The sequence below is a fragment of the Pseudomonas fluorescens genome, from assembly GCF_000967965.1.
Taxonomy (GTDB): Bacteria; Pseudomonadota; Gammaproteobacteria; order Pseudomonadales; family Pseudomonadaceae; genus Aquipseudomonas; species Aquipseudomonas grandcourensis.
On the sequence record NZ_LACC01000034.1, the window covers coordinates 422 to 51,597 of the forward strand.

Annotated in this window: 38 protein-coding genes, 4 tRNA genes and 1 pseudogene; 11 read left to right on the forward strand and 32 right to left on the reverse strand. The window is 60.0% G+C overall.

Features of this window, described 5'->3' with window-relative positions; genetic code table 11:
- Nucleotides 1-9,341: peroxidase family protein (locus VC35_RS24175; RefSeq protein WP_404942373.1), on the reverse strand; the 9,341-nt coding region annotated here is incomplete at its 3' end.
- 673 nt (nucleotides 9,342-10,014) lie between these two features.
- Between VC35_RS24175 and VC35_RS24185 the strand changes: the two genes are divergently transcribed.
- The 5 genes from VC35_RS24185 to VC35_RS24205 all read left to right on the forward strand — a co-directional run bounded on the left by VC35_RS24185 (nucleotide 10,015) and on the right by VC35_RS24205 (nucleotide 16,852).
- Nucleotides 10,015-11,751, forward strand: coding sequence for a type I secretion system permease/ATPase (locus tag VC35_RS24185; protein WP_046043039.1), 1,737 nt, complete (start codon nucleotides 10,015-10,017; stop codon nucleotides 11,749-11,751).
- 6 nt (nucleotides 11,752-11,757) lie between these two features.
- Complete coding sequence (locus tag VC35_RS24190) at nucleotides 11,758-13,098, forward strand: HlyD family type I secretion periplasmic adaptor subunit (RefSeq protein ID WP_046043040.1); 1,341 nt, start codon at nucleotides 11,758-11,760, stop codon at nucleotides 13,096-13,098.
- A gap of 1 nt (nucleotide 13,099) precedes the next feature.
- Nucleotides 13,100-14,428: a TolC family outer membrane protein gene (locus tag VC35_RS24195; RefSeq protein ID WP_046043041.1), complete on the forward strand. Its 1,329-nt coding sequence runs from the start codon at nucleotides 13,100-13,102 to the stop codon at nucleotides 14,426-14,428.
- Between the two features lie 249 nt (nucleotides 14,429-14,677).
- Nucleotides 14,678-15,808: a carbon-nitrogen hydrolase family protein gene (locus VC35_RS24200; protein ID WP_046043042.1), complete on the forward strand. Its 1,131-nt coding sequence runs from the start codon at nucleotides 14,678-14,680 to the stop codon at nucleotides 15,806-15,808.
- Nucleotides 15,809-15,811: 3 nt separating this feature from the next.
- Nucleotides 15,812-16,852, forward strand: coding sequence for an AraC family transcriptional regulator (locus VC35_RS24205; RefSeq protein ID WP_046043043.1), 1,041 nt, complete (start codon nucleotides 15,812-15,814; stop codon nucleotides 16,850-16,852).
- A 344-nt stretch (nucleotides 16,853-17,196) separates the two neighbouring features.
- Here VC35_RS24205 and VC35_RS24210 read toward each other — a convergent pair whose 3' ends face one another.
- The 11 genes from VC35_RS24210 to VC35_RS24260 form a co-directional block, all read right to left on the reverse strand.
- On the reverse strand, nucleotides 17,197-18,036 hold the full coding sequence (locus tag VC35_RS24210) for a DUF2242 domain-containing protein (RefSeq protein WP_046043044.1): 840 nt from the start codon (nucleotides 18,034-18,036) through the stop codon (nucleotides 17,197-17,199).
- 203 nt (nucleotides 18,037-18,239) lie between these two features.
- The gene (locus tag VC35_RS24215; RefSeq protein ID WP_046043045.1) at nucleotides 18,240-20,111 is read right to left on the reverse strand and encodes a SurA N-terminal domain-containing protein; all 1,872 of its coding nucleotides are present in this window, start codon (nucleotides 20,109-20,111) and stop codon (nucleotides 18,240-18,242) included.
- A gap of 233 nt (nucleotides 20,112-20,344) precedes the next feature.
- The gene (locus tag VC35_RS24220; RefSeq protein WP_002552737.1) at nucleotides 20,345-20,617 is read right to left on the reverse strand and encodes an HU family DNA-binding protein; all 273 of its coding nucleotides are present in this window, start codon (nucleotides 20,615-20,617) and stop codon (nucleotides 20,345-20,347) included.
- A 150-nt stretch (nucleotides 20,618-20,767) separates the two neighbouring features.
- A complete protein-coding gene (gene lon, locus VC35_RS24225) occupies nucleotides 20,768-23,164 on the reverse strand; it encodes an endopeptidase La (protein ID WP_046043048.1) in 2,397 nt (798 codons plus the stop codon).
- Nucleotides 23,165-23,324: 160 nt separating this feature from the next.
- A complete protein-coding gene (clpX, locus tag VC35_RS24230; protein WP_007982210.1) occupies nucleotides 23,325-24,608 on the reverse strand; it encodes an ATP-dependent Clp protease ATP-binding subunit ClpX in 1,284 nt (427 codons plus the stop codon).
- A 112-nt stretch (nucleotides 24,609-24,720) separates the two neighbouring features.
- Entirely contained in the window at nucleotides 24,721-25,356 is a 636-nt protein-coding gene (clpP, locus tag VC35_RS24235) for an ATP-dependent Clp endopeptidase proteolytic subunit ClpP (RefSeq protein WP_015094302.1), read from the reverse strand.
- A 93-nt stretch (nucleotides 25,357-25,449) separates the two neighbouring features.
- Nucleotides 25,450-26,760 (reverse strand): trigger factor, encoded by a 1,311-nt coding sequence (gene tig / locus VC35_RS24240; protein WP_046043049.1) that lies wholly within the window; start codon nucleotides 26,758-26,760, stop codon nucleotides 25,450-25,452.
- A gap of 386 nt (nucleotides 26,761-27,146) precedes the next feature.
- A tRNA-His gene (locus VC35_RS24245) sits at nucleotides 27,147-27,222 on the reverse strand.
- Nucleotides 27,223-27,300: 78 nt separating this feature from the next.
- Nucleotides 27,301-27,385, reverse strand: a tRNA-Leu gene (locus VC35_RS24250).
- Nucleotides 27,386-27,441: 56 nt separating this feature from the next.
- Nucleotides 27,442-27,517 (reverse strand) — tRNA-His (locus tag VC35_RS24255).
- Nucleotides 27,518-27,549: 32 nt separating this feature from the next.
- Nucleotides 27,550-27,626, reverse strand: a tRNA-Arg gene (locus VC35_RS24260).
- Between the two features lie 274 nt (nucleotides 27,627-27,900).
- On the opposite strand from VC35_RS24260, the gene folD reads away from it, so the two are divergent.
- Together folD and pbpG are read left to right on the forward strand one after the other, a co-directional pair.
- Nucleotides 27,901-28,755: a bifunctional methylenetetrahydrofolate dehydrogenase/methenyltetrahydrofolate cyclohydrolase FolD gene (gene folD, locus VC35_RS24265; RefSeq protein ID WP_046043051.1), complete on the forward strand. Its 855-nt coding sequence runs from the start codon at nucleotides 27,901-27,903 to the stop codon at nucleotides 28,753-28,755.
- A 238-nt stretch (nucleotides 28,756-28,993) separates the two neighbouring features.
- Entirely contained in the window at nucleotides 28,994-29,932 is a 939-nt protein-coding gene (pbpG, locus tag VC35_RS24270; RefSeq protein WP_046043053.1) for a D-alanyl-D-alanine endopeptidase, read from the forward strand.
- Nucleotides 29,933-29,988: 56 nt separating this feature from the next.
- Here the strand turns inward: pbpG and VC35_RS24275 are convergent, their stop codons facing one another.
- The 3 genes from VC35_RS24275 to VC35_RS24285 form a co-directional block, all read right to left on the reverse strand.
- Nucleotides 29,989-30,204 carry a hypothetical protein gene (locus VC35_RS24275; protein ID WP_007977127.1) on the reverse strand — a complete coding sequence of 72 codons (216 nt, stop codon included), beginning with the start codon at nucleotides 30,202-30,204 and terminating at the stop codon, nucleotides 29,989-29,991.
- A 17-nt stretch (nucleotides 30,205-30,221) separates the two neighbouring features.
- Complete coding sequence (locus tag VC35_RS24280) at nucleotides 30,222-30,428, reverse strand: DUF6021 family protein (protein ID WP_046043055.1); 207 nt, start codon at nucleotides 30,426-30,428, stop codon at nucleotides 30,222-30,224.
- 94 nt (nucleotides 30,429-30,522) lie between these two features.
- The gene (locus VC35_RS24285; RefSeq protein ID WP_046043057.1) at nucleotides 30,523-31,257 is read right to left on the reverse strand and encodes a peptidase C39 family protein; all 735 of its coding nucleotides are present in this window, start codon (nucleotides 31,255-31,257) and stop codon (nucleotides 30,523-30,525) included.
- A 179-nt stretch (nucleotides 31,258-31,436) separates the two neighbouring features.
- Between VC35_RS24285 and VC35_RS24290 the strand changes: the two genes are divergently transcribed.
- Nucleotides 31,437-31,604: a hypothetical protein gene (locus tag VC35_RS24290; protein ID WP_185754846.1), complete on the forward strand. Its 168-nt coding sequence runs from the start codon at nucleotides 31,437-31,439 to the stop codon at nucleotides 31,602-31,604.
- Nucleotides 31,605-31,682: 78 nt separating this feature from the next.
- On the opposite strand, the gene VC35_RS24295 is transcribed toward VC35_RS24290, so the two are convergent.
- Together VC35_RS24295 and VC35_RS24300 are read right to left on the reverse strand one after the other, a co-directional pair.
- A complete protein-coding gene (locus VC35_RS24295; RefSeq protein WP_046043059.1) occupies nucleotides 31,683-32,432 on the reverse strand; it encodes a TerC family protein in 750 nt (249 codons plus the stop codon).
- A 29-nt stretch (nucleotides 32,433-32,461) separates the two neighbouring features.
- The gene (locus tag VC35_RS24300; RefSeq protein ID WP_008048837.1) at nucleotides 32,462-32,704 is read right to left on the reverse strand and encodes a hypothetical protein; all 243 of its coding nucleotides are present in this window, start codon (nucleotides 32,702-32,704) and stop codon (nucleotides 32,462-32,464) included.
- A gap of 135 nt (nucleotides 32,705-32,839) precedes the next feature.
- Here VC35_RS24300 and nhaR point away from each other — a divergent pair, with 135 nt between their 5' ends.
- Complete coding sequence (gene nhaR, locus VC35_RS24305) at nucleotides 32,840-33,739, forward strand: transcriptional activator NhaR (protein WP_046043060.1); 900 nt, start codon at nucleotides 32,840-32,842, stop codon at nucleotides 33,737-33,739.
- Here nhaR and VC35_RS24310 read toward each other — a convergent pair.
- Nucleotides 33,726-34,886: an MFS transporter gene (locus VC35_RS24310; protein ID WP_046043061.1), complete on the reverse strand. Its 1,161-nt coding sequence runs from the start codon at nucleotides 34,884-34,886 to the stop codon at nucleotides 33,726-33,728. The genes nhaR and VC35_RS24310 overlap by 14 nt on opposite strands.
- 345 nt (nucleotides 34,887-35,231) lie before the next feature.
- Here VC35_RS24310 and sstT point away from each other — a divergent pair, with 345 nt between their 5' ends.
- A complete protein-coding gene (gene sstT / locus VC35_RS24315; protein WP_046043062.1) occupies nucleotides 35,232-36,464 on the forward strand; it encodes a serine/threonine transporter SstT in 1,233 nt (410 codons plus the stop codon).
- A 186-nt stretch (nucleotides 36,465-36,650) separates the two neighbouring features.
- Here the strand turns inward: sstT and VC35_RS24320 are convergent, their stop codons facing one another.
- From VC35_RS24320 to VC35_RS24375, 12 genes are all read right to left on the reverse strand, one after another.
- Nucleotides 36,651-37,160: a DUF1993 domain-containing protein gene (locus VC35_RS24320; protein WP_046043063.1), complete on the reverse strand. Its 510-nt coding sequence runs from the start codon at nucleotides 37,158-37,160 to the stop codon at nucleotides 36,651-36,653.
- Between the two features lie 76 nt (nucleotides 37,161-37,236).
- Nucleotides 37,237-38,112, reverse strand: coding sequence for an SDR family oxidoreductase (locus tag VC35_RS24325; RefSeq protein ID WP_046043064.1), 876 nt, complete (start codon nucleotides 38,110-38,112; stop codon nucleotides 37,237-37,239).
- A gap of 150 nt (nucleotides 38,113-38,262) precedes the next feature.
- Complete coding sequence (locus VC35_RS24330) at nucleotides 38,263-39,411, reverse strand: acetyl-CoA C-acetyltransferase (RefSeq protein ID WP_046043066.1); 1,149 nt, start codon at nucleotides 39,409-39,411, stop codon at nucleotides 38,263-38,265.
- A 168-nt stretch (nucleotides 39,412-39,579) separates the two neighbouring features.
- A complete protein-coding gene (locus tag VC35_RS24335; protein WP_046043067.1) occupies nucleotides 39,580-40,635 on the reverse strand; it encodes an acyl-CoA dehydrogenase family protein in 1,056 nt (351 codons plus the stop codon).
- 10 nt (nucleotides 40,636-40,645) lie between these two features.
- Nucleotides 40,646-41,812, reverse strand: a complete 1,167-nt coding sequence (locus tag VC35_RS24340) for an acyl-CoA dehydrogenase family protein (RefSeq protein ID WP_046043068.1) — start codon at nucleotides 41,810-41,812, stop codon at nucleotides 40,646-40,648.
- Nucleotides 41,813-41,822: 10 nt separating this feature from the next.
- Complete coding sequence (locus tag VC35_RS24345; protein WP_046043070.1) at nucleotides 41,823-42,578, reverse strand: enoyl-CoA hydratase family protein; 756 nt, start codon at nucleotides 42,576-42,578, stop codon at nucleotides 41,823-41,825.
- Nucleotides 42,579-42,607: 29 nt separating this feature from the next.
- Nucleotides 42,608-43,675 carry an NAD(P)H-dependent flavin oxidoreductase gene (locus VC35_RS24350; RefSeq protein ID WP_046043071.1) on the reverse strand — a complete coding sequence of 356 codons (1,068 nt, stop codon included), beginning with the start codon at nucleotides 43,673-43,675 and terminating at the stop codon, nucleotides 42,608-42,610.
- Nucleotides 43,676-43,677: 2 nt separating this feature from the next.
- Complete coding sequence (locus tag VC35_RS24355; RefSeq protein WP_046043072.1) at nucleotides 43,678-44,550, reverse strand: enoyl-CoA hydratase; 873 nt, start codon at nucleotides 44,548-44,550, stop codon at nucleotides 43,678-43,680.
- A 23-nt stretch (nucleotides 44,551-44,573) separates the two neighbouring features.
- Complete coding sequence (locus tag VC35_RS24360; RefSeq protein WP_046043074.1) at nucleotides 44,574-45,362, reverse strand: CoA-transferase subunit beta; 789 nt, start codon at nucleotides 45,360-45,362, stop codon at nucleotides 44,574-44,576.
- 11 nt (nucleotides 45,363-45,373) lie between these two features.
- Entirely contained in the window at nucleotides 45,374-46,255 is an 882-nt protein-coding gene (locus VC35_RS24365) for a CoA transferase subunit A (protein WP_046043076.1), read from the reverse strand.
- Nucleotides 46,256-46,266: 11 nt separating this feature from the next.
- Entirely contained in the window at nucleotides 46,267-47,157 is an 891-nt protein-coding gene (locus VC35_RS24370) for a VOC family protein (protein ID WP_046043078.1), read from the reverse strand.
- Between the two features lie 272 nt (nucleotides 47,158-47,429).
- On the reverse strand, nucleotides 47,430-47,789 hold the full coding sequence (locus VC35_RS24375) for a DUF6124 family protein (RefSeq protein ID WP_046043080.1): 360 nt from the start codon (nucleotides 47,787-47,789) through the stop codon (nucleotides 47,430-47,432).
- Between the two features lie 580 nt (nucleotides 47,790-48,369).
- Here VC35_RS24375 and VC35_RS30110 point away from each other — a divergent pair.
- Nucleotides 48,370-48,480: pseudogene (locus VC35_RS30110) on the forward strand (outer membrane lipoprotein carrier protein LolA); the annotation flags it as partial.
- Nucleotides 48,481-48,488: 8 nt separating this feature from the next.
- Here VC35_RS30110 and VC35_RS24380 read toward each other — a convergent pair.
- Nucleotides 48,489-49,610, reverse strand: a complete 1,122-nt coding sequence (locus VC35_RS24380) for an LLM class flavin-dependent oxidoreductase (RefSeq protein ID WP_046043082.1) — start codon at nucleotides 49,608-49,610, stop codon at nucleotides 48,489-48,491.
- Nucleotides 49,611-49,734: 124 nt separating this feature from the next.
- Complete coding sequence (locus VC35_RS24385) at nucleotides 49,735-50,919, reverse strand: acyl-CoA dehydrogenase family protein (RefSeq protein WP_046043084.1); 1,185 nt, start codon at nucleotides 50,917-50,919, stop codon at nucleotides 49,735-49,737.
- Between the last annotated feature and the right edge of the window lie 257 nt (nucleotides 50,920-51,176).

Consider the following 51,176-nt stretch of genomic DNA (forward strand, 5'->3'; position numbering starts at 1 on the left):
CCTCCGCTGGCCACGTCGTTGCCTGCCGTGCCGACCCATATGTCGCCACCGGTGGTACCGACAAACACTGCACCGACGGCTACCGGGGCCGTGGCGTCGGACGTAACGCTTTCGGCCACACCGAAGTCATCCACATAACCGACCACCACGCGCACCTGATCACCGACCTGAGCCTGGCCAAGCGCAAACGTGCTGGCAGTGGCTCCGGCGATGTCGACAAAGGTGACCCCATTGGTCTCCTGCCACTGGAAGGTGAACTGCGGATTGCTGAGGCCATCGACATCGACGATGGTCGACAGGTCGGCGGTCAGCACCTCGTTCAGAAACGCAAACCCGAGGATGGCCGGCCCTGCGGTCGGTGCGTTGTTCGCCGACGAGTCGACGAACTCCAGCGTACCGTTGCCATCCTGATACACCGCCCGAACGCGGATGTTCAGACCGGCGACATCGTCCGCCACCAGGTAGGTGGCGCCGATCGCCCGCGATACTTCGCCGGCGGCGACAAAGGAGATGTCTTCAAAGACGCCCGAACCAGGGATGTTTTCGACCTGCCAGTAGTAAGCCACCGGACCGGTAACCGCGCCGGTTAGATTGGTCGCACTCACACTGTCCGCATCGCGTATCGACCGATCGCTGACGCGCAGCAGCTGGCCGGCGACGGGTGTATCGGTACGCGCACCGGAGGTAGCATCGAGGATCGCCAGACGCCCCACAGGACCGCTGTTCAAGGCGGTGCCAACGCCGGACGCCCGCGCCTGATCAGCGAACTGCAGACGCTCGATGCCCGTCAGGCGATCGACGCCATCACGCGCTGTCACCAGGTCGGTCACGATGACGGTGTTGCCATCGACAGCGACGCTGTACTCCGAAAAATTACCGGAGAACACCGCAGTGTCGAAGCTGTCAGTGCCGGTCAGAATCTCCCGCACGATGACCAGCTGGCCAGGGTTGTAAGTGCCGTTCAACATCGCTTGGACCATCGGCGCCATGCTGTCGAACGTGGCGATTTCCGCGCCAGTGCCATCAGCGTTCGCCCGTACGCTGATGCGTACGTTCAGCCACTTGTCACCGTCGATGATGTCGTCACCACCTCGACCTTCGATGAGGTCGCTACCGCTGCCACCGAGGATGATGTTGCCGCCGTCGTAGAACGTCGCGCCGACTGGCAACAGACCCGCCAGACCGTTGATCAGGCTGATATTGGTCAACACACTGCCGGTTGCACCCGCGGTGGGTAGCGATGTCGCATCTTCGTTATCACCGCGCAGGAAGTCACCGTGGGACGAGCCCGACAGACCTTCCATGATGTCGAAGCGCACCAGCGCCGAGGCACCCGAACCCGGCATCGGTGGAACATCGAAGAAGCGGTCGCTGTAATCGATGGTCACGCCCTGGGCGAGATCCTTGAAGGTCGCCCAGTCATAGCCCGAGCCGCCGATATAGCGGTCACCGAAGCCGAGACTGCCGACCATGATGTCGTCGCCGCCTTCGCCGTTGAACTTATCGTTCTCATTGCCACCGATAAATACATCGTGGCCAATGACCGGGTCGTTGCCCAGTGGATCGAAGTTGTCGCCAGGTGCACCGTCCGAGGTGCCCTTCTCGATCCAGTCGTCGCCTTCGTTACCCATGTCCTGTTCGTTGGCTTTGCTGCCCAGGATGAAGTCGTTGCCCTGACCACCAATGGCCTCGGAGGCGTCCTCACCGGTCACGATGAAGTCGCTGCCGAACCCGCCAATGATCAGATTGACGCCGTTGCCACCGTGCAACACGTCGTTGCCGTCGCCACCCTGGATGTTATCGTCGCCGCCGGTGTCGGTGATGATGTCGTCACCGGCACCACCGCGCAGCTGGTCGTTGCCGTCACCGCCATCGATGCGATCGTTGCCGGCATCACCCCAGACCGTGTCATCGCCTTCACTGGAGATGAGAATGTCTGCGTTGTCTGTGCCCCCCAGCACGATGTGCTCGGCACCGTTGTAGCGGATGTAGTTGGTGTCCGCCCCCACGGTCAGCGGGTTGTCGCGGAACACCACCTGCTCGCCGTTCGGGCCGAGCGGATCGGCGGCGAGCAGGCCTTCGTTGAATTGCTTGCCCGGGTCTACTTCCAGATAGAACCCAGGGTCCGAGAACACCAGGCCTGGCAAGTGCGTGGCCGAGGTGTTGGCCATGATCAGCTTGGCGAACGAGTTGCTTTCAAGTTCGGCATTCATGGACAGGCCAGAGGTACGCTCCAGGTAGTAGAAGCGGTCGCCGTCCTGCAGTTTTTCCAGCTGGTTCTCGAACACGAAGTTGAAGGTCGTGCCGAGCATGCCGCCGAACGGGGTTTTCTGTTCGGCCAGGCCGCCGATCCAGAGATCGATGGCATCGACGCCCGTGGTCGTCACGTTCCTCAGGTCGTCGGTAGTACCCAGCACCCCATCGCTGCCGGGCAGCGTTACGTTGGCAAAGTCACCGGTGCTGTTGAGGAAGGCCAAACGCTCAGCGTCAGCCGGCGCACCCACGCCACCGAAGACCAGCGCCAGGGCTGCAGCGCGTTTGCCTTCAAGCGTGGTCGCCGCCGTGATCGTGTCATGCGTGCCATAGGCCGCGATGAAGTTGATCAACGACTCCGGATGCTTGAGGTGCTGCAACAGGTCGATCCAGCTGGAGTACGGCTTGAGTTGGGTATCACCGGTTTGGCTGTAGATGTCGCGGCGGATCGCATTGAGTGAGGGAATCCCCACGTCGCGGCCACGGGCGATGTTGAGCGCCGGCAGGTCGAGCGGCAAGCCAAGCAGGTTATTGCGCAGCGCCTCGGTGACGAACTCGTCGATTTCGTTACCGGCTTGCCGAGTCACCCCACGAATGATCGCACTGGTCGCATCCTCTGGCGACACGCCACTGGCGGCGTACGCCAACGGGTTGAGGAACGCTGCGATCAAGCCCATTTGTTGATCGGGATTAGTAACGCTGGCCCCCACCACGTTGAAGTCGATATCGAAGCGATCGACGGTCTCGGTCAGCATCGAGTGGCCAAACCGGTACACGGTGTGGGCGAACTCGGCGACGATCGAGGCATCGAGGTCGACGTCATAGACCTGGGTCGGTGCAAAAAACAGGTCGACTCGGGGCTGGATGGTCCGCGCAAACTCCTCGAACACCAGGTGCTGATACTGCATTTCAGTACCGAACTTGGCAGCCTGGAACAAGCGCTCGCCATTCCACTGCAGCGCATCGAACTCAGTCTGGTTGGTTGGCAATGCGGCCACCGGAGTGAGCAGCCACTCGTTGAGGAAGGCCACGTCACCCGAATCGAGCACGGTATCCTTGGTTTGCTGGACCAGGCGGTTGTGCTCGGAGTGGAAGATCGCATGCACCGCGGTCAGGCCGATGTTCTCGTTGACCCGGCCGTCGCCAGCGATGTAGTGCGCATCCAGCAGCTCGTTGTCGTAGGAGCCCGGCGCAGGTGTACCACCCACGATATCGTCCGCATCGGGCGTGAGCGCTGCACCGGTCTGGCCGTCCACCGGCACTGCATTGTGGTTAACGTCGATGAGGAACTGGTGACCGGTGCGCACAGCATTGGTCAGGTCAATGGGAGCAGCCCGGTTGCCTTCGACCAGTTGAGTGACGTCATCAGCTGTCCCGGCAATGCCATCAACACCGTTACCGATGCGGATCACCACCTGCGGCATGCCACTCGGCCCCTTGATGAAATTGCCGTAGGCGTCGGTCGCCAGCAATGGCACGTTGTCGAAATCGGCATCCGTGAGATTGATGCCGAGCAGATCATGGGCTTGCGCCTTGACTACCTTCCAGGTGGCCATGCCGCCGATCTCGACATCGTCGATAGTGCCGAACTCGCCATCGGCGCCCAGATCACGATTGGTGATCAGCTTGCCGGTGGCCACCGGATCGCCAGCTGCGTTGAGCCCATAGGCACGCAGGAACACCTGGTGCGACGGGTGCGAGCTATAGGTCTGGTTCTGGTCCACGAATGGCGTGGTGGTGTTGGTTTGCTCATGGATGTCGTCACCAGTGCCGAGAACCCCATCCGCCCCTGGCAGGTTGGTCGCGCGGGTCAGCACCATGAAGTTGGCACTGCCGCCTGGCACAAACAACGGATCATCCTCGTTCAGCGGGATGAAGACGGTGCCCGAACCGCCTTTGGTGACCAGGTCCAGGCCATGATCGAAGAACTGTCCGAAGAAGGTCATCCATGCGTTGAACGGCGCGGACAATCCCGCGTCCGCCGCGACGTTCTCGAAAAAGTACACATCGTGATCATCGGGGGTACCGAACTGACCATCCAGGCCGGGGCTGGCGACAATCCGTACGCCATCCTTGAGGACGTCGTCATTACCCACACCCACCACGCCGAAGTTGAGCACACCGTCCAGGCCCGGGTCGAAAGCCGTGGCATAGGCCGCCGGGTTGTTCGACGTCTGATCGACGATCAGGTTACTGATGGTGCGTGGTTGCGAGTCAAACACATTGCCGCTGTTCTGCGCATACGACGATCCAGCGATAGCCGGCGAGCCGGGGCCGAAGAAGCCGGCAGCAACACCTTCCGCCGGATTGAAGACCGGATCGGTCAATCGCGGAAAGACGTTATCGGCGGCACCAAACTCGGTGTGGTTGTTGCCGTTGAGGTTCATCAGGTTGTTGTTCGACCCGTCGACCGCACGCAGGCCCAACGGCGCGCGGATGTTCGGGATCAGCGAGAGGATGTCCTGACCGCCCGCCTCAGCCTCGGCAATCTTGATCTGGTCAAGAATGAAGTTGAGGTCGGAGCGGACCATGTGCAGGCCCGCGCCACCTGCGGTGGCATCGACTACAGGTACCTGCGCCGTTGGTATAACCGGTGCACCGGCGGCGATGGTAGCCGTCGGCGTGGAGAAAAGGATCTCCGTGGTACCGTGACCGTCCTGATAGATCGCCTTGACCCGCAACGACAACCCGGCGAGGTCAGGAGAGACCTTGAACGCGGTGCCGTCGGCGCTTTGGAACGCCAGGTCGCCAGCTGGCAACAGGATAATGTCCTCGAATACGCCGCTGCCTGGCGTTGCCTCGAACTGCCAGATGTAGGACACAGAGGAGTTGGTAATCAAGCCCAGCGGATTACCCGCCGCGATATTGTTGCCATCGCGCACCCCGGCCACGCTGACCGTCAGTGTGTCGCCCACCGTGATCGCGCCGCCGTTGCCATCCGTGACGGTCGGGCTGCCAGTTGGTTGGGCATTGAGTCCGTCCACCAGCACTATCTGGTTATCGGCGAACTGCAGGCGTTCGATATGCAGCAGGGTATCGGTGCCGTCGCGGCCCGCTACGCTATCTATCACTGTATAGACATCGTCCGCCAAATCGTCCGCCGTGCCGCGGTCGTCAACAATAACCGTATACTCGCCCAGAAGCCCGGAGTAGATGGCGGTGTCGAAGGCCGCCCCGCCCGTCGAGGTGCCGGGCATGATTTCCCGCACGGCCTTGAGCTGACCCGGGTTATAGGTGCGATCCAGCATGAACGGGATCATATCGACCATGCTGTCGAAGGAGGCGATTTCGGGGCCGGTATGGTTGACATCACCAGGGGCGTAAACCGCAATCCTGACGTTGATCCATTTGTCGCCATCGATCAGATCATCGCCGCCGCGGCCCTCTATCAGGTCACTGCCATTGCCGCCGAGAATGATGTTGCCAGTGGCAAAGCCGGTGACCGGTAATCCGGCATCGGCCAGGAACTGGTCCAGACCGCGGATCAACGCGACATTGGTCAGTGCACTGCCCGTGGCACCACCGTGGTTGACAATAGTGACCGCATCGACATCATCGCCTTTGAGCACATCACCGAAACTCGAACCGGACAAGCCTTCGACTTCGGCAAAACGGTCAAGGATCGAGGCAGGCGAGGCACCGACCGGATTGAACACCCCGGCATTCTGGTTTGGCGCATTGCCATGTGGCTGCGCCAGCGCGGCCAGGGTCAGGTCAACGGTCACGCCGACCTTGTCATTCTTGTAGGTCACCCAGTCGAAACCGGACATGCCGTCCATCTTGTCCTGGGCATCGCTGCCGACGAAGATGTCGTCGCCACCCTCGCCGATCATTTCGTCGAAGCCGCCACCACCGGTAAAGATGTCGTTGCCGATCACATCGTCATTGAGCAACGGCGAGAAGTTATCGCCAGGCGCACCGTCCTGGGCGCCCTTCTCGATCCAGTCATCACCTTCGTTGCCGGTAGGTGGCAGGTTGGTCTTGGCGCCGAGGATGAAGTCGTCACCCTGACCGCCGAAGGTGGTGGTGATGTCTTCCGTGGTGATAATGAAGTCCTGGCCATCGCCGCCAAGGATCAGGTTGCCTGCAACAAGCATGCTGCCGGCCACGATCACATCGTTACCGGCATTACCCTCCAGGCGGTTATCGCCGAACGAGTCGCTGATGATGTCATCACCCGCGCCGCCCAGTACCGCATCGTTCCCGGCACCGCCTTCGAGGCGGTCGTTGCCGGCATCGCCGTAGATGGTGTCATCGCCGTCACCGGAGATGATGATGTCATTGCCGGCAGTGCCGCCCATGACGATATGGTCTTCACCGGTGTACTGCAGATAGTTGGTGTCCACACCGGGGGTGTCGGGGTTGTCACGGATCACCAGCGGCACGACTTCCACGCCGTTGATCATGATGCCGCCCGTCGGATCGGCACGGCTATCCAGGCCCAGGCCAGTGAACTGAGTGGCCTGATTCACTTCGAGGGTGAACGTCGGCGTCAGGAACACGGTGTTTGCCAGGTGGGTGACATCGGTGTTGAGCATGATCAGCTTGGCAAAGGAGTTGTTCTCAAGCTCAGTGCCGAAGTTCAGGCCCGCAGTACGCGACAGGTAGTAGAAGCGGTCGCCGTTCTGCAACGCCTCCATCTGGGTTTCAAACACGAAGTTGAACGTCGAGCCGAGCATGCCGCCGAACGGCATCTTCTGTTCGGCGAGGCCACCGACCCAGAAGTCGATGTCGTCCACACCGGTAGTGGTGACGCCATTGACCATGGCGTAGATGCCCGAACTGTTAAGGAATGCCAAGCGATCCGCTAAATCAGCGGTAAAGGTACGCTCGTTGACAGTGCCGGCATTGATCAACGCGCTGCCGCCAAATACCAGGGCAGCAGCGACCGCACGCATCTCGACCATCGTATCCACATCGGCTGCCGTCAATGCCCCGTGGGTACCGAAGGCCGCGATGAAGTTGACCAACGACTCGGGGTGCTTGAGGCTGTCTGCCAGGTCAGCCCAACTGATGTACGGCTTGAGTTGGCTGTCGCCGGTTGAGGCGTAGAACTCTCGCCGCGCCTCATTCAAGGTGGGGATGCCCGTGTCGCGACCACGCGCCAGGTTCAGGCTCGGCAAATCGAGCGGTAGACCGAGCAGGTTGTTGCGCAACGCTTCGGTGACGAACTCGTCGATCTCGTTGCCGACCTGGCGGGTCACACCGCGAATGATCGCTCCTGCCGCTTCATCCGCAGTCGTCCCGCTGCCGGCAAACGCCAGCGGATTGAGGAAGGCCGCAATCAGACCCAGTTGCGAGTCCGGGTTGGCCGGGTTAGTGAGGAGCGGATTGAACGCGGGGTCGAAGCGATCGACGGTCTCGGTCAACATCGAGTGACCGAAGCGGTACACCACGTGGGCGAACTCGGCGAGGATTGCCGGGTTGATCGAGGTGTCATAGCCACTGGGCGCAAGGAATCCGTCGACCTGCGGCTGAATGGTCCGCGCGAATTCCTCGAACACCAGGTGCTGGTACTGCATTTCGGTGCCGAACTTGGCGGCCTGGAACAGGCGTTCACCGTCCCACACCAACGCTGCGATCCCGGCGGGTGTAGTCGGTATCGCGGTCACATCGTCCACCAGCCACTGATTGAGGAAGGCCAGGTCGCCGGAAGCAAGGATGGTGTCCTTGGATTGCTGGACCAGGCGGTTGTGCTCGGAGTGGAACACATGGTGCACGGTGGTCAGGCCAATGTTCTCGTTCACCCGGCCGTCGCCGGCGATGTAGTGGGCGTCGAGCAGTTCGTTGTCATAGGTCGTGTTGTTGCCGGCTCCGTCAGTTGGCTGCGCATTGCCGATAGCGTCATCAACATCCGCCTGCAGAAGCCCATTGACGACGACTGGCGCGGCATTGTGGGCGATGTCGTCGAGGAAGCCATGCCCGGTGCTCACGGCGTTGGCCAGACTGATCGGAGCAGCCCGGTTGCCTTCGACCAGTTGAGTGACGTCATCAGCTGTCCCGGCAATGCCGTCAGCACCGTTACTGATGCGAATCACCACCTGCGGCATGCCGTTCGGCCCGCGGATGAAGTTGCCGTACGCATCGGTTGCCAGCAACGGCACGTTGTGTACATCGGCGTCAGTCAGGTCAATGCCGAGAATGTCATGAGCCTGGGCCTTGACCACCTTCCAGGTCGCCATGCCGCCATTTTCGCCGCTGCCATCATCGGCAGTGCCGAACCTGCCATCGACGCCGAGATCGCGATTGGTAACCAAACGTCCCGTTGCAACAGGATCGCCTGCTGCGTTGATCACGTACTCGCGCAGGAACACCTGATGCGACGGGTGCGAGCTGTAGGTCTGGCTCTGGTCAACAAACGGCGAGGTGGTGTTGGGCTGGCCATCATCGGCAGTGCCAAGTACTCCGTCCGCGCCAGCGGTATGCACCGCACGTGGCAGCACCATGAAGTTGGTCGGGCTGTTCAGTACGAACAACGGATCGTCCGGCTGCAGCGGAATAAATACGAAGTCGGTAGCGCTCTTGGTGACCAGGTCTAGACCGTGGTCGAAGAACTGGCCGAAGAAGGTCATCCACGAGTTGAAGCTGGCGGTCAGGCCGACGTCCGGCGACACGTTGGGCATGAAGAACACAGGCTTGTCATCGGTCGTGCCGAACACGCCATCCAGCCCGGGGCTGGTGACTACCTGTACGCCAGCCTTGAGTACATCGTCATTACCCGGCAAGCCGAAGTTGAGTACACCGTCCAGGCCCGGGTCGAACGCTGAGGCATAGGCCGCCGGGTTGTTGGCAGTCTGGTCGACGATCAGGTTACTGATAATCCGTGGTTGCGGATCGGTCACATCCCCTGGCACGGCGTATGCCGCCAGAAACGAGGGGTCAAGCAGGCGCGGGAAGGTATTGTCCGCGGCGCCAAACTCGCTCTGGCCGGTGACCAGGTTGTTGAAGCTGCCATCGACGGTACGCAGGCCGAATGGCACCTGAGAGTTGGGAAGCAAATCAATGAGGCTGGCGCCGTCGGCATTCGCTTCTGCGATGAAGATTTGCTTAAGGATGAACTCCAGGTCCGACTTGTTGAAATTGGCCATTTTGGATTGCCCTCGATCTATTTGGGTAAAGGCACGGGACGAGAAAACCCTCCCGCGCCAAGTCAAGTGCTGGCTTGCGCAGTTTGTTGATTAGGTTTTTTAGCGAGAGCTCTGGCGTTACCCGAGACCCGGGATACGCGCCTGGAATTCGCGAAATGAATTGCTCGCCGGGCGATCAGGCAGAGCGGATTCGAGCCCTGGGCGGGCCATGGAATCTGGAAGTGAAGGCAAACGTCCTGGAAAGCCCCTTCCCTCTGCAAAAGAACGAAATGATCGACATGATTCTGCTCCTCTCAGGAGAATCACCGCGCCTTGCACTGCCAAAGCGCTGGCAGGCTTCAGGCGGGCGGGCCCCCCGATAACTAAGACTAAAGTTCCATAGCAAATCTTTGTCAATATTACGTCGCTAAAACAGACGACTGGTGGTAGGCATCACAACTATCTGTTTTTAAAAGATATATAGAAAGTTGTGTGCTGGTATAGAGCAAAATGTTATTTCGAACTGTTTCGCCGCCACCTACGCTGCTGCATAAGGGAGCAACGCAGCTATTTCGGAAGACTCGCCATCCATAGAGCGACCAGCCTGCGTCTCCATAAGCTGTTTACAGGACTACATTTACTGTTAGCTGTTGCGCCCCAAGGGCAATCAGCTTTTCGCAGTGGGAGGACCAACATGCCCAAGCAGTCGAGCATCCGTTCCGAACTGGCAGACGCACTCTTTCGCCTGCGCCGCAGTTTTTATTCGCTGGCGGCGTTCAGCGGTGTCATAAACGTCATGATGTTGACGCCAGCTATTTATATGCTGCAGGTCTATGATCGAGCCCTGGTCAGTCGCAACGTCACGACGCTGGCGATGTTGACGGTCCTGGTGGTGGGTCTGTTCCTGCTGATGTCCACGCTGGAAATGGTCCGCACCCGCGTGCTGATCCGGGTCGGCAACTGCCTCGACATGGACCTCAACCGACGCATTTTCACCGCTGCATTCGAGCGCAACCTGGGCCGCGCCGGAGGTAACCCGGCCCAGGCCCTGCAAGACCTCGCCCAGGTCCGTCAGTTCGTCACCGGCAATTCCCTGTTCGCTTTCTTCGATGCACCGTGGACGCCGATCTACCTGCTGGTCGCCTATCTGATCCATCCACTGCTCGGACTGCTCACGCTGATCGGCTCGCTGATTCTGGTGGCCCTGGCCTGGCTCACCGAAAAGGCGACGCACAAGCCGCTGGCCGAAGCCAATCAGGCCGCCCTCTCCTCCGCCCAATTCGCCAACAACAACCTGCGCAACGCCGAGGTCATCGAGGCCATGGGCATGCTGCCGTCGATCAGCAAGCGCTGGTACCAAAGCCATTTGCGCATTCTGGAAATGCAGACCCTGGCCTCCGATCGTGCCGCCTTGATCAGCAGCATCGGGCGCTTCGTGCGGATCACTTTGCAGTCGCTGATTCTCGGCGCTGGCGCGCTGCTGGCGATCGACGGCAAGATCACCCCGGGGATGATGATTGCCTGCTCGATCCTCACCGGCCGCGCACTGGGTCCGGTGGAACAGGTCATCGCGTCGTGGAAGCAATTGCTCGGCTGCCGTTCGGCCTGGGGCCGGCTCAACGAGATGCTGCACGACTATCCGCGCCGGCCTCCGAGCATGTCGCTCCAGCGGCCAATGGGCATGCTGGCGGTGGAGAATGTGTATGCCGGCGCCCCCGGTACCAACAACACGATTCTGCGCGGCGTGAGTTTCAGCCTTGTCCCCGGCGAAAGCCTTGGCATTATCGGTCCATCCGCCTCGGGTAAATCCACCCTCGCCCGCCTGCTGGTTGGCGTCTGGCCGGCCCAGGCCGGCAAGGTGCGCCTGGACGGCGCAGACATATTCAACTGGAACAAGGGCGAACTTGGCCCCTGGCTCGGCTACCTGCCACAGGACGTGGAGCTGTTCGAGGGCAATATCGCCGACAACATTGCGCGCTTTGGCGAAGTGGACAGCGAAGCGGTCATCCGCGCCGCCAAGATCACTGGCGTGCACGAAATGATCCTGCGTTTTCCACAGGGTTATGACACCCGACTGGGCACCGATGGCAGCCCGTTATCCGGTGGCCAGAAGCAGCGCATCGCCTTGGCCCGCGCGCTGTATGGCGAGCCCAACCTGATCGTGCTGGACGAGCCGAACGCCAACCTCGACGACCTCGGCGAAAAGGCCTTGGTCGACGCCCTGGCCGAACTCAAGGGCCGTGGCGCCACCGTCATTCTGATTTCTCACCGTCCCAACGTACTCTGTGCCGTCGATAAGGTGCTGATGCTGCGCGACGGCGGCGTGCAGATGCTTGGCACGCGTGATGAAGTATTCGCAGCGCTGCGCAAGGCCAGTGTGATCCCTGCAGGCGCGTCAACTCCGCTGGCCTCTGTCAAAGCACGGGAGTGACCGATCATGCAAATGAGCCAACATACCGAGATGATTACAGCCGATTCCAGGAGCATGGTAGACCTGGACGTCGGCAAACCCGCGCGGTGGGGCGTGTGGCTGGTGCTTGCCGGCTTCGGCGGCTTCCTCCTGTGGTCCTGGCTGGCTCCGCTGGATGCCGGCGTGGTAGCGACAGGCACGGTCAAGGTCACCAACAATCGCAAAGCCGTGCAGCATCTGAGTGGCGGTACCGTGGAGGCCATTCTCGTTCGCGAAGGCGATCTGGTGACAAAAGGCCAGGAGGTGGTCCGTCTCGACTCGTTGCGTGCCACTGCCGAAGAGGGTGCAGTCAGCGCCCAGTACATCGTCAGCAAGACGGTGGAAAACCGCCTGGAAGCGGAGCGTGACGGCCGCGATGTGGTGAGCTTCGATCCGGAACTGCTCAAACGCTTCAAGGATGACCACCGCCTGGAAGCCGCCATGGACCTGCAACAGCGCCTGCTCGACACCCGGCGCGCCGGTCTCGCTGGCGAAATCAGCATCCTGCAGGAGAACCTGGCGGCGTCGGCCGTGCAGCTCAAGGGCCTGCAGCAGGTCTATAGCGCCCGCGCCTCGCAGATCAGTTTCCTCAACCAGGAACTGCAAGGCACCCGCGTGCTGACGGCCGAAGGCTATGTGCCGCGCAACCGCCTGCTTGAGCTGGAACGCAGCAATGCCGACCTCTCTGCCGGCCAGGCCGAGAACCTCAACAACATCGCCCGCGTGCGTAGCCAGACCACCGAAATCAAGCTGCGCATCCTGCAGCGCCAACACGATTACCTGAAGGAAGTCGAATCGCAGCTGACTGAAACCGCCAAGGAAAACACCACTCTGGCCGACCGCTTGCGCTCGCTCGACTATGAAGTGACCCACACGGTGATTCGTTCGCCGATCGATGGCATGGTCCAGGGCCTGAGCATTGCCACCGTTGGCGGGGTCATTCAGCCTGGCTTCAAGATCATGGAAGTCGTTCCGGTCAACGAACCGCTGCAGGTCGACGCGATGATTCCCGTGCAGGCCATCGACAAGATGGTCCCCGGCCTGACCGTGGATATTTCCTTCCCGGCTTTCAACCATGCCAAGACACCAAATATCCCCGGCCGCGTGAAGACCATTTCCGCCGACCGCTTGATGGACGAGGAAAGCAAGCAACCGTTCTATCTGGCTCAGGTGGAGGTCACGCCCGATGGCATGGGCCTGCTTGGCAGCAACCACATTCGCCCCGGCATGCCCGCCAGCGTCACCATCAAGACTGGCGAACGCAACATGATCAGCTATCTTCTCAAACCAATGCTCGATCGTGTGGACAGCTCATTCAAGGAACAATGAGATGGAACGTCGTTGCCTGTTCTTCTGCCTGCTGGGGCTGTCCCTGCCGGCTGGTGCCATGGACCTCAAACAAGCCTGGGATTTGTTGCAATTCCAGGGCCCTATCTACCAGGCCTCCGTGCATGAAAAACAGGCCGGCGAGGAAAACCGCGCCATTGGCAAGGCTGGCCTGTTACCGCAGATCAATGCCTCGGGCTACCACAACAAGGTCAATGGCTCCCAAAGCCAGAGCGGCATCGACAGAGATCTCCATTACGATTCCAAGGGCGCCAACGTGCGCCTGCGCCAGCCGCTGTTCAACAAACAAAAGATGGCCGAATACCGCCAGGGTCAGCAGCGTGCCGACTACAGCAACGCGGTATTCGATGCCAAGACTCAGGACGCCGCGGTGCGCCTGACCGAAAGCTATTTCGACGTACTCCTGGCCAGCGAAACCATCGTCCTGGCCAAGTCCAAGCTGACCGCCTTCGAAGAACAACTCGCCTCGGCGAAACGGCGCATGGAACTGGGGGCCGGCACCGTCACCGACATCGACGAATCGACCGCTCGCCGCGACCTCGCCGACGCCGAGCTGATCGAAGCGCAAGACAACCTGATCAACGCGCGCCGCAAGCTTGAGGAATATATCGGTGAAACCCCCGAGTCACTGACCACCTTGCGCCCGAGCTTCGATACACCGCCGCTGCTACCGAGTAACCTGCAGGACTGGTTGGTCAAAGCCCAGACCGATAGCCCGTTGATTCATGCGCGCCGTTATAGCAGCGACCTCGCAGCAGAAGAAGTGAAGCGTGCCAGCGCCGGCCACTGGCCAACACTGGATTTCATTGCCGGCTACACCGCGGGTGAGAGCCAGTCACTCTCCGAGTTGAATCAACGCAACCACTACGGCTCAATCGGGCTGGAAGTCAATATCCCACTGTACAGCGGTGGCGGTGTCAGCGCGTTGACACGCCAGGCCAGTGCCAATAGCGATAAGGCCATGGACGAACTCGACGCCGCGCGACAGGAAGTCATTACCGAAACCACCCGTGAGTATCAAGGCATACTGAGTGGCGCCAAACGCATTCGCGCGCTGGAGAAGGCAGTGGAGTCCAACGAACGCTCACTGGCATCGTCACGCAAGGGCTTCAAAGAGGGTGGCACCAGCACCAACTCGGACGTCCTCAATGCCGAAGAGCTGCTCTTCGTTGCGCGCCACGATCTGTTCGATGCCAAGTTGCGCTATTTGATGTCGCGCCTGCGCCTGGCCTCTTCAGTGGGCAGTCTGGGCGATGACGATATCAACCAGATCAACAACTACCTCGGCCCGGAACTGCTGGTCACGAAGTAACGTTCACCTTCCGGCCGGTCGAGCCAAATGATGGCTGACCGGCGTTTCCCTCCCATGCCCCCCCGCTCCGTCAACTCACCTCTCGTTTAACCCGGTCATGCATTGCTGCATCTCGGCGCAGAAAGGTAGCCGTCTGCGAAAAAAACAGTCAACGCTGAAATTTGCCCACTAAGCCCTTGATTCCCTTTATGCTCGATCCAAATCCAAATGAAAAGCCACGCCCGGCTCCAGGCTGTAAACTGTTTCCCCATGCGCAAACTTTTGTACCTGACATTTTCCATGGCGTTGCTCGCCGCCCTCACGACCTACGCGATGTGGGCCGCAGACCGGCCGGTGGGTCATTACCTTTCGGACCTGCGGATCAGCCTGGCTATCGACCAGGGCACGCCTGCGGACCGTGGCAACCTGTTGGGCATCCAGCCCGAACTGTTTCCTACCGACTATCAAAGTCCCGAGCGTTTGCACCGCAAGCTCGCGGCCTATCTGCAAGCAGCCCGGGACCAGGGTTTGTTGAACCGCAAGACCGTCGTCGTGTTGCCGGAGCACGTCGGTACCTGGCTGATGGTCAGCGGCGAGAAGGATGAGCTGTATCAGGCCAGCACCCTCAAGGAAGCCATGAACTGGCTGGCGGTGAGCAACCCCCTGAAGTTCGCCAAGGCGCTGATCAGCGCCGAGGGCGGCAACCGTCTCGACGATGCCCACCTGCGCATGAAAGCCAAGGCAATGGCCAGGGACTACCAGGCATTGTTCGGAGGGCTGGCCAGGGAATTCCACGTGACGCTGGTGGCGGGTTCCATCGTGCTGCCCGAACCAAGCATCATCGACGGTACCTTGAGAATCGGCCGCGGTGCGTTGTACAACAGCAGCGTGGTGTTCAACAGCGAAGGCCTGCCGATCGGCCAGCCCCAGCGCCAGATACACCCGTTCTTCGCAGAACAGAACGGGATCAAGGCGAACGGCGAGCACTCGCTCAACGTCGTTGATACCCCCGCAGGAAGGCTGGGCGTATTGATCGGCCACGACAGCTGGTACCCGGACAACTACCTCAAGCTCAACGACCAGAGCGTACAGCTGGTTGCGGTACCGGCCTTTGTTGCCGGCCGTGGCACCTGGGATCAACCTTGGCGCGGCTACAGGGGGTCGTCGGCGCCGACGTCGGTCAACTTGAAGCCTGGAGAAGTCAGTGAAGGCCAGGCCTGGCAGCGCCTGACCCTCACGACCCGGACGCCGGCCAGTCAGGCAGTCGCTGGCATGAGTGTGTTCCTGCGGGGTCAGTTCTGGGACCAGGGCAGCGCCGGGCATAGTTTCCTCAGCAGCAACGGCCAGCACTTTGCCGATGGCAACGCCCAGGGTGCGCGCTTGCTGAACCTCTGGTTGTAAGCCATGAATCCACAACCGATGCGCCTCGGCGATCTGTCGGTGGGTTTTGTTCATAGCCTGGCCGATGCCGTGCGCAGTCATGGCGTCGATCCGCAGCCACTGCTCGATCAATACGGTCTCGATGCCGCGCGCCTGGGCGAAGCGGGTGCCCGACTGTCGATACCGCGCTATATGCGCCTGGGCCACGGCGCCATTCAACTGACCGAGAACCCGGCCCTTGGCCTGCGCATGGGCCAGCTCAGTCGCCTGAGTCAGGTCGGCCTCGCTGGCGTCACTGCGGCCCAGGCGCCGACGGTACGAGAAGCCGCACGCTGCCTGATTCGATTCGAAGCCTTGTACGGCTCCAACTATCGGGGTCAATCAAGCTTTCATGAAGACGCCCAGGGCGCCTGGCTGCGCTTCTATTCGATCAGCCCCTATAACGCCTACAACCGCTTTGTGGTGGATTCGATCATCGCCGGCTGGTTGCAGCAATTATCCAGTATCAGCCCTGCCCCACTGCACGCCGAACGCATCGAAATCGAATTCGAGGAGCCCGATTACCGTGCGGCCTATGACGTGTTGGGTGATTGTCCGATTCAGTTTGGCGGCGAGCGCAATCAACTGCGCTTGAGCCTGGCAAGTCTCGCCCAGCGCAACCCCGAGCATTGCCCGAGCACCTGGCGGCATTTGCTGCAACTGTGTGAGCGGGAACTGGAACAACTGACACGCACCCGCAGCCTGCGTGAACGCATCATCGCGCTGCTGGGACCTTTGCTCAATGGTGGTCGGGAGCCCGACCTGCAGGAGGTGGCGGCACGCCTGAAGCTGCCCACCTGGACCTTGCGTCGCAAGCTCGCCGATGAAGGCACACAATTTCGTGCGATTCTCAACGACACCCGTCGCGACCTGGCCATGACTTACATACGCGACACCGAACTGGCGTTCGGAGAGATCGCCTACCTGCTGGGCTTTGCCTCAGCAGAAGCGTTTCAACGCGCATTCAAACGCTGGAACGGGCAGACACCCGGCGAGTTTCGCCGCAGCCATCGCCAATCCGCCTGATGCCTACAACTCGGTAGCGTCTTCCGCCGGCTCCAGTGGGTCCAGTTCGAAAGCCTGGTACTCGAGCAGCTCTTCTTGATAATCGTCCATTTTTGAATCCCCCAACCCGTATTGAAAAACGCCTGAATAAATGACCAATCCCTTGAGCATAAAGTGCCCGCGTGAAAGAAAAATGACGCGGACACGACACTCTGTCGCTACTGAATAAAACGTAGCAGCTGGTCAGGAATTTATCATTGGTTTTTTTCGCGCAAGGCCGCAGAACAGCGGACCTGGTTGATGCGGGTCAATCATTTGGCTGACTACGGGATCGGTTCATCAGATCCGATCCCGTGACGCCGTCATCACTGGCTGGAAGCAGGCAACGCCGGGATGGGTTCGCTCGGCGGTGGCAAGTCACTCGGGCTCGACGGTGGCGTGACGACTTCCTGGAAGGATGCTGGCTCTGCACGCTCGGTCGGCGTGATCGGCGCTGCTTCAGGAGGCGGGGCAACCGGCTCGGAGGCCGCTGGAACCGCTTCTACGGGTGCAGGTGCAGCAGGCTGTACAGCGGGAGCCGCAGCCGGGGCAGGTGCCAGCGGTGCCGGTGCTACCTTGGCTTCAGGCATGCCCAGGTCCGTTTTCGGCTTTTCGGGGATGTGCGCAGCCTTTTTCGCTTCCGGTGGCAGGAACAGCTCGACCAGTGCAAAGAAACGCTCGTAGAACTTGGCAGACGATACGGTTTCGCTGGCGACCTTGACCATCGAGTCATCGGAGGAGCCGATCGGCATCGACACCGAGCCCAACACACCCACACCGAGACTGGCGGAGTTGTTGGTCTTCTTCAGCGCATAACGATCCTGCAAGGCATTGGCGAATACGGTCGCGTGGTGCCCTTCGCTGCCGTCATCGGCGCAGACCACACTGAAGCTGATCTCCATGTGATTCTCGCCGGTCTGCTGGAAGCTCTTGTGGCCGCTGACCAGCTTCGGATCGTTGCTGGTGATGATGTAACCCTGGCTGAGCAAGGCGCGACGGGCGGCTTCACAGCTCTGGGTATCGCTGACCGGATAGTTTCGGGAAAAGGTACCGGAGTCGTCGAAATTCTCATGCTCATAGATGGCGGCCTTGTTCGATGAACAACCGGCCGCGGTGGCAAGCACGGCTGCCAGCCCGACAACCCGCATGGGAAGTGATTTAAACATTGAACATCCTGAGGAAAACGGTTCGGGGCGTATTGTGCAACAGATCGATGCTTAGCGGAGCATCGATCGTGTCTTAAAACGGTTACAGGCTGATTGACCCCGGTTTTGCGCAAAAGTCACCGCGGCAAATGACGTACGGCCAAACAAAAAGACCCCGGCCTTTCGGCCGGGGTCTCCTGTGCAGCGTCAAACCTGGTCAGGCATCAGTAACGCTTGATGTCTGCCTGGCTTTCCAACTGCTTGCGATAAGCCGCAAAGTCTTGCTGGCCGATGCGCGAAGCGAGGTAGCGACGATACTGCGCTTTCTCTTCTTCAGTCGGCGCCGCGGCTTCGTTCACGCCATTGAGGCGCACGATCATCAGGCTGCCATCAGTCAGCGTCACGCTGGTGAAGGTCGGTTTGTCCTTGGCCGCAGGCTTCGCCATGCGGAACAGCGCTTGCAGCACCGCTGGGTCGACACCTTCCTGAGCGCGAGTAGCCGCCTCGGTGACTTTCCAGGCCTGGCCGTCGACCGCCTGATCCAGCGGGGTCTTGCCATCGCGCAGGCTGGCAATCAGGGCTTCAGCCTTGGTCTTGGCATCGGCGCTGGCGTGTTCCTTGGCCAATTGCACACGGATCGCGGCAGAGACGCTTTCCAGCGGCAATTGCGAAGGCTTCAGGTGCTCCTTGGCACGCAACACGACCACGGTTTCCGGATCGAGCTCGATGGCGGTGCTGTTCGCACCCTCATCCAGCACTTCCGGGCTGAACGCGGCAGTGATCACGGCACGGTTGGCCGCAATACCCTCACCGCCTTCACGGCCGAACGGCTTGGACGTGTGGACGGTCAGTTTCAGGTCCTGCGCTGGCTGAGCCAAGTCAGAGGCTTCGAACGAGGCGTCTTCCAGTTGCTTGCTCGCTTCGACGAAACGCTGCTCGACCTGCTGGGTCTTCAGACCACGGGTCAGCTTGTCTTTCAGGCTGGCGAATGTCGGTACTTCAGGCGCTTCCACGCCCAACAGCTTGATCAGGTGATACCCGAAATCGGTGCGAACCGGCGCGGAAACCTGGTCCTTGGCCAACGAATACAAGGCTTTCTCGAACGCCGGGTCGTAGACGCCAGGACCGGCATAACCCAGGTCACCGCCGTTGTTCGCCGAACCCGGATCCTGGGAGAACTCCTTGGCCAGGGCCTCGAACTTCTCGCCCTTGGCCAGACGGGCCTGAATCTCTTCGATCTTCGCCTTGGCTTGAGCCTCGGTGGTCTTGTCGTTCACTTCAATCAGAATGTGCGCCGCCTGGCGTTGCTCGGACAGGTTCGCAATTTCTTTCTGATAGGCCGCCTGCAGGTCTTCGTCATTGACGCTAACCTGATCGAAGAAGGAAGCCTTCTTCAGCTCGAGGTAATCGATGATCACCTGATCCGGCGTCATGAATTCCTTGGCGTGCTCGTCGTAGTAAGCCTTGACCTCATCGTCGGTCAGTTTCACCGCTGCCGGGTCGGCCTTGATGTTCAGGGAAGCGAAATCGCGGGTCTGTTTTTCCAGACGGGCAAACGCCAGCACCTGTGCATCGGTCACGAAACCGCTACCGGCCAGACCGGCACGCAGCTGACCAATCAGCATTTCCTGAGCCAGCATCTGGCGGAATTGCATGCGGGTATAGCCGAGTTGGCGAATCACTTGGTCGAAACGATCGGAACTGAACTTGCCATCAACCTGAAACTCGGGTGTTTGCAGGATGACCTGATCAAGCGCCGCTTCGGAAAAAGCGAATTTCGAGTTTTCTGCGCCTTGCAGCAGCAGCTTGCGATCGATCAGGCCCTTCAGAGCCGAGTCGCGCAACATTTTTTCATCCAGCAAGGAAGCATCGAAATCCTTGCCCAGCTGTTGCATGAGCTGGCGGCGTTGCATATCGACCGCCTGGCTCAGTTCGTTCTGGCTGATTTCATCGCCGTTGACCTTGGCCGCATCATTACTGTGCGACGTAGCCTTGAAGATGGCATCGAAACCGGTCAAAGCCATCAGAACAACGATGACCCCGATAATAGTCTTGGCAATCCAGCCTTGTGAATTGTCCCTGATATTCTGCAGCATGCGTCCCCCAGAAACGGTTGAACTTCAAAATTAGGCAACCGTGGAGCGTGGGTAGAGTCCGGATAGAAGAAAGGCGCATCCGAGGATGCGCCTTCTCGTAACTGGCGGAGCGGATCGAGGGCTCGAACTGGCGACCCTCGGTGTCTTGAACCGGCGACCTGCTGTCAGGACTGCCGCTCCGCTGCCAAGTCAGGCATGACCCCGACCCGGATGGGTAAAAACCTGAATCGAACTTAGTTGACAGCTTCTTTCAGTGCTTTACCGGCTTTGAAACCTGGTTTTTTGGCTGCTGCGATTTCCAGCGTCTTACCGGTCTGTGGGTTACGACCAATGCGAGCCGGACGATCAGTTACGGAGAAGGTACCGAAACCAACCAGAACAACAGAGTCGCCAGCCTTGAGAGCGCCAGTGACGGATTCGATTACAGCGTCCAGCGCACGGCCAGCAGCAGCTTTCGGGATATCAGCGGATGCAGCGATAGCATCAATCAGTTCCGACTTGTTCACTCTAAGTCCCCTTATATCTATTTGAGTATGATTCTAAGTTTTTTTGGTGAAAGCAAAAACGAGTGCTGAATGGCCTACAGACACTTAAGAGCCGCTTTATAACAAGGGCTCTAAAAAGCTGTCAAGAAAGCCCCCCAGGCAAATACGTACTTAATGCGTGCTAATTCTTTCCTTAGAATCTGCGTCGCGTTTCTCATCCTTCGCGACTATCTCCGGAGCCACATCCGGCAAGGGCTCCGGCGCGTATTGCAGCGCAATTTGCAGGACCTCGTCAATCCATTTAACCGGTTTAATCTGTAGATCCTGCTTGATATTGTCCGGAATCTCTTTGAGATCGCGCACATTCTCTTCAGGAATGATCACGGTCTTGATTCCGCCACGATGGGCCGCCAGCAGTTTTTCTTTCAAGCCGCCAATGGCCAATACCTGGCCACGCAACGTGATTTCGCCGGTCATGGCGACATCCGCGCGCACCGGAATGCCGGTCAATGCCGATACAAGGGCCGTACACATGCCTACACCAGCGCTAGGGCCGTCCTTGGGAGTCGCCCCTTCTGGCATATGGATGTGCGTGTCGCGCTTCTCATGGAAGTCCAGGGGGATCCCCAGGCTCTTCGCCCGGCTGCGGACAACGGTCAAGGCCGCAGTGATCGATTCGACCATCACGTCACCCAGGGAACCGGTCTTGATCAACTGGCCCTTGCCCGGTACGACGGCCGCTTCGATAGTCAGCAGTTCGCCACCTACCTGAGTCCACGCCAGCCCGGTCACCTGACCGATCTGATCCTGCTGCTCGGCCAGGCCGTAGCGGAATTTACGCACGCCCAGGAAGTGTTCCAGCATGTCTGCGGTGACCTTCACCGAGAAGCGTTTTTCCAGCGCATGTTCCTTGACCGCCTTTCGGCAGACCTTGGCAATCTGGCGCTCCAGCCCACGCACACCGGCTTCACGGGTGTAGTAGCGGATGATGTCGCGGATCGCTTCTGCGTCAAACTCCAGCTCGCCTTTCTTCAGGCCGTTGGCCGTAATCTGCTTTGGCGAAAGGTATTTGACGGCGATGTTGATCTTCTCGTCTTCGGTGTAGCCCGGCAGACGGATCACTTCCATCCGGTCCAGCAACGCCGGCGGGATGTTCATCGAGTTCGAGGTGCACAGGAACATCACATCGGACAGGTCGTAATCGACTTCCAGATAGTGATCGTTGAAGTTGTGGTTCTGCTCCGGATCGAGCACTTCCAGCAACGCCGATGCCGGATCGCCACGCATGTCGCTGCCCATCTTGTCGATTTCATCGAGCAGGAACAGCGGGTTGCGGACACCCACTTTTGTCATCTTTTGAATCAATCTTCCTGGCATCGAACCGATGTAAGTACGGCGATGGCCACGAATTTCCGCCTCGTCACGCACGCCACCGAGGGCCATGCGCACGAATTTGCGGTTGGTGGCGTGAGCAATCGACTCCGCCAGGGATGTTTTACCCACCCCTGGAGGACCGACCAGGCACAACACCGGACCACGAATTTTCTTCACGCGCTTTTGCACGGCGAGGTATTCGAGGATGCGTTCCTTGACCTCTTCGAGGCCATAGTGGTCGGCATCCAGAATGTCTTCTGCACGCGCCAGGTCCAGGCGCACCTTGCTCTGGGCCTTCCACGGCACCTGAACCAGCCAGTCGATGTACGAGCGCACCACGGTCGCTTCCGCGGACATCGGTGACATCTGCTTGAGCTTGTTCAGTTCGGCCGTCGCCTTGGCCAGCGCTTCTTTCGGCAGGCCGGCGGCATCGATACGCTTTTTCAGCTCTTCGACTTCGTTGTGACCTTCGTCGCTGTCGCCGAGCTCTTTCTGAATGGCCTTCATCTGCTCATTCAGGTAGTACTCGCGCTGACTGCGCTCCATTTGTTTTTTGACGCGGCCGCGAATGCGTTTTTCGACTTGCAGCAGATCGATCTCGGCATCCAGCAGCGCCAGAACATGCTCGACCCGGGCCGACAAATCGATGATTTCGAGGATTTCCTGCTTCTGTTCGATCTTCAGGGCCATGTGCGCGGCCATGGTGTCTACCAGGCGGCCTGGCTCATCGATGCTGTTGAGCGACGACAGGACTTCAGCCGGGACTTTCTTGCCCAACTGCACATATTGCTCGAACTGAGACAGCAGGCTGCGAACGAACACTTCCGACTCGCGCTCTGGTGCTTCAACTTCGTCGATCAGGGAGACTTCGGCACGACAGTGGCCATCCACTTCACTGAAGCGCTCAACGGCACCCCGCTGCTCGCCTTCGACCAGAACCTTGACCGTTCCGTCAGGCAGCTTCAGCAGCTGCAGAACGGTGGCAATCGTACCAACGCGGTACAGGGCCTCTTCACCGGGATCGTCGTCAGCCGGGTTTCTCTGGGCCAGCAGAAGAATCTGCTTGTCACCCGTCATCGCAGCCTCGAGGGCTTCGATGGATTTCTCGCGCCCCACGAACAGCGGGATAACCATGTGCGGATAAACCACGACATCACGCAATGGCAGGAGAGGCAATTCGATGGTTGTCTTCATGATTTCGCCTCTACGGCGGCCGTAAGGCCGGAAACAGATGGAAGTAAGCTTGAAACCAAGATGGGGGCAGCCTTCAAAAAAAACAAGCACAAAGACTGTGTAAAACGCGCAAAAAGCAAAGGGGCCCGAAGGCCCCTTCTTTGTACCGGCTGCGTGACGCTTAAGCGTCTGGCGCGGCCTTGGCGGTCGGCTCACTGTTTTCGTAGATGTACAGTGGCTTGGACTTGCCTTCTATCACGCTTTCATCGATCACTACTTTGCTCACCTCGGATTGCGAGGGGATTTCATACATAGTGTCGAGCAACACACCTTCGAGAATCGATCGCAGGCCACGGGCACCGGTTTTACGTTCCAGGGCACGCTTGGCGACCGACTTCAGAGCGTCGGAACGGAATTCCAGATCAACGCCTTCCATCTCGAACAGCTTGGCATACTGCTTGGTCAGGGCATTTTTCGGCTCGGTGAGGATCTGCATCAGTGCAGCCTCGTCAAGCTCGTCCAGCGTGGCAAGTACCGGCAGACGACCGACGAATTCCGGGATCAGACCGAACTTGACCAGATCGTCAGGCTCGACTTCACGCAGGGACTCACCGACTTTCTTGCCTTCTTCCTTGCTGCGCACTTCTGCGTTGAAACCGATGCCACCTTTGGTGGAACGGTTTTGAATGACCTTCTCAAGACCAGAGAACGCGCCACCGCAGATAAACAGGATGTTACGGGTGTCGACCTGCAGGAATTCCTGCTGCGGATGCTTGCGACCACCTTGTGGTGGAACGGAAGCGACCGTGCCTTCGATCAACTTGAGCAGGGCTTGTTGCACGCCTTCACCAGAAACGTCCCGGGTGATCGACGGGTTGTCAGACTTGCGCGAAATCTTGTCGATTTCATCGATGTAGACAATGCCCATCTGGGCTTTTTCCACGTCGTAATCGCACTTCTGCAACAGCTTCTGAATGATGTTCTCGACATCTTCACCCACGTAACCCGCCTCGGTGAGGGTGGTTGCGTCGGCGATGGTGAACGGAACGTTCAGCAAGCGGGCCAGTGTTTCGGCAAGCAGGGTCTTACCCGAGCCTGTCGGGCCGATCAGCAGGATGTTGCTCTTGCCGAGTTCGACGTCGTCATTCTTTTTGTCACGCTGATTCAGGCGTTTGTAGTGGTTGTACACCGCTACGGCCAGAACCTTTTTCGCACGCTCCTGACCAATCACATACTGATCAAGGATGCCGCTGATTTCTTTAGGCGAAGGCAATTTATGCGCGCTGCTTTCGGCCTGTGCTTCCTGCACCTCCTCGCGGATGATGTCGTTGCACAAGTCGACGCACTCGTCGCAGATAAAGACCGAGGGGCCGGCAATCAATTTGCGCACTTCATGCTGGCTTTTGCCACAGAAGGAGCAATAGAGCAGCTTGCCGTTGTCCTCGCCGTTGCGGGTGTCAGTCATTCGTTCGATCCAAATCCGATAGGCTTGCAACACAAGATGAAGGCTATTGCGGGCTTTTTCAAGCCCGCTGGTGATCGGACCCGCCGACCAACCTTATTTTGAGCTGCTTGGTTTAAGCAGGACGCTGGCTGATCACTTCATCGATCAACCCGTACTCACGCGCGGCATCTGCACTCATGAAGTTGTCGCGGTTGGTATCGCGCTCGATTTCTTCGAGAGTGCGCCCGCTGTGCTTGGCCATCAGCGTGTTGAGACGCTCGCGAATGAAGAGGATTTCCTTGGCATGGATTTCGATATCCGACGCCTGGCCCTGGAAACCACCCAGTGGCTGGTGAATCATCACACGCGAGTTCGGCAGGCAGTAACGCTTGCCTTGTGCACCGGCAGTCAGCAGGAACGCGCCCATGCTGCACGCCTGACCGATACAAGTGGTCGACACGTTGGGTTTGATGAACTGCATGGTGTCGTAGATCGACATGCCAGCCGTCACCGAACCGCCCGGGGAGTTGATATAGAGATGGATGTCCTTGTCCGGGTTTTCCGCTTCAAGGAACAGCAATTGCGCACAGATCAGGTTGGCCATGTAGTCCTCTACCGGACCAACCAGAAAGATCACCCGCTCCTTGAGGAGACGCGAGTAGATGTCGTAGGCGCGCTCGCCACGAGCGGACTGCTCGACAACCATCGGGACCAGGCCGCCTGCGGCCTGGATATCAGAGTTCTGCTGAATATACGAATTACGGAACATGCTCTGCAGTCACTCCCAAATAGTTATGTCTTGAATACGCATAAGCCAGCTCGAAAGCTGGCTTATGGTGTTTGCTTCTTACCGCAAAAGTGATCAGTCGGCTTGTGGTGCTTCTACCGGCTTGACCGCTTCTTCGTAAGAGACCGATTTGTCGGTCACGCTAGCTTTCTGCAGAACAGTATCCACAACTTGCTCTTCCAGCACAACCGAGCGAACTTCGTTCAGTTGCTGGTCGTTCTTGTAGTACCAGGACACAACTTGCTCAGGCTCCTGGTAGGCCGAAGCCATTTCCTGAATCATCTCGCGAACGCGGGCTTCGTCAGGCTTCAGGTCGAATTGCTTGACCACTTCAGCCACGATCAGGCCCAGCACTACACGGCGCTTGGCCTGCTCTTCGAACAGCTCGGCCGGCAGCTGGTCAGGCTTGATGTTGCCACCGAACTGCTGAACAGCCTGCACGCGCAGACGGTCAACTTCGTTGGACAGCAGAGCCTTTGGCACTTCGATCGGGTTGGTGGCCAGCAGACCGTCCATCACCTGATTCTTGACCTTGGATTTGATAGCCTGACGCAGCTCACGCTCCATGTTCTTGCGAACTTCGGCGCGGAAGCCTTCCAGACCGGTTTCCTTGATGCCGAATTGAGCGAAGAACTCTTCGGTCAGTTCTGGCAGCTTTGGCTCGGAAACAGTGTTGACGGTCACGGTGAACTCGGCGGCTTTGCCAGCCAGGTCCAGGTTCTGATAGTCCTCTGGGAAAGTCAGGTTCAGAACGCGTTCTTCACCGGCTTTTGCGCCAACCAGGCCATCTTCGAAACCAGGGATCATGCGGCCGGAACCCAGAACCAGCTGAGTACCCTTGGCGGAACCGCCAGCGAACACTTCACCGTCAACCTTGCCGACGAAGTCAATGTTCAGTTGGTCTTCGTTTTGAGCGGCGCGATCGGCCACTTCGAAACGAGTGTTCTGCTTGCGCAGGATGTCCAGCATCTTGTCCAGATCGGCATCAGACACGTCAGCGCTCAGGCGCTCTACGGTGATACCTTCGAAACCGGCAACGGTGAACTCAGGGAACACTTCGAATACGGCTACGTATTCCAGGTCCTTGCCCGCTTCCAGGGATTTTGGCTCGATCGAAGGCTGACCAGCCGGGTTCAGCTTCTGCTCAACCACAGCTTCGTAGAAGGAAGACTGGATCACGTCGCCTACAGCTTCCTGGCGAGCGTCAGCACCGAAACGGCGCTTGATTTCGCTCATTGGCACTTTGCCTGGACGGAAGCCAGCAATCTTGGCCTTTTGGGCGGTCTGCTGCAGACGCTTGTTGACCTGGCTCTCGATGCGCTCAGCCGGCACGGTGACGCTCATGCGGCGCTCAAGAGCAGTAGTATTTTCAACAGAAACTTGCATGGATATTCCTCGTTGCACAGACGTTAGCCGGCCGTTTCCGACCCCAGAATCAAGGGCATGCATTCTAGTGGGTCAAACTCAAGAAGTCACCCTACTGAAAACGGGTAAAAACGCAGCAGGCAATTTATAGGTGCGAATGCACGAATGCACCTCGCCCCGATGGCAAATACAACCAATCACGCCAGGGCTCTGCGCCAACCTTTCTACATATAGACAAGGTCGCCAATCATCTCCCTGACAGCCGATCTCGCAAGCAAGGCCGGCGGGCAGGACTGCATCATCGAGAAACATAAATACGACGAAACGCCCTACCCCTGCGACCCGGAACCTGCGGCCGCTGAAACAAAAAAGGCGCCAGACTTTTCAATCTGGCGCCTTTCGAAATATGGGGTGGACGATGGGGATCGAACCCACGACAACGGGAGTCACAATCCCGTGCTCTACCAACTGAGCTACGCCCACCATATTGCCTGTTAAAGAAGCCAAACAAACTTCTTTATCAAGCTCCAGCCAGGTCAAACGCCTGAGTGAAGCTTTAATTGGTGCGGATGAAGAGACTCGAACTCTTACGCCTCGCGGCGCTGGAACCTAAATCCAGTGTGTCTACCAATTCCACCACATCCGCGGGTGAAGCCTTTAAAGCAAAGGCGCCAGACTGTTAATCTGGCGCCTTTCGAAATATGGGGTGGACGATGGGGATCGAACCCACGACAACGGGAGTCACAATCCCGTGCTCTACCAACTGAGCTACGCCCACCATATCGCGCTACTTGTGCCAAAGCTGCCTAATGGCGCACCCGGCAGGACTCGAACCTGCGACCATCCGCTTAGAAGGCGGATGCTCTATCCAGCTGAGCTACGGGCGCCTTGTTAGCTGTAACCTTGGAGGACTACAAACTAAGTGCTTTCCAGTCTCGCAGAATCGTAATCCCGCTCAACCTTCCTAACCAGTGCTAGGCTGTGCCCGACAAGTGCGACGAATAGTATAGAGCCACCCGAAGGTCGTCAAATCCTTTTTAAAAAAAATTCATTTAATTAAAGGAGTTAGGGGAATTTGCAGACCAAGCGCCTTTGCCCTCACCGCACGACATGCGAGAATGCGTTCTCTTTTTTTCCCCTCTCGATGGTTAATCACGCGCAATGACTGCACAACTTATCGACGGCAAATCGATCGCCGCCAGCCTGCGCCAGCAGATCGCCCAACGTGTCACCGAGCGTCGCCAGCAAGGCCTGCGCACGCCCGGCCTTGCGGTGATCCTGGTCGGCAGCGATCCTGCCTCTCAGGTTTATGTCTCGCACAAGCGTAAAGACTGTGAAGAGGTCGGCTTTCTATCCCAAGCCTATGACCTGCCTTCCGAAACCACTCAAGAAGCGCTGACCGAGCTGATCGATCGCCTGAACGACGATCCTGCAATCGACGGCGTTCTGCTTCAGCTTCCGCTTCCCGAACACCTTGACGCCTCCAGGCTGCTGGAACGCATTCGTCCGGATAAAGACGTCGACGGTTTCCATCCTTATAACGTCGGTCGCCTGGCCCAGCGTATCCCGCTGCTGCGCCCCTGCACCCCCAAAGGCATCATGACCCTGCTGGAAAGCACCGGTGTCGACCTTTACGGGATGGATGCCGTGGTTGTCGGCGCGTCCAATATCGTTGGCCGCCCGATGGCCATGGAATTGCTGCTGGCCGGTTGCACCGTGACCGTCACCCACCGCTTTACCAAGGACCTGGCCGGTCATGTCGGCCGTGCGGACCTGGTTGTTGTCGCCGCTGGCAAGCCGGGCCTGGTCAAGGGCGAATGGATAAAGGAAGGCGCAATCGTGATCGATGTCGGCATCAACCGTCAGGACGACGGCAAGCTGGTCGGTGACGTGATCTACGAAACCGCCCTGCCCCGCGCCGGCTGGATCACTCCGGTACCGGGCGGCGTAGGCCCGATGACCCGTGCCTGCCTGCTGGAAAACACCCTTTACGCCGCTGAAACCCTGCACAGCTGAGTTTCAACGCGGACACTGACAGCGTGACGATGAACCCCGCCCCCTGGCGGGGTTTTTTTTGCCTGCAAAACGACCTCGACCACCCGACGGAAAATGACTTTTTTTTCATGTTTCTCAGGACTTTCACCTGTTACTTGATCAACCATCGACAGTTATTCAGCCATACTCCAGAATGTCGCGCTTTTTACGAAATAGCCCGTTACAAAACGGCTTATCAACACCTTATGAGTCTGCCAGCGTGAAAATCCGTCTTTCCATCCTGAGCCTATTTTTTGCAGTTACAGGGACTTTCATCACGCCAATCGCCAACGCTGGCGAAACCACCGCAGCCCCGCGAGATACTTCACATCTCAAGATCGCTTCCGGCAGCGCCCTGCTCGTGGATATGCAGACCAATAAAGTCATCTACGCCAGCAATCCTGACGTGGTCGTCCCCATCGCTTCAGTCAGCAAGCTGATGACGGGCCTGGTGGTGGTTGAAGCCCGCCAGAACATGGACGAATACATCAATATCAACATCAGCGACACGCCGGAAATGAAAGGTGTGTACTCGCGGGTCAAGCTCAACAGCGAAATGCCGCGCCGGGAAATGCTGCTGATCGCCTTGATGTCATCGGAAAACCGCGCCGCCGCGAGCCTGGCGCACCACTATCCAGGTGGCTACGCCGCGTTTATCGCCGCGATGAACGCCAAGGCCAAGGCGCTGGGCATGACCAACACCCACTTCGTCGAGCCCACCGGCCTGTCGCCGCGCAACGTATCCACCGCCCGCGACCTGAGCAAACTGCTGGTCGCTGCACACAGGTACCCATTGTTGACCGAGCTGAGTACCACCAAGGAAAAAACCGTGTCGTTCCGCAAGCCCAACTACAGCCTGGGTTTCCGCAACACCGACCATCTGGTCAACAAAGCGAACTGGAACATCGAGCTGACCAAGACCGGTTTCACCAACGAGGCTGGTCACTGCCTGGTGCTGGTGACACATATGGCGAATCGCCCGGTTACGCTGGTGATCCTCGACGCCTACGGCAAGTACACCCACTTTGCCGATGCCACGCGAATTCGCAACTGGGTCGAAACCGGGCACAGTGCTGACGTGCCCTCTGTGGCCCTGCAGTACAAATCGGACAAGAACCTCAAGCAACGCCAAAGCGGCGTGGTTGAAGCCTCGAAGTAACAAATCGGCAACGCACGAAAAGCCCCGATCATTCGGGGCTTTTTTTCGCCCGACATTCAGTCGTTGGGCAACGGCATCTGGTCGTCATCCGGGATACCGTCGCCGGTGCTTGGATCTCTCCAACCCTTCGGCTTTTCAGTGGGCACCACCGTTGGCCGCGCCAGAGGGTCCCTCAACGGGCTGTCGGGATCCATCACTGGATCGGTGCTTTGCTCGGGGGTTGTGGGGACAGTTTCCGGACGTTTGTCGTCGAAACTGGAATCGGTAGACATACGCACCTCCATTGGACCTAAGGCTTCAGATTACCCAGTGGATCATAGGGCTTGGCCGGAGCCTTGGGGTTGTCACCCGGTTTCACGTCCCTCGGTGCCTTGGCGGGCCCGATCGGGTCGACCTGAGGATCGGCAAGGTCCGGGGAATCGGGATCGAAACCCAGCTCATTGCCAGACGAGTGTTCAGCCGAGTGCGGACCGACGGGCGTTTTGGAATGAGCCATGGGTGCCTCCTGATCTCGGCCCGAAGTAATGTTTCGGGCCCTTAAGATCAGAGGCTGGCGATGGGCGATGGTGCCCGGCGGGTGACCAACGGACTTACTGGCTGGCCAGGGCTTTTTTCGCCCTGGCGGCGGCCTGCTCCTGACCGGCCTGGGCCAGATCGTTGGCGGCCTTGAGCCAACGCTGCTGATCGACCTGGGCCGGGATTTGCGTCGGATTCTGGATCAGCACGGCCCACCCTCCGGCGTCCTTGAACGCCGACTCGAAGGAGCTGAAGCTCATCAGCTCGCGGTGATTCATCCCGGCCCGCAGCAGGACCGTCTGCTTCTGGCGGTTGTAGCCGGCCAGAATGGCGTAACGCGGTTCGGCCCACATGGCCGAGCCTTCGGTAAAGCGCACCATCACCGGATAACCGGCGGCGACTTGGGTCAACAAGGCCGCAAGGTTGCTGTCCAGGGGATAAACGACCATCCCGTACTCGCGGGCCAGGTTCTGCATGTTCTGTTGTAACTGGGCTTCGCCCCCCGGCAAATGCAAGGGTTTGTCGAGCAGCCCCGGGGTAATCACGATGCCCTGCTGGGACAGCATGCTGGCCAGCACTTGCGGCCCGCTTTGGTATGCATCGCCCCGGTAGAACCGGCCGCTGAGTTCGACTCGCTCCGGCAAGCGCTTGATCTCGGGCGCAACGCTCCCGGCACAGCCCACCAGGCTTGCCACGCAACCGGCGATCAGCATGGTCGACAAAATTCGAGAAAATACCCGCACCATCATCTCTCTCTTGTTCAGGTTCAGACGCCAGGCAATCCCATTCCCGGCTTGGTCGTCGATCATAGGTCGCCGCGCCGCTACGGTATAGCTCTAAACGGTAGTGGAGTGAATTCGATAGAGCGAACTGGTTGGTGACAGACGACTTTCGGTCAATAGCCTGAAATGCAGCAACGGCTAGACTGTTCCCTGAAGAGATGATAGCGAAGCGTGAGTGCCCAAAGAAGGGCAAAGAGGAGGCACAGATGAGCCTGACCATGATCATAGTAATGTTGGTTTGCGGCTGGCTGGCGGTAGCCGCCGCCATGCTGTGGGGCGTGCTGCGCATTACTCGCCGCCACCATCACCCTGTCCAGCCAGCCCCTGCGCCAGAAGCGGACGAGACGTCGAACCAACACGCCAACGCTCACTGACACCACCTTTATCCGATACCAACAAAAACGGCCGCCTGCACTCCTTGGAGTCCAGGCGGCCGTTTCTATTAGCGTGGGTTAAGCCTCAGTGGCCACCTGCTTCTGCCTGGCCCGGCGGGACATCATGTTCAACACCTCGATCGAAGCCGAGAATGCCATGGCCGCATAGACGTAGCCTTTCGGTACATGGGCGCCGAAGCCTTCGGCGATCAGCGTCATGCCGATCATGATCAGGAAGCCCAGGGCCAGCATCACCACCGTCGGATTGTCGTTGATGAACTTGGCCAGCGGATCAGCCGCCAGCAACATCACCAGTACCGACACCACCACCGCGATCACCATGATCGGCAAATGCTCGGTCATGCCGACAGCGGTAATGATGCTGTCGATGGAGAACACCATGTCCAGCATCAGGATCTGACCGATCGCGGCAGCGAAGCCCAGGGTCACGGTCGAGGTCGCCGACTTCGGATCTTCCGGTGCCGGGTCCATGCTGTGATGGATCTCGGTGGTTGCCTTCCACAACAGGAACAGGCCACCGGCAATCAGGATCATGTCTTTCCAGGAAAACGCGTGGCCGAGAATCTCGATCACCGGTGCGGTCAACTGGACGATGAACGCGATGGTGCTCAGCAAGCCCAGACGCAGGATCAACGCCATGCCGATACCAATGCGCCGAGCCCGCTGTCGATTGTGCAAGGGCAGCTTGTTGGTCAGGATCGAGATGAAGATCAGGTTATCGATGCCGAGCACGATCTCCATCACAATCAGGGTGGCAAGGGCGACCCAGGCGGTGGGGCTGGCGGCAAGTTGTAAAAGGTAGTCCATGGGTCAGTCCTGACTCGTTGTAATACGGTTTAGATTTCCTGGGAGGAAGATTCGGTTTTTTCCGATTCTTTTTCCGATGATTCTTTTTTGCTGATCAACCCGCTGGTGGCGTCACTGAGTGCTTGCTCGGCGGCCTTGTGGGTATCGTCAATCGCCTGTTTGGCGCTTTCGGCAGCCTTGCCCATCAATTGTTGCGCGCTTTTCTCGGCCTGGTCGCAACCGGCCAGTACCAGTAAAGACGTGATCAACAGTGCCGTGGCTTTAAGCTTCATGATGCTTTCCTCGATAGAACGAACGGGACCTAAACGATGGCCCGTTGATAGCGATGCATTCTAGGGAAATGAATACTTCAGGAAAATTCGTATTTTCAGCGGTTATACTTCGATTTTTACGAAGTGTTAGACACCATGCTCAACTATCGGCAATTGCATTACTTCTGGGTGGTGGCCAAGACCGGCAGCATCGTGCGTGCCTGCGAGCAGCTCAATCTCACGCCACAAACCATCAGCGGGCAGATTTCATTACTGGAACAGACCTTTGGCATTGAATTGTTCCGGCGCGTCGGACGGCAACTCGAACTGACCGAGGCCGGCCGCCAGGCCCTGCCCTACGCTGAACAAATGTTCCAGCTCGGTGGCGAACTGGAACTGATGCTGCGGGCACAACCCAATGAACAGCAGATCCTGTTTCGCGTCGGCGTGGCCGACGTGGTGCCCAAGTCCATCGTCTATCGCCTGATTGCACCGACCATGGAACTGAGCGAACCGCTACGCATCACGTGCCGCGAAGACAAGCTTGAACGTTTGTTGGCCGACCTGGCGATCCAGCGCCTGGACCTGGTGATCTCCGACAGCCCGATGCCGTCGCACCTGGACATCAAGGGCTACAGCCAGAAACTTGGTGAGTGCGGGATCAGCTTCTTCGCCACCCCGGAACTGGCGGCACGTTATGGACACGACTTTCCGCGCAACCTGCACGGTGCGCCGCTGTTGATTCCCGGGCCGGAAACCGTGGTGCGCAGCCGCTTGCAACGCTGGTTCGCCGAGCAGCAGATCCAGCCAAAAATTGTCGGTGAGTTCGACGACAGCGCCCTGATGCAGGCCTTCGGCCAATCCGGCAGCGGAATCTTCATTGGCCCGAGCGTGATTGCCGATGAAGTGCAACGCCAGTATGGCGTGGAGGTGATTGGCCAGACCGACGCGGTGAGCGAGTCGTTCTATGCCATCTCAGTGGAACGCAAGGTCAAGCACCCCGGCATTGTCGCCATTACCGAAGGTGCCCGACGCGAGCTGTTTACAGCGCTGTAACCTCTTCGCGCGGCTTGAAGGTCATCAGGGCGATGGCCAGCAGTATCGAAGCCAGAATGAAAGCGGCGGCCGCAAAGCCAAGGCCTTGCAGGCCAACACTGTCGATCACCCGGCCACCGATCATCGCGCCCAGACCGATACCGAGGTTGCCCCCGGCGATGTTCAACGACGCGGCAAACGCCGGGGCTTCGGGCGCAGCTTTCATCAGGCGCACATGGCTGACCAGGAACAACGCCGCCTGGGTCACGCCCCAGATGCCCATCGCCGCCGCCAGACCGAGCGGCGAATGGATGTTCGGCACCAGCGCCACCAGGCCGGCAATCATGAATGCACAGAACATCATCGACGCCATCAGCGGATGACGATCCACCGCCCGGCCACCCAGGGAGTTACCGATCAGCCCGACCGCGCCGAAGCCCATCAGGCACCAGCCAACCACAGTGCCGTTGAACCCGGCCAGTCGTTCAAGGATGTCCGCCAGATAGGTGTACGCGGTGAACATGCCGCTGAACACAATCACTGACAGCAGCACGTGACCGAGCATCAGCGGGCTGCGCAGGATCTTGAACTGCGAGCGAAAGCTCACCTGATGCTGGTGCAGGTCGGTCTTGGGCAGATAGATAAACAGCAGCAACGCCTTGGCAAAGGCGATGACCGCCAGAATCGCGAAGGCACTGCGCCAGCCAAACGCATCGGAAATCAGCGTGCCCACGGGAATGCCGAATACCGTAGCGCAAACGATGCCGAAGCCGATCTTGGCGATGGCGCGACCGGCGTAATCCGGCCCGACGATGTCCACCGCCGTTTCGCTGGCCAAGGCCCAGAACACCGGCAGCCCCAGCGCCGGGATCAAGCGGGCAAACGCCATCACCCAGATATTCGGCGCCAGCGCCGCGAGCGTGTTGGCCAGGCCGAACATGATCAGCACCGAGATGAACAGCTTGCGGCGCTCGAAGCGAGCGAAATACGCCGTCAGGAACGGCCCGAACGCGGCCACGGTGAAAGCAAACAGGGTCACCAGCAAACCGGCCTGCGGGATGCTGACCTCCAGGTCCCGGGCGATAGCTGGCAACAGGCCAACGATGATGAATTCCGTGGTCAGCACCGTGAAGCCGGCGGCGGACAACAGAAGAATGGGCAACAGCATGCAAAACTCCAGAAAACGAAAACACCAGCGATAGCCCGAAGGCCCACTGGCAGACATGAAAATGAGGATGGCGAATCTTAACAGAGTGTTTTCGGATGCGGTTGCTCGAACCTGCCTATCTCGTTGAATGCCAGGGTGGCAGTTCGTCACAGGTCTGAAAGATAGCTCCTACGCTGTGATAAAGTCCGCGCCCTTTGTGGCGAGGGAGCTTGCTCCCTCGCCACAGGAATCAGCGCTGGCATTAGCCCCGTGTTCCCCTCTCGGTTTCCCGCCTGCGGCCTGCCCTGCTTGTTGCTGCAACGGCGGCGAAACCATGCACTTATAAAAAACCAGAGATGCCGTTTTATGACTGCTTCATCCCCTTCTCTATTGCAACGCCTTAAACGCTTGAGCCTGGTCACACAGATCGTGATCGGCCTGATCGCCGGTATTGCCCTGGCGCTGATTGCCCCCGACCTGGCGAAGTCCACGGCGTTCATCGGCAAAGTGTTTGTCTCGGCGCTGAAAGCCGTCGCGCCGATTCTGGTGTTCGTGCTGGTCATGGCGTCGATTGCCAACCACAAACACGGTCAGGAAACCCACATCCGGCCGATTCTGTTCTTGTATCTGCTGGGCACTTTCGCCGCGGCCGTGGTCGCGGTGGTTGCCAGCATGACGTTCCCGTCGAGCCTGGTGCTGTCGACCCAGGACGTCGCGGTGACTGCGCCAGGCGGGATTGGCGAAGTGTTGCAAAGCCTGTTGCTGAGCGTGGTCGATAATCCGGTCAGCGCCCTGATGAATGCCAATTTCATCGGCATCCTGGCGTGGGCCATCGGTATGGGCATTGCCATCCGCCACGCCGGCGACACCACCCGTGAAGTGCTGGGCGACCTGTCCAACGGCGTGACGGTGATCGTGCGTCTGGTGATCAGCTTCGCCCCGCTGGGCATCTTCGGCCTGGTGGCATCGACCCTGGCCACTTCCGGTTTCGGCGCCTTGATCGGCTATGCGCACCTGCTGGCTGTGCTGCTGGGCTGCATGCTGTTCGTGGCGCTGGTGATGAACCCGCTCATCGTGTTCTGGAAACTGCGTCGCAACCCGTACCCGCTGGTGCTGACCTGCCTGCGCGAAAGCGGCATCACGGCGTTCTTCACCCGTAGTTCGGCGGCGAACATTCCGGTCAACCTGGAGTTGAGCAAGCGTCTGGGCCTGCACGAAGACACCTACTCGGTATCGATCCCGCTGGGCGCGACCATCAACATGGCCGGCGCGGCAATCACCATCACCGTACTGACCCTGGCGGCCGTGCACACGCTGGGCATCGCCGTGGACATTCCCACCGCGATCCTGCTGAGCGTCGTCGCGGCAATCTGCGCCTGCGGTGCTTCGGGTGTGGCCGGTGGTTCGCTGTTGCTGATTCCACTGGCCTGCAGCCTGTTCGGCATCCCGAGCGAAATCGCCATGCAGGTGGTCGCGGTCGGCTTCATCATCGGCGTGTTGCAGGACTCGGCGGAAACCGCGCTGAACTCCTCCACCGATGTGCTGTTCACCGCGGCGGCTTGCCTGGGTGAAGAGGCAAAAGCAGAACGCCTGGCCTGACACAAATCCTTGTAGGAGTGAGCCTGCTCGCGATAGCGTTTAATCATTCAACATAGATGTCGCCTGATACTCCGCCATCGCGAGCAGGCTCACTCCTACAGGAACCGTGGTGTAGCTGATAAATGCGTACACATGAAAAAGCCCCCGCAACCTGAGGTTGCGGGGGCTTTTTTGTACCTGGACGGTTTAGAACGCGCCCATGTAGTCGCGCTTGCCCACTTCCACGCCGTTGTGGCGCAGCAGTGCGTAAGTGGTGGTGACGTGGAAGAAGAACTGCGGCAGGCCGTAGGTCAGCAGGTAGGACTGGCCGCTGAAGCGCTTCTCTTTAGGCGTGCCCGGACGGGTGACGATCTCGATGCCTTCCTTGCCGTTGATCTGCGCAGGCGTAATGCTGCCGATGAAAGCCAGGGCCTTGGCGATCAGCGCTTGCAAATCCGCGAAGGTGGTTTCTGTGTCGTCGTACTTCGGCAATTCGACTTCGGCCAGGCGACCGGTAACGCCCTTGCTGAAATCAACGGCGATCTGCACCTGACGCACCAGCGGGAACATGTCCGGGAACAGGCGCGCTTGCAGGAAGGCGTTAGGGTCGATGTTTTTTTCGGTGGCGTGAGCTTCGGCTTTTTTCAGTACATCGCTCAGAGCGTTGAGCATTTGCTGGAAAACAGGCACGGAAGCGTCGTACAGGGAAATGGTCATGGCAGGTCTCGTGTGGTGACAGAGGGAAACGTCGGCCGATTATAGCCGCGCGCCGCCCTCCCGAGACCGGACTTTTTCAGCTGCCGTACACTTTGGCCGCCGGAACGGCCTGAGCCACCAACTGTGCAACGGCGTCGCCCATCTCGCCGACCGCCCAACGGCCCTGGCGATCCAGTTGCGGACCACGGCGCCAGCCGTCGGCGATGGACAACTTGCCGCCCTCGACCTCGAACATCTGCCCGGTCACCTCGGCGGAAGCCTCGGAGCCGAGCCACACAACCAACGGCGCGACGTTTTCCGGGGCGAAGTAATCGAAGCCTTCTTCCGGTTTTTTCATGGTGTCGGCGAACACTTGCTCGGTCATCCCGGTGCGAGCGGCCGGGGCCAAGGCGTTGGCGGTGATCCCGTAGCGGCGCAGTTCAGCCGCCTGCACCAGCGTCAGCGAGGCAATACCGCCCTTGGCCGCCGCGTAGTTGGACTGGCCAATGGAGCCCTGCAAACCGGCGCCGGAACTGGTGTTGATGATCCGCGCATCGACCTTGGCGCCACCCTTGGCCTGCTCGCGCCAGTACTTCACGGCGTGACTGGAAATGCAGAAGTGGCCTTTGAGGTGCACGGCTACCACGGCGTCCCAGTCGGCTTCGCTGAGGCTGGCGAACATGCGGTCGCGGCAGATGCCAGCGTTGTTGACCACCACGTTCAGGTCGCCGAAGGTTTCGATGGCCTGGCGCACGATCAGCCCCGCCGAGTCATAGCGGGTGATGTCGTCGCTGTTGGCCACGGCACTGCCGCCCAGGCCGAGGATTTCACCGACCACGGCCAGCGCCGCTTCGCGGTTGATGTCGTTGACCACCACTTTCGCGCCTTCGGCAGCGAAGGCCAGCGCGTAGGAGCGGCCCAGGCCACCGCCGGCACCGGTGATGATCACCACACGGTTTTCACAGATCTTCATGTTCTACATCCTTCAAATTCATCACGGGTCAACACAATCCCTGTAGGAGCGAACCTGCTCGCGATAGTGGTGGGTCAGCCAACATTGATGTAGCTGACACTACGTCTTCGCGAGCAGGCTCGCTCCTACAGGATCGGTGTACATCCTGGTTTACAAGCGTTCGATGATCGTCACGTTGGCCTGGCCGCCGCCTTCGCACATGGTCTGCATGCCGAAGCGACCGCCGCTGCGTTCCAGTTCATGCAGCAAGGTGCACATCAAGCGGGTGCCGGTGGCGCCCAATGGATGACCGAGGGCAATCGCGCCGCCGTTGACGTTGGTCTGTTCATGGGGATAACCGGTCTCTTTCAACCAGGCCATGGCCACCGACGCGAAGGCTTCGTTGATCTCCACCCGGTCGATATCTTCCAGCTTCATGCCGGCACGCTTGAGTGCGTAGGCGGTGGCCGGGATCGGCGCAGTGAGCATCCAGATAGGGTCTTCGGCGCGCACGCTCAGGTGATGGATGCGTGCCCGTGGCGTCAGGCCGTAACGCTTGAGCGCCGCCTCCGAGACAATCAGCATCGCGCTGGCCGCGTCACAGGTCTGGCTCGACACCGCGGCGGTCACCCGGTCGCAGCCGAACAGGACTTCCAGCTCGGCCATTTTTTCCAGGCTGGTCTGGCGTGGCGTTTCGTCATGCAGCACGCCGGCCAGTGGCACGATTTCGCGATTGAAGCGGCCTTGCTCGATGGCCTGCAAGGCACGTCGATGGGACTCAAGCGAATAGGCTTCAAGCTGGGCCCGGGACAGGTCCCACTTTTCCGCGATCATCTGCGCCGAACGGAACTGCGTTGGCGGTTGCGCGCCATAGCGCCGCACCCAGCCTTCGGAACCGCTGAACGGATCGGTGAAGCCCAAGGGCTCGGCGGCGATCATCGCCGAGGAAATCGGGATCTGGGTCATGGTCTGCACGCCACCGGCGACGACCACGTCCTGAGTGCCGCTCATCACTGCTTGCGCCGCGAAGTGCACCGCTTGCTGCGACGAACCGCACTGGCGATCGATGGTGGTGCCCGGCACCGCTTGCGACAGGCCGGCCGCCAGCCAACTGGTACGGGCGATGTCCCCGGCCAGCGGGCCGATGGTGTCGACACAGCCGAAGATCACGTCGTCGTAATCCTCGTCGGGAATGGCATTGCGCTCGACCAGCGCACGCAATACATGCGCACCCAGGTCGGCGGCGTGAATCTGGCTCAGACCACCCTTGCGCCGCCCGGTGGGCGTACGCAGGGCGTCGACAATATAGGCTTCAGGCATGGTCTACCTCGGTGAAAAAATTAAAATCAGGCATTGAGAGCGCCGAAAAACCTGTGGGAGCGAGCCTGCTCGCGAATGCGTCAGTTCAGTCGACAACAATGTTGAATGTGCTGCCGCCTTCGCGAGCAGGCTCGCTCCCACAAGGGGGGCGTCCCCCTTACTGACTGGTTAGAACGTATTGCCCGCACCCAGTTCTGGGTTGCCGTCAAACAGCGCCGCGCGAATCCGCCCTTTGTGATGGCCGCGATCGCCCCAGACCTTGTCCAGGGCCCAGGCGCGCTTCATGAACAGATGCAAGTCGACTTCCCAGGTGTAACCCATGGCGCCGTGGGCCTGGATGGTGTTCTTCGCCGCGAGCATGGCCGCTTCCGCCGTTGCCAGCTTGGCGTGGGACACCAGCACGTCCTGCCCCGGTTGTTGCTCGGCCAGCGCATAAGCGGCGCGGTACAGCGGACCCTTGGCGAACTCGATCTGCACCGCGACGTTGGCCATCAAGTGCTTGACCGCCTGGAACGAACCCACCGGCTTGCCGAACTGTTTGCGCTCGAAGGTGTAGTCCACCGCCAGGTCGACCATGCGTTTGGCCAGCCCGAGCAATTGCGCGGCACTGGCGAGGGCGCCACGGTTGAAGGTGGCCGCCCACAGTTGCCGTCCTTGTTCACCGCTGGCCACGCACGTGGCAGGTGTTGGCGTCCACTCGACCTGGAACAACTGCCGGCTCGGATCAACCGACTCGTTGCGGGTCAAGCGCACGGCATCACGCTCCAGGGCATGCACTTCGTCACCATTGGCCAGCAACAGTAGATCGGCAACGTGGGCATCGCTGACCAGCGGGTTACCTGGCTCGGAAACCGCGAGACGCGCACGGCCCTCGGCCACTCGCGACAGCCATTTTTGTTTGAGTGGCGCATGTTGCTCATCCAGGGCGGCGAGCAACGGCACGCCGATCAACATGGTGTCCACCAGCGGCTCTGGCAGCCCGGCATACCCACACTCCTGCGCGATCAGAATGAAGTCCAGCTCATTCATGCCCATGCCGTCCTGCGCCTCGGGCACGGTCAGGGCGGTCAGGCCCAGCTCCACCAGTTGTGCCCAGAGCTGATCACTGCGCCCGCTGTCGCTCTGCCACAGTTCGCGAATGCGTTCCGGAGTGACTTCGTTGATCAAGAAGCTGCGGACGTTGTCCTGAAACAGCAGTTGGTCGCGGCTGAAACTAAAGTCCATGGTCTATTCCTCAGGCACGCGGCATGCCGAGCATGCGTTCGGCAATGATGTTGCGCTGGATCTCGTTGGTGCCGGCGTAGATCGGCCCGGCCTGGGCAAACAGGAAACCTTCCAGCCAATGGCCGACGTCACCGGCGGCCGGGGCATCGGGCAGCAGTTCGCCACGCAAGCCGAGAATGCTCATGGCGGTGTCGTGCATGCGCTGGTCAAGTTCGGACCAGAAGATCTTGTTGGTCGACGACTCCGGCCCGATCTTGCCGCCCTGCACCAGTTGCGAAGCAGTCATGTAGGTGCTCAGGGTGTAGGCCTCGGCATCGAGCCAGGCGCGCATCACGGCCTCACCAATGGCCGGATCGCGGTCGGCGTGCTCACGATTGGCCAGGTACAGCTGCACCAGGCGCTTGGCGGTTTCCTGGAAGCGCGCCGGTGAACGCAGCAACAAGCCTCGCTCGAAACCGGCGGTGGACATCGCCACATGCCAGCCCATGCCTTCGCCACCGAGGGCGTTCTCCACCGGCACCTTGACGTCGTCGAAGAAGATCTCGGCGAAACCCGGCAAACCGTTGAGCTGCGGAATCGGCCGCACGGTGATGCCAGGCGTGTCCAGCGGCAGCAGGATGAAGGTCAGGCCGTGATGTCGCTGGGACTGCGAGTCGGTACGGAAAATACCGAACGCCCAATCCGCCCACACCGCACGGGTCGACCAGGTTTTCTGGCCGTTGATCACGTAGTGGTCACCCACCCGTTCAGCCTTGGAACGGATCGCCGCCATGTCGGAACCGGCACCCGGCTCGGACCAGGCCTGGGCCCAGATGTCTTCGCCTGTGGCCATGCGCGGCAGGAATCGCGCTTTCTGCTCTGCGCTGCCGTACTCCATCAGGGTCGGGCCGAGCAGGAAGATGCCGTTCTGGTTGACCCGTGCCGGTGCCCCGGAACGGTAGTATTCCTCTTCGAAAATCAGCCACTCGATCAGGTCACAGCCGCGCCCGCCAAGTTCTGTCGGCCAGGTGACCATGCCCCAACGGCCTTCATTGAGCTTGGCTTCCCAGGCCCGGTGCTGGGCAAAGCCAGACTCGGTGTCGAACGATTGCAGCGGTTCACTCGGTACATTGGCCGCCAGCCAGGTCCGCGCCTCGGCGCGAAAGGCCTGCTGGGCCGGGGTATAAGTCAGGTCCATGGATATGCCTTCAGCCGTTGAATCGGGCATCGCGTTTCTCGACGAACGAGTCGCGTGCTTCCTGAGAGTCCAGTGAGCGATAGGCTTCGAGGGTGAAGCCTTGCTCCCAGCGGTATTTGTCTTCCAGATTGCCGTCTTCGATGCCGCTCAGCGCTTCCTTGGCCAGGCTGATCATGCCGGGGCTCTTGGCGGCGATGGTGCGGGCGATCTGCAACGTGGCTTCGCGCAAGTCTTCGCGCTTGACCACCCGCTCCACCGCGCCCAGGCGGTAGGCTTCTGCGGCGTCGATGGCCTCGCCGGTGAAGTACATGTGGCGGACTTTCTGCACCGGGAACAGGCGCTGCAAATGCGCACCGCCGCCCATGGCCCCGCGATCCACTTCCGGCACGCCGAAGGTGGCGCACTCGGACGCGACGATGATGTCGGCGGCGCCGCAGATACCGATGCCGCCGCCCAGCACGAAGCCGTGCACGGCCACGATCACCGGTTTCGGGTTGCGGTGGATGGCCTTGAAGCTGTCGTAGTTGCCCTTGTTCACCGCGACGATCAGGTTGCCGTCGGCGGCCAGTTCCTTGATATCGACCCCGGCGCAGAAGCCGCGGCCTTCGGCACGGATCACGATCACCCGCACATCGCTGTTGCGACCCAGGCCCTCGATCTCGCTGGCGATATCGGCCCAGCCCTGGCAATTGAAGGCGTTGACCGGTGGTCGGTTGAAGACCAGTTCGGCAATGCCGTTATCGATACTGACGCTAAATGGTTTCATGGTTTCCTTCCTTCACAATGCATGGCCCCTTACGACACACGGCGGCACAGCTCGCCCAGGCGCGCTTCGGCGTCGCGGACGATCTGTTCAATCAATTGGGCGCAGCTGGGCAAGCTGTCGATGGATGCGGCGATCTGCCCGGCGGGCAACACGCCCGCGGCCGGTTGCCCGTCGACCATGGCTTTCTGGATCACCATCGGCGCGTTGGCGGCCATGATGCTTTGCGCGGCGGTCAACTCTCCGCTGCCGCGCATCTTCAGCGCGCTGGTGAACAACTGGGTCAGGCTCATGCCGGTGTGGCGGCGGTAGGCCAGGCCACTCTGCAAGGCCAGCAACAGGCGCTTGAGGCCGCCGCTGTTTTCCAGCTGATTGAGCAATTCGTTGCGGATCATCCGTTGCGGCATGCCGTCGATGGCGCGGCTGATGATGATCGCCGCCGGGTCCTTGACCGCCAGGTAACGGGCCAACGTCGCCTGGGGCACCGGGCTGTCGGCGCACATCAGGAACCGCGTGCCCATGGCGATGCCTTCGGCACCGTAGGCCAGGGCCGAGACCAGCCCCTTGCCGTCCTTGAAACCGCCGGCCGCCACCACGGGCACCGACACGGCATTGACCACTTGATCAAGCAGCATCGAGGTCGGTACGGAACCGGTATGTCCCCCGCCCTCGCCGCCCTGTACGGTCACCGCATCGGCGCCCATTTCCACGGCTTTCTGCGCATGCTTGAGCGCGCCCACTGTGGGAATGCACACCACGCCGGCATCCTTCAGGCGGCTGATCATTTGCTTGCCCGGCGAACGGCTGTAGCTGACCGCCCGGACTTTATGGCGCAACACCAGCTCGACGATCTCGCTGGCATTGGCTTGGTACATATGGAAATTCACCCCAAACGGCTGATCGGTCAGGCGCCGGGTTTCGATAATCGCCGCTTCCATCTGCTGCGGTTCGATGGTCGCTCCGGCGAGAAAACCGAAACCACCAGCATTGCCCGTGGCCGCCACCAGTTTCGGGTCGGCGACCCAGCCCATGGCGGTCTGGATGATCGGGTAGCGGCAACCGAGCAGTTCAGTCAAACGGGTATTCAACGAGATCGCCATGTTCACGCCTCGCCCGTTTTGCGCTGGGAACTGGCCATGGCCTTGGCGTCGTAACCGCCGAGGCGGTCGCCGGACACCAGTTCATTGTGGGCATGGGCGAAGTGATGTAGGCCGAACACCATGTCCATGGTCGCGCGCTTGCCCATCAAATCTTCGGCGTTGTTCACCGCTTGCTTGCTCAGCTGCAGGCCCAGGCGCGGCATCTGCGCGATGCGCCCGGCGATGTCGAGGGTTTGTTGCTCCAGCTCGTCGCGAGCAACCACCCGATTGAGCATGCCCATCTGATAGGCACGCGGTGCCGGCATGCGCTCGCCGAGGAACAGGAACTCCTTGGCGATGCGCGGGTTCAGTTCATGCACGTGGGCGAAATACTCCACACCGGGAATGCCCATGCGCACCACCGGATCGGCGAAGTAGGCATCCTCGCTGGCGACGATCAGGTCGCAGACCCAAGCCAGCATCAAGCCACCGGCAATGCACGCGCCCTGGACCATCGCGATGGTCGGCTTGGGCATCTCGCGCCAGCGGCGACACATGCCCAGATAGACTTCCTGCTCCCGGGCATAGAGAAACTCGCCACCCGGTTTGTTCACATGGTCGTACCACAGGCTGGCGCGGTCGAAGGTCTTGTCGACGTCGCGACCCGGGGTACCGATGTCATGCCCGGCGGAGAAATGCTTGCCGGCGCCACGCAGCACAATGACCTTCACTTCATCGTCATCGCAGGCCCGGCGAAACGCCGCGTCCAGCGCATAGGTCATCTGCGAGTTCTGCGCGTTGTGGAACTCAGGGCGGTTCATGGTGACCAGGGCCACCGCGCCACGCACCTCGTACAGCACCACCTCGGCCTGATTGTTATCGTTATGTTCAGCCATCACTTTTCTCCGCAACGCGTTGCTCAGCGTTGGCCTGGCGGGTTGTCTTTGAGTTGCAGGGCGCGCAGGTTGTGCGGGTCCAGACGCTGAATCAGCTGCAACTGCTCGGCCGTCGGTGCTGCCGTGGTCGGGCAATCGTCCGGCACGTGCAGCTCGAAGCCGGTGTTGTCCTGGACTTGCGCCGCCGTCACGCCGGGGTGCAGCGAACGGATGCGCATCTGCCGCTGCGGGCCCTGGAAGTCCAGGATGCAGAGGTCGGTGATGATCAGGCGGATGTCAATGTCGTCCAGCGACCAGCCCCGCGCCAGGCGAGCCGGGTTGTAGCCGACCGAGGCGACCATATCGACCTCGCCTTCGACGAACACTCGGCGGTTATGGCTCGGCACGCAAAACGAGTTGGCGTGGCTGATCGAGTTGCCGGGGAAACCGCGTACGCCAAGCATCTGCGCCTTGGGTTTGGCGTAGTCGCCGATGCAGGAAATGTTCGCCTGGCCAAAGCGGTCGATCTGGGTCGGGCCGACCAGGGCATGGCGCTTGCCACCCCAGACGTTGTCGAAAATCCGCGAGAAGCCCATCCAGCTGTCGCGCTTGGGCTCGTAGCCCTTGCGCGCGCCCAACGGCACCGGTTCGGCAACCATGTAGGCTTCGGAGTCGGTCATCAGCAGTTGCGGGTTGCTGGTCAGCATGGCCAGCGAAGCGGCCAGGCGCGGGATCACGCCGATGCCGGAGGCCAGAACCTCGCCGTCTTCGCGCCAGGCTTCGGAGGCCGCGCAGATCATCAACTCAGCGAGGCTGTAATCAGTAGTGCTCATCGAAAGGCTCCTTAGAAAATCGGCAACGGCAATTCACGGATCGCAGCCAGGCCGCCAACCTTGTCCAGGTACTGTTCGTGGCTGCAGTCGACGTAGTCGCGCACGTAGCCTTCCCAGCCATCGGCCGCCTGGACCGTAGCGTTGTAGGCCTTGAAGTGCGCGACGTCGAAACCGTACAGCGGTGCGCAGGACGACGGATGCGCCCCGCCCGGCACGTGGGCCACGGCGGTGGTCAGGTTGCGCTCCCAGAACACTTGATGGGCGTGGGCGCTGTCCTGATGGAAATACTCGCTGTCGACCAACTCATCGCAGGTCACGTAGCTGTGGGTCGCGGCCCGCACGAACAGGTCGTCCATGTAGTGATCCGGACCGCTGATCTGGCACACACCGCGTTTGTCGGCGCGGTCGACGTGGACCAGCGCCGCGTCGAGCTTGAGCGCCGGCATGGCCACCCAGTCCTTGCCATCGGCATAGGGCGAGGCAATCAACTTGATCTGGCGGTTGTGGCGTAGCACATCGGTGCCCAGACCCACGGCGGTCGGAATGAACGGCACATTCATCGCCGCCGCCCGCAGACCGAGCAGCAGCATACCTTCGTCGATTTCCATCACTTCCAGCGCCGCTTCCTGGCGCGCCTTGCGGAAATACGGCTCCAGCGGAATGAAGTCCAGGGAAACGAAGGCGAACACCAGTTTCTTGATCTTGCCGGCCGCGCAGAGCATGCCGACATCAGCGCCACCGTAGGCGACCACGGTCAGGTCCTTGAGGTCCGAACGCAGAATCTCGCGCACCAGCGCCATCGGCTTGCGGCGCGGGCCCCAGCCACCGATACCGATGGTCATGCCGTCACGCAGTTGGCCGACAATCTCGGCAGTGGTCATTTGCTTGTCCATCGTCTTGTTCCTCATTGGCGACCGACACTGAAGTCGTGGCCCCAGTGGCTGACCACGGTGCTTTCGAACGGCGTGTGGCGGTCCCAGTCGACCACCAGGCCATCGCAGCCGTACTCCAGGTCAAACCCGGACGGGGTCTTGATATAGAAAGAAATCATCTGGTCGTTGGTGTGCTGGCCGAGGGTGGCCGACAGCTTCACGCCGTTGGCGTGAACGCGGTCGAGCGCACGGCCGACTTCGTCCAGCGCGTTGACCTCGACCATCATGTGCACGCAACCGTGGGGCATCGGGCACTCGAAAATCGCCAGCGAGTGGTGCCGGCCGTTGTTGCAGTGCAGGAAGTGAATGCGCTTTTGCGGTTCGGCCGGGTCCGGGGTGAAGCGGACTTTCATCAGGTCCGACAGGCCAAAGCCCATCACCTGTTCGTAGAAGTCGCGGCAGCGTTCGAAGGCCGGCGCCGGCAGCACGACGTGGCCCATGCCGAGGTCGTTGGTGACAAAACCTTTGACGCCCACCGGCGAGACGAAACGGGCGAAGTCCTGCAACGGGCCCCAGAACAGTTCGTGGCGATTGCCATCCGGGTCGCTGAAGTGCACCAGTTCCTGGACCTTGCGCAGCTCCGCTTCAGCGGCGGTGCCACGGGTCACTTGCACGTCAGCCTGTTGCAGTTCGCTGACCGCCTGTTCCAGCGCCGCCTTGCCGGCGACTTCCCAGCCGCAGGCACCGAATCCGTTCTCGGCGTGCTTCTGCACCAGGATGCGGTAGTGGCGCTCGTCCATCTTCAGGTACAGCAGCTCATCGTCGCCGCTGACCATCATGCCCAACACCTGGCTTGCGTAGTGGCGCCATTGCGCCAGGTCGCTGGATAACAGGGTGACGTAACCCAGACCACGGATATCCATGGATGCACTCCTCGTTTTACTCAGGCCGTGCCGCCCTTCGGCTGGTGCCGGGGGAGACTTTATGTAGGGGCTATATGTAGGAGCTATTCAAACGGGTTCGGGGAGGGGCAACATCGTCCAATGGGACTAGCGGAAATGACGGGGTACACGCATTAAAAACTGTAGGAGTGAGCCTGCTCGCGATGAGGGCCTTACAGTCAACATTGATATTGAATGTAAGACCGCTATCGCGAGCAGGCTCACTCCTACAGGGGGGATGTGGTGTTGCGGGTTTATGCAGGCGGGTCGATTTGATCGAGCACGCGGTTCGCGGTGATTTCGGCCAGCATGACGCTATTGGAAATACCCAGCAGGGCATTGCGATCACCGCCCTCCAGATGATCCACCAGTTGATGCACCATCACATCCACCGAGGCCAGGGTCTCGACCAGATAGACCACCAGGGTTTCGGTCGTGGCCTCAGGGTCGACGGTAAACAGTGTGCTGATTGTTCGAGGGGTGGCTTTGATGTCGGCTGTCGAGGGGAAGTGGTAAGCGAGGGCACGCTCGGCGGCCTCGTTGAGTTTTTTTGAATCGGGTTCGTACGGGGATGCTGGATCGGTGTCCGGCGGGTTTGGTGTGACCTTGAACATATCTCAGGTTCCTAATGATGTGCCAACCTCCTGCTGCTAAACGAAGAGGGTGGCAGCTGCACGCAGGTTAGCAGACCGGGGAACCTAAGAAGCCGGCGCGCCCAAGGGCGCCCTGCGTACAGCCACCATCAAAATACAGGCACAAAACCTGACTGATAGAAGCGTCGTACGACTTAGGTTATACCCGAGCTGCTAAACCCGATCACTGATGAGCAGTGATGCGAATCAAGTTACCGAGGGGCCCCAAGGCGCACAAGCCGGCGGATTCTGGCGTACCTGTAGGCAACGACGCAAGGCGTTGTAGCTTTCATCAAGTAACGCTGACAGCCGTTAAACAGGCTCTATTCAAAGGCCAAATCGGTGGCGCGAACTAGCGCAATAACCTGTAGGAGCGAGCCTGCTCGCGATGGTCGTCAACGATAACGCAGAAAACCTGACACCCCGCGGCGTTCTCCGGTTTATCGCGAGCAGGCTCGCTCCTACAAGGGGTAGGCGGTGTTCAATCTTATCTGGCAGGCATAAAAAAACGGGCCTTGGGGACCCGTTGGAAAGGTGGCCTGACGTCCATGCCAGGCCTGAAATGCGATCACCTGTAGGAGCGAGCCTGCTCGCGATGGTCGTCAACGATAACGCTGCAAGCCTGACGCCACGCGGCGCTCTTCGGTTTATCGCGAGCAAGCTCGCTCCTACAGCGGGGCATCACGCCTTGCGAAAATGCGGAATCACTTTCTCGCCAATGTTCTTCAAGGTCTCCAGCTGCGCCCACTGCGGCACGGTGCCCATCTGGCAGATGAACAGGATTTCGTCGGCGCCGGCATCGATCAGGCGCTGCACGTAGCCGATGCAATCCTCGACGGTGCCGTAGGCGTGGTTCGGGTTCATCATCGCCATGGTCGGGTCGGAGAAGTCGACGCTGACTTCTTCGGAGGCGAAGCGCGACTTGATCACGCTTTGGCCGTTGCCGTCGACGAAGGTGTCGTCTTTCCACTTCTCCGGGTCCGGACGCTCACCACCGCCGTACCAGTAGCCCAGGGATTCCATGAAGTAACGCTGACCACGGATACCGATGCGGCGCGCTTCTTCGTTGTCATCCAGCACGATGGCCGGGCACAGCGCGGCAATGTGGCGGTTAGGACGGAAGCCCACTTGCTTCTTCTCATCGCGGTTGTCGTAGGCCGTGTGATACACCTCGACCTTCTTGGCGATTTCTTCCGGGCCACCGAAGCCCAGCACCAGAGCGCCCATGCCACGACCGCCGGCATTCTTCAGCGACTCGGTGTTGGTGCACGCCAGGTACATCGGCGGGTGCGGATCCTGGTAAGGCTTTGGATGGATCGGGCGCTTGGGGATCTGCACGAAGTCGCCGTTGTGCTCGATCTCGTCCTGCACGAACATTTTCGGGATCAGGTACATCATCTCGTCGATCTGCGGCTGCAAGGTCGCCAAGTCGTAGCCGAAGGTGCCGGCTTCCTGCTGGGTGCCGCCTTTGCCCACGCCAAAGTGCACACGGCCCTTGGACAACAGGTCGAGGGTGGCGATGCGCTCGGCGACCTTCACCGGGTGGTTCATCGCCGGCGGCAGGCAGACCACACCGTGGCCGATGCCGATGCGTTCGGTTTTACCGGCAACGAACGCCAGCATGGTTTCCGGCGCGGACATGTGCGAGTAGTTACTCAGCGCGGTGTGTTCCACGCACCAGAAGGTGTCGAAGCCCAGCTTGTCGGCCAGCACAGCTTGTTCGACGGTGTCTTCAAAAATCTTGCGGTCGCCTTCACGGCTGGAATCCACCGTCTGTGCTTCGTAAATCAGGGAAAATTTCATGGTTGATCCTTGTGCTTATTTGGATGCGCAGTCGGCGCCGTAGACCTTCGCCTTACCGTCAATGCTCGTGCATCGACGGGGCGCTCGAATCACGCAAACGGACTAGCCGATTTGTACGCCAGCGTTAGAGGAAAAAGTCGCTGCTGTCCTGACCCATGCTCACGCCACCCAGGTTCCAGGCGTACTTGGCCGGGCTGTTGGCGACGTGGGCGCGACCGGTGTGAATGTCGCGGAACGCACGGTTGATCGGATGGCTGCGGAAGATCGTCGAAGCACCGCTGTTGAACATCAGGTCGCCAACGGCCTTGGCGCACTTGTCGGCCACCAGCGCCGAGTCGTAACGCATCTTCACCCGCTCCGGCATGCTCAACGGCTCGCCTTTTTGCGCACGCTCCAGCATCAGGGCGAAGTTGCGATGCAGCGCGGTCTTGCACTCGTCGACGCAGACCATGGCATTGGCCAGAGCCGCTTGCGCGGCCGGGTCCTGGACCATTTTGCGACCGTCATTGACCCCGACCCGGGCGCGGTTGTGCTCGACAAACTGATCCACCGCGCCTTGCAGGGCACCGATAGCGGACGACGAAACCGCACGCACGAAAATCTGCCCGAATGGCAGGCGGAACAACGGTGCAGTGTTCACCGCGTTACCCGGACTGTTCTGCATGAAACCGTCCAGGGAGCGATGAGTGCGGTACTCTGGAACGAAAGCGTTCTCGACCAGAATGTCGTGGGAACCGGTGGCTTCCAGGCCCATGACGTTCCAGTTGTCGATAATCTGGTAGTCGCTGCGCGGCACCAGGAACGTCCGGTAATCCGGCGCCCCGCCCGCCTCTGCCGGCGGCACCAGCGCACCGAGGAACGCCCAGTCGCAATGCTTGCTGCCGGAAGAAAAGCCCCAGCGGCCGCTCAACTTGAAGCCACCGTCGACCCGCTCGACCTTGCCTACCGGCATATAGGAAGACGAGATCAGCACGCTGGAGTCGCTGCCCCAGACATCCTGGGCCGCGCGGTCATCGAACAGCGCCAGTTGCCAGTTGTGGATCGCCACCACCCCTAGCACCCAGGCCGAGGACATGCAGCCTTCGGCGAGGGTCATCTGTACGTCGAAGAAATCCTTGGGCTCCAGTTCATAGCCTTCCCAACGGGATGGCTGAAGGATGCGGAAGAACCCGGCGTCCTGGAAATCCTTCAGGGTTTCTTCAGGCAACTGGCCTGCTTGCGCGGCATTCAGGGCGCGTTCACGCAGGATCGGCACCAACTCGCGGGCACGTTGGCTCAGACGCTGGCGAATCAGGTCTTGGTTGAGCATTTTTATTGTTCTCCTTTGTTCACCCCATCCGCCGGGGCGCGCGTGCAACGGGGCGGGTGTAGCGCCCCTACACTCGCATTCAAGCAATGCACAACGCAGGGGACATCCCTCAAACGGACCATGTGGGATTGGGGGAACAGGTATCTGGGGGGTGTATCAGAAAGTGATGTGTTGGCTGGCAGGCCGTCTTCGCAGGCAGGCCCACATTGGTCCCCCGGTTTTACTCGGGACTTATGGCCACTGAAGATCCCTGTGGG

Excerpts from the sequence above, each read along its gene's own strand:
- tig (WP_046043049.1), bottom strand. The coding sequence starts at position 26,760 with ATGCAAGTTTCTGTTGAAAATACTACTGCTCTTGAGCGCCGCATGAGC.
- VC35_RS24350 (WP_046043071.1), bottom strand. The coding sequence starts at position 43,675 with ATGGCGATCTCGTTGAATACCCGTTTGACTGAACTGCTCGGTTGCCGC.
- VC35_RS24380 (WP_046043082.1), bottom strand. The coding sequence starts at position 49,610 with ATGAAATTTTCCCTGATTTACGAAGCACAGACGGTGGATTCCAGCCGT.
- VC35_RS24355 (WP_046043072.1), bottom strand. The coding sequence starts at position 44,550 with ATGGCTGAACATAACGATAACAATCAGGCCGAGGTGGTGCTGTACGAG.
- clpP (WP_015094302.1), bottom strand. The coding sequence starts at position 25,356 with ATGTTCCGTAATTCGTATATTCAGCAGAACTCTGATATCCAGGCCGCA.
- VC35_RS24210 (WP_046043044.1), bottom strand. The coding sequence starts at position 18,036 with ATGTTTAAATCACTTCCCATGCGGGTTGTCGGGCTGGCAGCCGTGCTT.
- VC35_RS24370 (WP_046043078.1), bottom strand. The coding sequence starts at position 47,157 with ATGGATATCCGTGGTCTGGGTTACGTCACCCTGTTATCCAGCGACCTG.
- VC35_RS24310 (WP_046043061.1), bottom strand. The coding sequence starts at position 34,886 with ATGCTGTTGCCCATTCTTCTGTTGTCCGCCGCCGGCTTCACGGTGCTG.
- nhaR (WP_046043060.1), top strand. The coding sequence starts at position 32,840 with ATGCTCAACTATCGGCAATTGCATTACTTCTGGGTGGTGGCCAAGACC.
- VC35_RS24290 (WP_185754846.1), top strand. The coding sequence starts at position 31,437 with ATGAGCCTGACCATGATCATAGTAATGTTGGTTTGCGGCTGGCTGGCG.
- VC35_RS24345 (WP_046043070.1), bottom strand. The coding sequence starts at position 42,578 with ATGAAACCATTTAGCGTCAGTATCGATAACGGCATTGCCGAACTGGTC.
- VC35_RS24285 (WP_046043057.1), bottom strand. The coding sequence starts at position 31,257 with ATGATCGACGACCAAGCCGGGAATGGGATTGCCTGGCGTCTGAACCTG.
- VC35_RS24385 (WP_046043084.1), bottom strand. The coding sequence starts at position 50,919 with ATGCTCAACCAAGACCTGATTCGCCAGCGTCTGAGCCAACGTGCCCGC.
- VC35_RS24205 (WP_046043043.1), top strand. The coding sequence starts at position 15,812 with ATGAATCCACAACCGATGCGCCTCGGCGATCTGTCGGTGGGTTTTGTT.
- VC35_RS24280 (WP_046043055.1), bottom strand. The coding sequence starts at position 30,428 with ATGGCTCATTCCAAAACGCCCGTCGGTCCGCACTCGGCTGAACACTCG.
- sstT (WP_046043062.1), top strand. The coding sequence starts at position 35,232 with ATGACTGCTTCATCCCCTTCTCTATTGCAACGCCTTAAACGCTTGAGC.
- VC35_RS24365 (WP_046043076.1), bottom strand. The coding sequence starts at position 46,255 with ATGGACAAGCAAATGACCACTGCCGAGATTGTCGGCCAACTGCGTGAC.
- VC35_RS24320 (WP_046043063.1), bottom strand. The coding sequence starts at position 37,160 with ATGACCATTTCCCTGTACGACGCTTCCGTGCCTGTTTTCCAGCAAATG.
- folD (WP_046043051.1), top strand. The coding sequence starts at position 27,901 with ATGACTGCACAACTTATCGACGGCAAATCGATCGCCGCCAGCCTGCGC.
- VC35_RS24300 (WP_008048837.1), bottom strand. The coding sequence starts at position 32,704 with ATGAAGCTTAAAGCCACGGCACTGTTGATCACGTCTTTACTGGTACTG.
- VC35_RS24375 (WP_046043080.1), bottom strand. The coding sequence starts at position 47,789 with ATGTTCAAGGTCACACCAAACCCGCCGGACACCGATCCAGCATCCCCG.
- VC35_RS24325 (WP_046043064.1), bottom strand. The coding sequence starts at position 38,112 with ATGAAGATCTGTGAAAACCGTGTGGTGATCATCACCGGTGCCGGCGGT.
- VC35_RS24295 (WP_046043059.1), bottom strand. The coding sequence starts at position 32,432 with ATGGACTACCTTTTACAACTTGCCGCCAGCCCCACCGCCTGGGTCGCC.
- VC35_RS24335 (WP_046043067.1), bottom strand. The coding sequence starts at position 40,635 with ATGGACTTTAGTTTCAGCCGCGACCAACTGCTGTTTCAGGACAACGTC.
- VC35_RS24330 (WP_046043066.1), bottom strand. The coding sequence starts at position 39,411 with ATGCCTGAAGCCTATATTGTCGACGCCCTGCGTACGCCCACCGGGCGG.
- VC35_RS24185 (WP_046043039.1), top strand. The coding sequence starts at position 10,015 with ATGCCCAAGCAGTCGAGCATCCGTTCCGAACTGGCAGACGCACTCTTT.
- clpX (WP_007982210.1), bottom strand. The coding sequence starts at position 24,608 with ATGACTGACACCCGCAACGGCGAGGACAACGGCAAGCTGCTCTATTGC.
- VC35_RS24215 (WP_046043045.1), bottom strand. The coding sequence starts at position 20,111 with ATGCTGCAGAATATCAGGGACAATTCACAAGGCTGGATTGCCAAGACT.
- VC35_RS24275 (WP_007977127.1), bottom strand. The coding sequence starts at position 30,204 with ATGTCTACCGATTCCAGTTTCGACGACAAACGTCCGGAAACTGTCCCC.
- VC35_RS24195 (WP_046043041.1), top strand. The coding sequence starts at position 13,100 with ATGGAACGTCGTTGCCTGTTCTTCTGCCTGCTGGGGCTGTCCCTGCCG.
- VC35_RS24200 (WP_046043042.1), top strand. The coding sequence starts at position 14,678 with ATGCGCAAACTTTTGTACCTGACATTTTCCATGGCGTTGCTCGCCGCC.
- VC35_RS24340 (WP_046043068.1), bottom strand. The coding sequence starts at position 41,812 with ATGGACCTGACTTATACCCCGGCCCAGCAGGCCTTTCGCGCCGAGGCG.
- VC35_RS24190 (WP_046043040.1), top strand. The coding sequence starts at position 11,758 with ATGCAAATGAGCCAACATACCGAGATGATTACAGCCGATTCCAGGAGC.
- lon (WP_046043048.1), bottom strand. The coding sequence starts at position 23,164 with ATGAAGACAACCATCGAATTGCCTCTCCTGCCATTGCGTGATGTCGTG.
- VC35_RS24360 (WP_046043074.1), bottom strand. The coding sequence starts at position 45,362 with ATGAGCACTACTGATTACAGCCTCGCTGAGTTGATGATCTGCGCGGCC.